The organism is Tenacibaculum sp. TC6 (genome assembly GCF_050606265.1).
Classification (GTDB): Bacteria; Bacteroidota; Bacteroidia; order Flavobacteriales; family Flavobacteriaceae; genus Polaribacter.
Genome location: NZ_JBOCUK010000032.1, coordinates 1 through 42,436, shown reverse-complemented (window position 1 = coordinate 42,436; position 42,436 = coordinate 1). Strand labels below are relative to the sequence as shown.

Here is a 42,436-nt window from a genome sequence, read left to right as displayed (position 1 = left end):
AATTTTTAATTTATAAATGCAATACAGGTAAGGAATTGGAAAAACTCGTTGAACAATCAATAAATGTTTATAATAATCTAAGACCTCACTTGAGTTTGAATATGAAAACTCCTAATTTTATACACAACAAAAAACCAGAGAAGCTAACCTCTCTGGTTTAAATAATATTTTTTAAATCTGTCAACCTATTTTAGGACGACTCACTAACTAAATATTTTTTTATACCAAGGTTTATCGAGGTCATCAGCAACGCCATATCCATACCCGTAACCATATCCGTAACCATATCCATATCCTCTCTTTAAATCAGTATCATTTAAAATAATAGCTAAGTTAGGTAGCTTTTTATCTGTATAAAGAGTTTGAGGTACAATTAACATTCGCTTGTCAAGATAATTAGCTCTGGCAACGTAAAGAACTAAATCTGCTTTCTTAGCAATAAGTAATGTATCTGTGACCAAATTAACTGGTGCAGTATCTATAATTACATAATCATATTGCTGTTTTAATTCATTAAACAACTCATTAACTTTAGAAGTCATTAACAATTCAGCAGGATTAGGTGGTATGGCACCAGAAGCAATAATATCTAATTTAGGAATTTCAGGAATAGAGAACTTTAATGAATCTAATGTGATATCATCATTCGTAATAAAGTTAGTAACTCCTTTACGATCTGGTATTTCTAAGTATTCTGTAATTTTAGGAGCCCTTAAATCTAAACCAACTAAAATTACCCTCTTTCCTGATAAGGAAAGTGAAGCTGCTAAGTTAATAGAAGTAAAAGATTTTCCCTCTCCACTTGTTGTAGAAGTAACGAAAATAGTTTTACCAACGTTTTCGTCACCTCCAGGTAACATAAAATCTAAATTTGTTCTAATTAGCCTAAATGCTTCAGCAGTACTAGATCTTGCACTTGAATTAATGACAATTTTCTCTTTTGTTTCAGAATGAGGAATATCACCTAAGAAAGGGATTGATGTCAGTTCTTCAATATCTTTTTTAGTATGTACTTTAGTGTCAAGTAAATCTCTTAAATAAATAATAATAAAAGGTATTATTAATCCTAGTAATAGAGCAGCCAAGAAAATAATTTTCTTTTTAGGGCTTACCGGGATATTTGATCCATAAGCTTTATCTATAATTTTAGCATTAGGTACTGCAGTTGCGGTTAATGAGATTGCTGTTTCCTCTTTCTTTTTGAGTAAATAAGAATAAAGACCTGCAATGATTTCTTGTTGACGTGCAATATCTAAAAATTCTCTTTCTTTTGAAGGGATAGATGATATTTTTGAGCTATATCGCCCAGCTTCATTTTTTAGGTTATTAAGATTTATTTCTAAAAGTTTTTCTCTATTAGATAAGCTTCTTTTTAAAGAACTTTTTAAATTGCTGATATTATCCTGAACTTGAATAACAACAGTGTTTTTTTCTCCGGCACTTTTTAGTAAGCGTTTTTTCTGAATAATTAATTCGTTGTATTCAGCAATAGATCTGGCTATATTAGGATCATCCAGTCCAAGATTGGCAGGTAATAATTCTTCCTTAGAATTAATCTCATTGTTTAATGCTTTAACTAAACTAAGTTGGGTGCTAGCTTGTATTAGTTTTTCCCTATTTTGTGTATTTGTCTGTAAAATTAGTTGAGCTTCAGATTCTATATCCGTTATATTGTTGGAACTTTTAAAGTTTTTTACATTATCATCCAATCGAGCCAATTCTTTACCAACATTTTCAAGACGCTCAATAATAAAAGCACTGGTTTTTTCTGAAACTAATTTTTTATCTTCAATAGCATCGTTGTTATATTGTTCTACCAGTTCATTTAAAATATCTTCAGCTTTTTCTCTAACAGGTAATTGTAAAGCTAACTTTAAAACACTTGACTTTTTATTGATAGGACTAACAGAAATAGCTTTTTGATAGGCATCAATTATTTGATCGTTTTTAAATACAGAAATTTTTATAGTACTACCAATATTCTTGTCATCAAAAAAGTTTGTTTTATTTACGGTGAGTTCTTTAAAATTAGAATCTTTTATGGTTGATCCAAATGAGTTTTCTAAAACTTTATTATCATTTTGATCTATTAAACTATATGTTTTTGAAGACAAAATTTTAATGGAAAAAACCGAGTCTATTTCTTTTTCTTCATTCTGAAAAAGATTTATAGAAATAGGTGTCTTTTTGTAAATTTCAGTTTCTTTAATACGGCCTTGAGTATAATAAGAAATATTTAAGTTTAATTTTTTGATGACATCAAAAATTAGCTTTCTAGATTTAATAATTTCTATTTCATTTTCAATATTTTTACTTGAACCGCCAACGATGCCTAAATCTTCAAAGGCAGCGAACTCTTCTGATAAACCTCCTTGCTTGTCGTTTTTAATTAAAATAGTAGTTGAAGCACTGTATTTTGGCGTAGAGTATCTTAAATATAAATAGGCTCCTAATAAGGACATAATAACACCTAGAACAAACCACTTCCAGTGAATCAGGTATTTTTCTAGTTCAGCTCGAATGTTTATAGTATCATTATCTTGAATCTGCTGAGTATACTGTTCTTTTTGCATTATACTTTTATCTTGTTAAAACTGAAATTAAAGCGACTAAAACGGAACCAATTGAAATGAATAACCCTGTGTTTTTATTATAAGCAGCGTCTTGAGAGGAAGATCTGTTAGGTTTAACATATACAATATCATTTTGTTGAAGGTAATATACTGGAGAAGTAAAAATATTTTTAGATCTTAAATCTAAGTTATATATTTTTTTTTCAGAATTTTCTTCACGAATAACCTCTATATTTCTTATTCCAGAGATATTTAAATCTTTAGCTAAACCAATTGCTTCAAGAACAGTAATTCGTTCATTTGGTATAGTATATGTCCCAGGTTGTTTAACATCACCTAAAACGGTTACAGTAAAATTTGAAATTTTTATGTTAATTGTAGGGTTTTTAATATACTCGGGATCTAATTTATCTTTCAACAAAGCAATGGTCTCTAACCTTGTTAAACCACCAATTTTCAGTTTTCCTAATAAAGGGAAGTCAATAAAACCTTGATTATCTATAAGGTATGCTTGTTGTTGAGGTGTACCTACAACACTATTCGTGGTAGTAGCATAGGCTACAGAAGGAAGGTTGAAAGGTTTAACAGCTTCTAAATCAAGGGCAGAAATAGTTATTTGTAATAAATCGTCTGGTTTGAATATTGTTTTATAAGCATTGGAAACTTTGTTTTGCTCTATTTGATCATTTTGAAAATAGATAATGTCTTTTTTAGACACACAAGACGATAGAATTGTTAAGAGGGTGATGAAAACAATTTTTTTTACTTTTTGCATTTGTTTAAATTTTTGCGAAAGTACTAATTTAATTTTTTATAGTGGTATCTAATTTTTCGTAAACAGAATTGTTTGATATGTATTCAGGAACGATTTCTTTAATGAATTGTACGGTTTTTTGATTGTCAAGATCATTGTTAATATGACAAAGTTCGTTTATTTTTTGAAAAATAAAATTACAATCGATAGTCTGATTTTTAGCAATCATAATTTTTTCATGATAAGTTGGAGTTGTATTTTCTCCATTCGCTAATAATTCTTCATAAAGCTTTTCTCCTGGTCGTAAACCTGTAATTTTTATATCAATATCCTCAGGGAATCGTAATCCTGATAAATGAATCATTCTTTTAGCTATCTCATATATTTTAACAGATTTTCCCATGTCAAAAATGTATATTTCTCCACCATTTCCCATTGTGCCGGCTTCTAAAACCAATCTGCAAGCTTCAGGAATAGTCATGAAATAACGTGTAATATCTTTATGAGTTACTGTTAACGGACCTCCATTTTCTATTTGTTTTCTGAAAAGAGGGATAACAGATCCGTTTGAACCTAAAACGTTTCCAAAACGTGTAGTTGTAAATTTTGTTGTGTGATTTTTAAAATTACTTAAGCAACTAATATACATTTCGGCAACACGTTTTGTTGCTCCCATAACATTTGTGGGATTTACAGCTTTATCAGTAGAAACCATAACAAAACGTTCAACTTGATATTGAATGGCTAAATCAGCAATGTTTTTAGTTCCTCCAATATTGATTTTTACAGCTTCATAAGGACTAAGTTCCATAAGGGGAACATGTTTGTAGGCTGCGGCATGAAATACTTTGTTAGGTTGAAATGTTTTAAAAACATCTTCCATTCTGGTTTTATCTCTTACATCTGCAACAATAGCTGTAAAATTTATTTTACCATTTTGAATTAGTTCCTGTTGTAAGTCATAAAGAGGAGATTCTGCTTGGTCAATTAAAACCAAATGCTTGTAATTGTAGCTACTAAGTTGTCTTGAAATTTCAGAACCGATAGAACCTGCAGCACCTGTTACTAAAATAACTTGATTATTTACTTCTCTTTTAACAATAGGATTGTCAATAGAAATAGGTTTTCTATCAAGTAAGTCTTCAATCTTTACTTGTTTTATTTGATTGGCTTCTAAATCTCCATCAATCCATTTAGATAGAGGTGGAACAATTTTTACTTTTACACCTAATAGTAATAGTTTGTCAGTTAGATATAAAAGTTTTTCAGATTTTATATTTTGTATTGAAATAATAATTTCATCTATTTCTTTTTTTGAAATAAAGTCTTTATTAATTCTTTTTCCTTCGTAGATTTTAATTCGATTGATTTTTTTTCCAATCTTTTTAATATCGTCATCTATAAAACCAACAACTTGATAATTGTTTTTAGTGTCACGATTAAGGGCACCATAGGTTATCAAACCAGAGTCACCAGCTCCATAAATTAAAACATTGGTAATAGTGTCTAATTCAGAAGAAATAATTTCAAAAAATGCTTTAAAAACATATCTGCTTATTACTAAAACTAAAACAGAAATTAAATAATGAATTATTACTATAGATTTAGGTATGGTAAAATTAGGAACTATTTTAAACGTGCTATTAAGTAAAACAACACTGATGGTAATCATAGAAAGAAGCGTAACTCCAACAAAAACATTAAAAGCATCTCGGGTTCCTGTATGACGTATAATTCCTCTGTAAGAACCAACCGTTAAAAAACTTACAAGAGCTACTAATGCAATAAAAGGTAACTGGGTGTATAAGTTGTTTACATTAAAATTTAATGTAGCATTAAAACGAACAGAGTAAGCTAAAACAAATGATATACAAACAAGTATAATGTCTATAACTAATACGACCCATCTTGAAGCGTATTTGTCTATAAGTCTAAGAAATAAGTTTTTAACCATTTGATTTTTCGTGACTCGTAAAGTTACAAATTTATTTAAGAATGTGCTTTACAGATGTTTTATATCTTTTTCATCTGTTGCTTCATCATTTGCATTTGATCTTTTAGCATTCCATGTTTGTCCAATTTCTTAGCTTCTGCCATTAAGGTTGTAGCTTCTCGCTTACGTCTTTTAGTCATGGCAATGCCCGCTAATTGTAATTTAGCCATAGCTAAATCATGATCCATTGCTAACCCTAGTTTTACAGCTTTTTTTAAGAATTTTTCAGCTTGAGTTATGTTTGTTTGTGATAACATAATTCCATGTAAGTAGTTGTAATATCCTTCTTGTTTTTGAGTTAATGCAGCTGTAGGATTCTTAATATATCCTAACCATTTTTTAGCACCTTCAAAGTTTTGTTTTCTTAATTGTAAGAAGGCTAATAAAATAAACTCATTTTTAAAATAAAAGAATATAAAGATTCCTACTAAAAATAAAATAGCAATTCCGTTACCTATATGTCCTTGAGTAAACTCGTAAATAGACCAAGCGAAAATTAAAGCAGCTAAAACTAATTTTATATTTTTATTGAACATAATTTCTTTTTTAAAGGCGTACAAAAGTACGTTTTTATACTAAATTGAACATTATTTCTTGTAAAACTTCTTATGTTTAAACCAAGCTAATGTACCTATGATAACAACAAAACCTACTGAATAATATACGGATGTAGGGGTAATTACTTTATCACCACTTGCATAGGAGTGTAATCCTGATAAATAAAAGTTAACACCAAAGTAGGTCATCATAACAGAAGCAAAAGCCATAATAGACCATAAATTGAAAGTATATTTTCCTCGCAATCCTGGAATTAAACGCATGTGTAAAACAAAGGCATATACCATAATTGATATTAAAGCCCACGTTTCTTTGGGATCCCATCCCCAATAACGTCCCCAACTTTCGTTTGCCCACATACCCCCTAAGAAGTTACCGATAGTAAGCATTACTAATCCAACAGTTAAAGCCATTTCATTAATTACCGTTAGCTCTTTTACATGTAAACTCATTTTCTTTTTGTTTTTTGAGGTAGTGAAAATGATTAGGAATAACGTAAATATACCTAAAATCATACCTAAAGCAAAGGGACCGTAACTGGCCGTAATGATTGAAACATGTACATATAACCACCATGAATTTAATACCGGTACTAGATTGGCTATTTCAGGGTCTAACCAGTTTTGGTTAGCAAAAAATAAAATAATAGATGTTAAGAAAGTAGTAGCCGCAATAGTTAATGAAGACTTTTTACCTAATAGTAATCCAAAGAGCATGGTAGCTAATCCTACAAAAATTATAGATTCATATGCGTTACTCCAAGGAGCATTTCCACTTATATACCATCTGGCAGCAAGACCTAGAACATGTGCTACAAATAATAAAATAATAACAGCTATAAATGCCTTTACAACATAGTTTATCCAAGGTTTGTTGTTGAAAATTTGGAAAAAGACAAACAATATCATTAACAAACTTACATACCCATAGTATTTAGATAGTTTGACAAAAATATTGATTTTATTATAAGCTATTTCAAGTTGAATTTTATCTTGAGAAGGTATTACTTTTGCTCCAAATTTTCTTTGAAACTTCTTAATTCCGTCTAAAATCTTATTAGTTTCCGTATAATTACCCGTTTTCTTTGAGTTTTGTAACAATTGGAAATAAACAGGTAACGATTGTCTTACAAAAACTGAATCTGTTCCTTTGAATCCTGCTTCTAGTGTTTCAGGTTGCGAAACCCATTTGTTTTCTTCATTATTAGGAATAGGGAAAATTCTTAAAATACTTCCACTTAATGCTTGTGATAATAACCAAACTCTACGCTCTATTTTGATAACATCTTGTTCAAATTTGTTTTGAATTCGTTTTTTTTGAGCTTCAATAACAAGGTTACTAATTTTAGAAGTTCCGTCAGGAGAATAAAAGTCGATAAAGCGAGCGTATTTAGCTTCTTTTGGAAGTCCTAGAACTTCTCGTATTTGAGTATTTCCTTTTTCTAGGTAAACAAAAGGAACATTTAACCAAAGCATAGGAGTTTCTGTAATAGAAACCAAAACCTGACTCGGAGTTAATCCGTTAAAATTATCGGTATGGGCTACTTTTCGTACTAATTCAGAGGCAAATGTGTGTGCCGGTTTCATTCGACCACCTGCATCTTGAATAACCAAGCTACTAAACGCATCAGCATGTTCTTTAGAAACGATGTTTTTTTGCAAGATAGAATCTATTTGTGCTTCTGATAATTGTACAGGTTGATGAGAATCGTGTTGAGCTACACTTATTGTAGTTATTAATAGAAATGATATTGTTAAAGCTACTTTTTTATCTCTTATTTTGCCCAATGTTTTTTTCAAATCATCAAAACGAGTGTTTTTAACAAATAAAGAAGCTACTAATCCAAAGAATAATAGGAAATATCCAAGATATGTTATTGATGTTCCCCAAAAATCATGGTTCACTGAAAGGTGAGTTTGTTCTACCGACTGTCCGGCATTAGCATAACTTGCTTGGAATAAGCGATAGCCTTTGTAATTTAATATATGATTCATGAAAATTCTGAAATCAAAGGTTTCTTCCGGAGTACTTACTGTAACTTCACTGGCAAATGAAGCCGCATTTTCTGAACCCGGATATTTTTCTAATTGAAAATCGTTTAATTTTACATTAAAAGGAGTTTGTAGTTGTTTTGCTCCATACCAAGCTCTGAAGTTTAAACCTCCTAAGCTAAAGTTTTGCTGATTATCAACATTAAATTGTCCTCCGTAAAAATTAACTCTTTTAGTTTCTCCGTTGGTAGTAATGTCAAAAATAACGGTGTCAAATTTACTTTTATCTTTTTTTCCTTTTACCGTTTTCATTTCTCCTTTTTCCGGAGATTTTGGTACAACAAATTGCAAACCACCAATAGTGTGAAGTGTTAAGAATTGAAAGTTTTGTACGCTGTCTTTTGTAATATTACCTCTTTTTTGGTCGGCCATTCTTAGCCAATTTCCATCATTTTTAGAGGTCATTTTTAAGTTACCATCTTCATAAAAGAAGTTAATAGATGCATTGTTTTCGGGAGCATCAAAGCCAACTAAAATATTATGAATGTTTTGTATTGTTCCTTTTTTAATATAATGCTCATGTCTTGTTCCGCTTGAACTTTCTACTAAAAAAAGGTGTTCAACGCCATTTTCATCTAATACTAACTTTTTTTCTGACCATGGAATGTAATCTACTAAATTGAAGGTGATTTCATGGTTTTTACCATTTTTTTTAGGTTGAAAATATTCTGTAAAGTTAGCTGTGTTTTTACCCCAGGCAGATAAGAGAAGTTTGTTGTTTGTCTCTTTTTGAAACTCGTTGTCATCAATAATAACATTTAAGTAATTGATGTCGGATAAAAATGTATTAGTGGTTTCACCTTCATTAAGAATCATAAGTCCTTCATAACTAATATATCTTGTAACTCCTGCTCCTATGATAATGAATAAAAAAGCTGCATGAAATAATAACACGGACCATTTTTCTTTTTTGTATAAACGGTACCTAAAAATGTTTCCAAAAAAGTTAATTACAAAGAATACCATAATTAATTCAAACCACCAAGTGTTGTAAATCAATGCTTTTGAGGTTTGGGTTCCGAAATCATTTTCAACGAAAGTGGCTACTCCCATGGCAATGGCAAAAGCGAAAAATAAAACTGCCATTAAGCGTGTAGAGTAGAGAATATTTAAGATTTTTTTCATCTGTAAATCTAGATAAGTATAAAACTTCGCAAATTTACGGATAAATACTGTTTTTACTTGAAAATTGCAGGCTTTTTTAGTGGTGTATGGTTAATGGTTAAGAGCGTGTTTTAAATGGATGGTTTTTAAATTGTTATTATAAAAGTTTGGGTGTTGATTATTAGTTGTTTATTTGTGGAATGTGTGCGTGTATTTGTTATCTTTTATAATTAACACTGATTTTGGAAGTGTTGTTGTTATTTTTTAGTTAGTGGTTTTTAGTTGTTGGTGATTTTTTGTTTTTGATTACTAGTTTTTTTACTTTAGATTGACAACTTTCTTTTTTAAGTTGATTCTTTTTTGCTCTTGATTATAAGTTTTCTGCTTTAGGCTGTTAGTTTCTTATTTTATGCTGATAGTTTTCTTCTTTAGAATGCTAGTTTTCTAAATGTCATTGTTAGTTTTTAAGTTTCCAACGCTAGTTTTCTAAATGCCATTGTTAGTTTTTAAGTTTCCAACGCTAGTTTTCTAAATATCATTGTTAGTTTTTAAGTTTCCAACGCTAGTTTTCTAAATGCCATTATTAGTTTTTAAGTTTCCAACACTAGTTTTCTATATACCATTGCTAGTTTTTAAGTTTCTAACAGTAATTTTATAAGTGAATTTACTTTTTTTGAAATACCTATTGTTATTTATTAAAGGGGAGTAGTTTTTTTATTTACCAATAGATTCTCCCATTTTAACAAAGGTTTCTATTTTGTTTTTGGTGTTGGTAATAATATCTTGATCTATTTTGATTTTGTTTTGGTCTACCAATAAAACAATGGTAGAGCCACCAAAAGCAAAGTATCCCATTTCTGCTCCTTTTTTTACAGGATTGTTGGGGGTGTAGGTCTCAATAATACTTCCTACCATGGTTGCTCCTACGGGGGCAATAAGTATGTCTCCTTTTTCTTGAGTTGTGAGCGTGCAGAACTCTCGTTTGTTTTCACAAAATACTTTAGTAAAATTAGCGGCTAAGGCATAGGGTGATACCGATAAATAATCTCCTTTAATTTTTGTTGTTTCTGAAGGAATTCCTTCGTAAGGAAAGTGGTAACGGTGGTAATCGTTTGGTGCTAGACGAAGAATGATTAATGCAGCATTTTGATATTTGTCAGCTAATTGTTGACTTCCTAAAAATTCTTTAAGGGTGAATTTTCTTCCTTTTACAAAAAAGTTATGTACTTCATTACTGTTTTCAAAAGCCAGCATTTTTCCATCTCCCGGAGAAACCAATCCTTCTTCTATAGGACGAGCATTTGGTTTTAGAGTTCTGTAAAAAAAATCGTTGAAAGAAATATAGTCTTCTATGGATCTTTCGGCCTCATTCATATCAATATTAAGGTCTTTTACAAAATTTTTTATTTTATTGATAGATCCGGGTTTATCCATTAATTTTCCATACCATGAGGATAGAAATTTACGTTTTACCATAGGGAGTAATGTTGTTTTGCCAAAAGGGTTGTTATACAACAATTTTAAAAATCCTTCACCGGGAGGTGTTTCGGTTTTTAATTCTCCAGTTTTTCTATCAATGTATTGAATTTTCATTTTGAGTAACGTCTTATACTTTACGGTGCAATTATTGCTTTTTGTGTTGATGGGGTTTAATGAGTTTTATGACTCCTCATCAATACTATCAATTAAAATAGTTAACATGTCAATTGCTGCTTGTGCAATTTTGGTACCCGGGCCAAATACTCCCACAGCACCTGCGTCAAAAAGGAATTGATAGTCTTGTGCCGGAATTACACCTCCAACAATTACCATAATATCCTCTCTACCATATTTTTTAAGTTCTTCAATTACTTGGGGAACCAGCGTTTTATGACCGGCAGCTAATGAAGATATTCCTAGAATATGTACGTCGTTTTCAATGGCTTGTTTGGTAGCTTCTTGCGGGGTTTGAAAAAGGGGGCCAATATCCACATCAAAGCCTAAATCGGCATACCCGGTAGCTACTACTTTGGCGCCTCTATCGTGACCGTCTTGCCCCAATTTGGCAATCATAATTCTAGGTCTACGTCCTTCTAATTCTGCAAATTTATCAGCTAGTTCTGTTGCTTTTTTAAATAGCGCATCATCTTTTATTTCTTTACTATACACGCCTGAAATGGTTTTATGTACTGCTTTGTGGCGACCAAATACTTTTTCTAAAGCGTCAGAAATTTCTCCTAAAGAGGCTCTGTTTCTGGCTGCTTTAACAGCTAAATCGAGCAGGTTTCCGTTAGCTGTTTTAGCACATTCTGTTAAATTGGCTAAAGCACTTTCTACAGCTTCTTGATTTCTGTTGGCTTTAAGTTCTTGTAGCCTTTTTATTTGAGATTGTCTTACGGCTTCATTGTCAACTTCTAAGATGTGTAGCGGGTCTTCTTCTGCTAATTGATATTTGTTTACCCCTACAATAATGTCTTGACTACTGTCAATTTTAGCTTGTTTTTTAGCGGCAGCTTCTTCAATACGCATCTTAGGAATTCCTTTTTCAATGGCTTTGGTCATTCCGCCTAATTCTTCTACTTCCTGAATTAGTTTCCAAGCTTTGTTTGCTATTTCTTCTGTGAGTTCTTCTACATAATAACTTCCTGCCCAAGGGTCTACTGTTTTGGTTATATAGGTTTCTTCTTGCAAGTATATTTGTGTATTACGTGCTATACGTGCAGAAAAATCTGTAGGTAAGGCTATGGCTTCATCTAGTGCGTTGGTGTGTAAACTTTGTGTGCCTCCAAAAGCTGCTGCCATGGCTTCAATAGTTGTGCGGGCTACATTGTTAAAGGGATCTTGTTCTGTTAAACTCCATCCGCTGGTTTGACAATGGGTACGCAAAGCCAATGATTTGTCGTTTTTAGGGTTAAACTGTTTAACCATTTTTGCCCATAACATTCTTCCAGCTCTCATTTTGGCTATTTCCATAAAGTGGTTCATGCCAATAGCCCAAAAGAAGGACAGGCGAGGAGCAAACGTATCAATATCCATACCTGCTTCAATTCCTTTTCTGATGTATTCTAGTCCGTCAGCTAAGGTATAGGCTAGTTCAATTTCAGGTGTGGCACCGGCTTCTTGCATGTGGTATCCGGAAATGGAAATTGAGTTGAATTTAGGCATGTTGTTACTGGTATATTCAAATATATCAGCAATTATTTTCATTGAGGGAGTTGGTGGGTAAATATAGGTATTACGCACCATAAACTCTTTTAGGATGTCATTTTGAATGGTTCCTGATAATAATTCGGGAGCGATTCCTTGTTCTTCAGCTGCAACAATGTAGAAAGCTAGAATAGGTAGAACGGCTCCGTTCATAGTCATGGAAACCGACATTTTATCAAGTGGAATTTGGTCAAATAACACTTTCATATCTTCTACAGAGTCTATGGCTACTCCCGCTTTTCCAACATCTCCCTGTACTCTTTCATGGTCTGAATCATACCCTCTGTGGGTAGCTAAGTCGAAAGCAACTGATAGTCCTTTTTGTCCTGCGGCAAGGTTTCTTCTGTAAAACGCATTACTTTCTTCTGCGGTAGAAAATCCTGCGTATTGACGTATGGTCCAAGGTCTTCTAACATACATAGTTGAATAAGGTCCTCTAAGGTTTGGGGCTATTCCGGCAACAAAGTTTTCGTGAGGAAAATGAGTGGCTTCCTGTTTTTGTTCTTTGATTCGGATGTTGGATATATCTTTTCTACTCATGTCGTAAGCGTTCTTGTTCAAGCTTTTCTGCTAATCGTTTTTGAATTATAGGTTGAATCAGTGTTTTTTGATTACGAATTGGCATGAATGCATCAATTTCTAATTGATTTTTCATTTTGTCATTTTCGTTTTGAATTTTGTTCGTGCCAAGCAGGATTAGTTTTCCGGTGTCAAACTGTTCTTGTTCTTTGCTTGCTGATTCTATTATTTTTCGTTGAATGATTCCTTCTTTTAGTTGTTTTAGAAATCCTCCTCCTTTTTCAATTTGTTTAAAAACGTTTAGGGCTTGTTGTGCTAGTTGTTCTGTTAATGATTCGATATAATAAGAACCGTCTGCAATATGTTGAGCTTCGCCTAGCTCACTTTCTTGTTGTAGTATTAATAGTTGGTTTCTTGATATACGTTCTCCAAATTCATTAGGTTTATGGAAAATTTTATCATAAGAATTGTTTGTTATAGTATTGGCTCCTCCTAAAATGGCACTCATGCATTCTGAAGTTGTTCGTAGCATGTTTACATTGTAATCGTAGAGTGTTTTGTTACGTAGGCTTGGTTGTGCAAATATGTGTGCTGTTGTGTTTTCTACTTCGTATTCATTTAAAAGGGCAGTCCATAGTATTCTAAAGGCTCTCAGTTTGGCTATTTCAAAAAAGTAGTTGCTTCCTACAGAAAAATTAAAGTGTATGTTACTGGCAACTTCTTTTCCAAAGTGATTCAGGTATTCGTTTGCATGGGCAAGTGCATAGGCTAATTGTTGTATAGTGTTTGCTCCTGCATTTTGATAGATATTGGCGTTTACAGCAATTGAATGGTGTGTGTGTTTAATTATGGATTCTAATTCTTTGTAATCAGAAGCCATATTTTGATACCAATTACCACTACTGGCTAGATGGCCAATGCTATCAATATTAAAAAAACAAGTATCTGAGTTAAGGTGTTTGGCTAATTCAATAACAAATTCTGAAGCTAAAAAATTAAGTTTAAAATAGAGAGTTGCTTTTTGAAGATTGTTATTGGTTAGTAGTTTTTTATAATCGAAAGGTTTGTTGGCTATAAATTCAATACTGTTTGCGCCTCTTTGTAAGCTGTCTATTGCAAAAGAACTTGCCTCTTCTTCATTTTCAATGGTAATTGATTGGCAAATATTGAATCCTTTTTTTGAAAGGTTAATCTGTTGATAGGTTCTGTCTTCTATTGTGTAGAAGGGTTTAACGGTAATTCCTTCATTGGTTTTCCATAGCAAAGTTTCGTTATAGTCTGCACCCTTTAAATCTGCTTGGATTTTGTTTTTCCATGCTAGAGGTGTTACTTCTTGAAATTCGTTAAATAAATAATTTTCCATTATTTTTTTATGGTATCAAATTCAATTATGTAAATATCTTCATTTTCTTTTTTCATCAAGTATTTTTCTCGGGCGTATCTTTCTAATTCTAAAGAATCTTTTAGTTTTTCTATGGTTTCTTTATCGTTAGCAATTTTTTGTTTATGATACTCAATCCATGTTTCAAGTTCTTCAATTTCTTTGTTGAACTCTCTGTGGGTAAGGTAAGAATTTTCGTCTAAAAAGAGCATCCATATTACAAACACGGTTAAAATAATAACATATAGGTTGGTTATTATTTTAAAAGAGGGTTTGTTTTTTATTGACTTTAAGTTCATTATAAGCGATCATTGATTACCGTTCTAACTATATCAATAGCTACTTTATTATGTCCGCCACCAGGAATAATTATATCTGCATAATTCTTGGTTGGTTCAATGAATTGTTGGTGCATTGGTTTTAGGGTGTCTTGGTATCTGTTTAATACTTCATCAACATCTCTACCGCGCTCTTTAATATCTCTGCGAACTCTTCTTATAAGTCGTTCATCTGCATCTGCATGTACAAAGACTTTTATGTCGCATAAATCACGTAATTCTTTGCTGTTAAAGATAAGAATACCTTCAACAATAATAACTTTTCTGGGGTGAGTTTTTATGGTGTCTTTGGTTCTGTTATGTGCAACGAATGAATATACGGGTTGCTCTATAATTTTTCCGCTTTTTAAAGCTGTTAAATGTTTAACTAATAAGTCGAAGTCAATGGCTCGGGGATGGTCAAAGTTTATTTTTGTTCTTTCCTCGTATGTTAGGTTGTCGGTTTTACAATAGTAAGAGTCTTGAGATATTACACAAACTTCATCAGCCAACTCATTAATTATTTGATTTACTACAGTTGTTTTGCCGCTTCCTGTTCCTCCAGCAATACCAATAACAAAAATATTTTTCATTTAAATTTTTACGTGATTTTGGTTAACAAATTTAGAAAAAATAGTGCATAAAAAAAGTGCTAACAAATCTGTTAGCACTTTTTGTTTTGAGCCGATAGAGGGACTCGAACCCACGACCTGCTGATTACAAATCAGCTGCTCTAGCCAGCTGAGCTATATCGGCGTTTGCTTCAAAAGCGTGGCAAATATATATTATTTTTTAATATTGAAAAAAACTTTTTTTATTTTTTTTATTGGGTAGTAAGGGGTTTTGTTTTATGGGTTTTATAATCAGTGTTTTATTGGTTTAATTTTTTTGTAAAATTGATAGGATCTAAGGAGTTTTAGCATGCTGTTTTTACATTTTTGACTGTTTTTATTCAAGGAACGAATGCTAATTTCTTCATTTTGGTTGATACTAACAATGGTATGTCCGTTTGGAAAGTAAATTTTTAGTATGTTTTGATGCTCTTCTTTAAAAAATAAATCAAATTCTCCTTGTAACCAGTTTGAGAATTCATTGAAAAAGAAAAAAGAGGATTCTTCTGAAAAATGAATAGAAAAAAAAGGTTGGTTATATCTTAAGTAGGAGAGTGTGGTTTCTTCTTGAGATGTAAGTTTATAGGGGAGCATAATTTATACTTTGAAATATATTTTCTTTTTGAATAGGTAATAGCTTAAAAAAATATAGAAAGTAACCACACATAGTGCATAACTAAACGAGGCTAATTTTATAGTGCCTATATGAATAAAAAATGTATTAAATAACCAGGAATGAATCGTTTGGGTTTCATTTATTTTTATCAGATAAAATGATTTGGCTATTATCATAGATAAAAAGTAGATTGTTATTGCGTTTTTACTAACATAGGTAAAAATAGGAGTGAAGTTTATTTTTTTTACGTCGTTAAGGTAATAGGTGCCACCTAGTATTAAGGTTGCCCAGCCTGCTGTAACTAATACATAGCTGCTTGTCCATATTGTTTTATTGATAGGAAACCAAATACTCCAAACATATCCAAGAAGCAGTAAGGCAAATGAAAAAGCTATCAGAGAGATTTCTTTTTTATAATTAGTTTTAGCGGTTATTATTTTTCCTGCTATGATGCCTAACAAACTTGTTGCAATTGAAGGAAAAGTGCTGAGAATTCCTTCAGGATCATAAGTTTCTCTCCACATATGTTTTCCTAAAAGATTAATGTCAATGTAATTTGCCCAATTGTTAGTATTGTTATCAAATGAGGGGATATTACCGTTGGGTAGTGTTATAAACCCTGTAACAACAAAATAGCTTACTAAGATAAATGCAATTGTAAGTAATATACTTTTGGTGTTTAGGTTTAAAAAGAGAATAGAAGAGATAAAGAATACGATTCCTATACGTTGTAAAACCCCCGGAATTCTTACTGTTTGTATATCTTGTATAAATGGAAAATAAGGGGTAAAAATATTTATTAAAAGTCCTAATCCTATTAGTTTTAGACTTCTAATTCCAATTTTTTTGTAGGTATTTCTATTAGGCTTTTTGTTTTGATACGCTAAAGCAATTGAAATACCTACAATAAAAAGAAAAAAGGGAAAGATTAAATCAGTTGGTGTTAATCCATGCCATTCTGCGTGTAAAAGAGGAGGATAGACTGCATTCCATGTTCCGGGATTATTAACTAAAATCATGGCGACTATGGTAATTCCTCTTAAGGTATCAACGGATTGTAAGCGTTCCATTTTAGTGAATTATTTTTTTCTTAACCCAAGTTTATGGCCTGAAACAGCATAGTAAAGAATTAAGATATAGCAAGGATAAAGAATCCAATAACTAGTGGTAGAGGCGTTAGCCAATGCTACAGTTTCATCAATTCCTTGGCTAATTAATGATGCTTTTTGACTATCTACCAATCGCCCGTATAAAGGAGGGATTATAGCGCCTCCGGCAATTGCCATAATTAATAAGGCCGAAGCTGTTTTAGTAAATTTACCTAAGCCTTTTAATGTTAACGGCCATACTGCGGGCCAAACCAGTGCATTTGCAATACCTAGTGCAGCAACAAATAAAACGGAGGTAAAACCTGTTGTAAAAATTATACAGGTTGTAAATATGATGCCTAAAACGGCACTTGCTTTTAACGCAAAAGCTTGACTTATAATTTTAGGGATAAGCACAACGCCAAGAGCGTAAGTGGCCACCATAGCCATTAAAGTAAAGGTTGTAAAAAATTTGGCATCAGCTCCCGGTATTCCTAAAGATATTCCGTAAGCAATAATAGTATCTCCGGCAATTACTTCAGCTCCAACATATACAAATAATGCGGCTACTCCAAGCCATAAGTGTGGAAATTGAAAAATGCTGGTTTTTGATACGTGATTATTGTTGTCGCTTTCTTCTGAACTGGCCTCAACGTGAGGTAACGGTGCTTTTCTTATTAAAATACCTAAAATAAATAAAACAGCGGCCATAACTATGTAGGGAGTAACTACGCTGTCTGCCATAGTATTTAATAATTGTTCTTTTTCTGAGCCGTTAACAGTGCTTAATTTTTCTTTGATAGCGTCAATTCCTGAAAGTAAAATAGCTCCAAAAATTAAAGATCCTAACGCACCGGCTACTTTGTTTGCAATTCCCATAATAGCAATGCGTTTGGCAGCACTTTCAATAGGACCTAAAATGGTGATGTATGGATTTGAGGCGGTTTGTAGTAACGTCATTCCCATACCTTGAACAAAGATTCCAAGTAAGAATATCCAGTAGGTTCTTGCTTCTGCTGCAGGAATGAATATTAAAGCTCCTATGGCCATTATAATAAGACCTAAAGACATTCCTTTTTTGTATCCTATTTTATTGATAACATAAGATGAAGGTAAAGCCATTACTACGAATGATATGTATGAGGCAGAGGCTACTAAATACGATTGTGCATCTGTTAATTCGTTTATTGTTTTCATAAACGGAATTAAAGCTCCGTTTATCCAAGTAACAAACCCAAAAATGAAAAATAACCCGGCAATAATAATTATGGGTACAATCATGCTATTGCTGCTTGCAGCTGTTTTAGGAGTTTGAGTCATAGTTTGTTTAGTTTTGTTAATATATAAGGAATAGGTTTAATGATAAGTGATATAAACCTGATTGCCAATATATGTATTTATTAATAATAATGAATTTAATTTTCTACTAGCAACGCCATTTATGTGTTAAACAAAATAAAATTGTAGCTTAACATATTAAAAGTTGGTTGTTTTTAGAATAATTTGTTTGGTGTTATTGATATACTTTCGTCCTATAGGTAATCGTTTGTTGCTTATCTCTATAGAGTTACCTTCTACAGATTTTACCTTGTCTATGGCAATTGTATAGGATCTGTGAATTCGTAAAAAATTGTTTTCAGGAAGTTCTTCGGTAATACTGGTTAATGATTTATGTACAATGTAATTGCTAACAGTTGTACAAACTTTAATATAATCTTTTAAACTTTCTATATATAAAATGTCATCATATTTTACTTTAACCAGCTTTTTATCTACTTTTAAAAAGATATAAGAGTCTTCTGTTGATGGAGTGTTTTTTATATTTTGATCGTTGTGTATGCGTTGTGTTAATTTGTTAATTGATTTTAAAAACCTTGGAAAAGGAACTGGTTTTACCAAATAATCTAAAACATCCAAGTCATAACTTTCAGCAGCAAATTCTCTATAGGCTGTAGTAATAATAACATGAGGTTTTATAGGAATGTTTTTTAAGAAATCAAGTCCGTTCATTTTAGGCATGTTTATGTCTAAAAACAAAACATCAATTTGGTTATTCTCTAATGTAGATAAAGCATCTAAGGGGTTATTAAATGTATCTACAATAGTTATGTTTTGAAACTCTTGTAAATGGTTTTTAATAACGTTTATTGCTAAAGGTTCGTCGTCTATTATAACACAATTAATTTTCACTTTTTTACTTTTTTGTTAAAGGTATTTCTAAGTTAACTGTATATGTACACATATTATTATCTTTAGAAATAGCTAATTTATATTTGTCTTTAAATATTAAATCCAATCTTCTTTTTGTATTGGCATTACCTACACCGCTTTTTAAACTTTTGTTTTTAAAGGTAATATCGGAGGGGTCGTATGTGTTTTTTAAGGTAAAAATTAAACTGTCCTTTTCGGTTTTCTTGAAACTAATATAAATATAAAATTCATTACTGTTTTTATTACCGTGTTTAAAACTATTTTCAATATAAGATAAAAAAATTAAAGGCGGAATTTTTACATTACTGATATCTCCTTTAATATCAATGTCAATTTTAGCATTTTTATGGCATCTTAAAAGCTCTAAGTCTATGTAGTTTTGAATGTAATCAATTTCCTTTAAAAGTTTAACTTTTGGGTCTTTTATATCATATATTACATACTGCATAATATCCGAAAGTTTTAAAACAACCTCAGGTGCCTCATTTGATTTTTCTAGGGTTAAAGCATATAGGTTATTAAGTGTATTAAAGAAAAAGTGGGGTTGTATTTGAGTTTTTAAAAAATTTAATTCACTTTTCAAATGCTCTTTTTTCAACGTGTCTATTCTGTTTCGTTGATTAACCCAGTCCACAGTTAGTTTAATAGCCGTTGCCAAAGCCAATACATACAGTTCACCTAATGATACGGCAATTATATGATTAAAGGTAAACGCTTGTTGAGTGCCTTCTGCTTCAGGCCAAATGTTTTTGGTAACTAAAAAATAGTTTAAACCGGTTCTTATAATATACTGAACACCCAAAGATAGTAATAGTAAAAAAATGTATCTCTTATATTTTTTAGGGAGTAAAAATTTAGGGATAAAGTAATACACATTTGCATATACAAGTATAATGTGTAAAGGAAATTCAACCAGATTAGATTTTAAAGAATACCAATAATCGTCAAAATAGCTTCCCCATCGTATGACATTAAATGTAAAATAACTTAACCAGAAAATAACATGGTACCTTCTTTTAATGGTTCTGTTTGAGTATTTATTTTTTTTAAGATTCAAGTTAAAATCAAATTTAGTAGGTAAATAAAGTCTGAAATTTATAATGTTTTTTGTTGTGAACCAAACATAAAAAAAATGTAAAATGAATAAAAAGATGGTAATCTATAAAAAGAAGTCGTTTATTGTTAATTTGATGTAGTTTGGATATAATTTTTTTTTAACATTTTGATAACTACATAACTTTAAGCAAACAATTAATTAACTTATTCATGAAAAAAAATAAAATTTTACTACTGTTTTGTTTTTCTTTCTTACTAGTTCAGCTAGTTTTAGGACAAGAAAAAACAATAATAGGAGTTGTTACATCAAAATCTGATGGAGGACCTCTTCCGGGGGTAGGGGTAATTATTAAAGGAACATTAAGAGGAACAGAAACTGATTTCGATGGGAAGTACGAAATTAAAACTTCTGTTGGAGATGTTTTACTTTTTACGTATGTAGGAATGAAAACACAATCGGTTATTGTTTCAAATCAAAACACTATTAATGTAGTTTTAGAAGATGATAATGTGCTGGACGAAGTTGTGGTAACAGCACTGGGGATTAAAAAAGAGAAAAAAGCACTTACCTACTCAGCACAAGAAGTTAATGGGGACGAATTAACTAAAGTAAAACAAACAAACCCGGTAAATAGCCTTTCAGGAAAATCTGCCGGTGTAACCATAACAAGAAGTTCTTCGGGGTTAGGAGGAACTGCAAAAGTAGTATTAAGGGGGAATTCTTCAACCACAAACAACGATCCTTTATACGTTATTGATGGAGTACCTATGTTAAATAGCGGAAACGGTTCAAACGGGTCTGAACCCGGAACCGATATTTTTGGTAGCCAAACAGGTAACCGTGACGGGGGAGATGCCATGTCGCTAATCAATCCGGATGATATTGAGTCGATGACCATACTTAAAGGAGCTTCTGCTTCTGCTTTATATGGTAGTCAAGGTGCAAACGGGGTAATTTTAATTACTACTAAGAAAGGTAAAGAAGGTAAGTTAGCTGTAAATTTTTCTTCTAGTTTTACTGTTGATGATGTAATGTCATTACCTAAATTGCAATCAGAGTATATGTCTGCTTCAGTTGGTATGCCTCTTAAAAACCCATTAAATGGTAACGTTCCTTTTTCTAAATCATGGGGAACTAAAACTGAAGGCCTAAGTAACGATGCAAAAGACTTTTTTAACACAGGGTACACTGCTATAAATGCTGTAACGTTGACAGCAGGAAATGCTAAAGCACAAACCTATTTTTCATATGCTAATACTTTAGGAGAGGGAGTGATTCCACAAAACAGATTGGTAAGAAATAATATTACGCTACGAGAAACAGCTAAGTTTTTAAAGGAGAAAATTGATTTTTCAGCAAGTATCAACTTTTCTGATCAAAGAATTTGGAACCGACCAACAAATGGGTTGTATTCAAATCCGTTAACAGGCGTGTATTTACATCCGGTAGGTATTGATAGAGATATTTATAAAAATAAATTTGAGTATTATAATGTTGATAGGGCAATGATGGATCAGTATACTGCTTTTGATTTTGGAGACAGTGAAAATATTGTTCAAAACCCTTATTGGTTAATTCATAGAAATCCAAGTAAAGATGTTGCTCAAAGAATATTGGCTAATATTTCAGCTAAATATCAAATAACTGATGCTTTCTCTTTACAATCAAGGTTAAGCTATGATAAGTCTTTCTTTACGTTTGATAAAAGGCAATATGCCGGAACTGATACTGTAAACTCAGGAGATAATGGTAGGTATATTTTAGAAAAAACAGAAAACACACAACAATATGTTGATTTAATAGCAAATTACTCTAAAAATATTACCGAAGATTTATCGTTTACAGGATTATTAGGTACCAGTTTAACTAAATATGCTATCGGAGATCAAATTTTATTAGATTCAGGTAGAGACGGAAAAGGATTAAATTATCCAAATGTATTTACTATAGCAAACTTTCAAACTACTAATAATATTAGTCAGTCTGTTAGTAATAGAGAGGTGCAATCAGTTTTTGGATCTGTTAATTTGGGGTATAAGAAAATGTTGTTCTTAGACGTAACAGGAAGAACAGACTGGTCTTCTACCTTAGTAAACACAAACTCTACATCTTTCTTCTATCCTTCTGTTGGTTTAACAGGGGTGTTATCAGAGATGTTTACCATGCCAGAAGGTATAAGTTTTGCAAAAGTTAGAGCATCGTATGCAGAGGTAGGTAAAGATATTCCTGTATACGCTACAGTTCCATTAAATTATATCAATGCAACTAATCAGAAAGTGGGTATTGTTCCTTTTGCACCTATTGAAGGAGAGACATTAGAACCGGAAAGACAAAAATCTATTGAATTAGGTACGGAATGGAGATTTATGGGAAATCGTTTAGGATTTGAATTAACCTATTATAATACCAGAACCTTAAATCAAATTTTCTATATTCAAGCACTACCTAATCCTCTTGGGTATTCTCAAAATATTGTAAATGCAGGAGAAATAACAAACTCTGGTATTGAATTAGTAATTGACGGTAAGCCTATTGTAAATGATGATTTTACATGGAAAACTGCTTTAAACTTTGCTAAGAACAAAAATAAGGTGGTTTCTGTTCATCCTGATTTAAGAGAGAATGGAGCAATTATAACTGCAAGAGGTGTAAACGGATATGAATATTCTTTAATAGAAGGAGAAGACTTTGGTAGTATTAGAGCAAGATCTTTAGTTAGAGATGCAAATGGTACGCCTGTAGTTAATTCTTCGGGAACGTTAAAGGGCACAGAATTTAAAACTGTAGCCCATGCACAACCTGATTTCACTTTAGGATGGAATAACATGTTTGATTATAAGGATTTTACATTTAGTTTCTTAATTGATGGAAAATTTGGTGGAGATGTAGTGAGTGTTACTGAAGCTGTTAATGATAAATACGGAGTATCACAAGCTACTGCAGATGCCAGAAATACTAATGGCGGTATGATCAATGTGGTTAATGAGAGCGGAGTTAGCTCGCAAATCACAGCTCAAGATTACTACAATGCTATTGGTGGTAGAGATGGAATGTTAGGAGAGTATGTATATGATGCTACTAACATTAGCTTACGAGAAGTATCAATAGGCTATAAATTGCCAATACAATCAGATTTCTTTGAAAGTGTACGATTTTCTGTTATAGGGAATAACTTGTTCTTTTTTTATAAAGAAGCACCGTTTGATCCTAATATTGCAGCAAGTACCGGGTTAGGCTTACAGGGGGTTGATATTTATAACCAACCATCAACAAGAAGTATTGGGTTTAATGTTAATATTAACTTTTAAGAAATGAAACGAACAATTAAATATATACAGGTATTGATAATTTTGGTGATTATTAACGCGTGTACGGATGATTTTAAAAACATAAATACTAATCCGTATGGTATTTCACAAGAAAGTATAGAGCAGCAGAATAACCATATTGGTTCAAGATTTTCTCCAATGTTTGCCAACATTATAAGAACTGAACCGGCTTGGAACTATCAGTTGCAACAAAACTTAAATGCGGATGTGTTTTCAGGATATATGACAGCTCCAACACCTTTTGCAGGAAATATTAATAATCAAACTTACAGTTTGATTGATGGTTGGAATAATTTTATTTGGAATGATGCTTATGATGCCAATAATGGTAATGGGGTAATGCCGTATGCAAGAGAAATTAAACAACAAGTTACCTTGTCAAACTCACAAGGAGGAGAAAAGTTTATTTATTTGGCTAATGTAATTAAGGTAATGGCTATGCACAGAATATCTGATGTATTTGGTCCTATTCGTTATACAAAGTATGATGATTATGCTACTACAGGAGAATATGATTCTCAAGAAACTGCGTATAATGCTTTTTTTGCTGATTTAGATGAAGCTATTACCGGATTAAAACAATACGAAGGAGATTTACAATTTGTTCCGTTTGACGAATCTAACTTGGAGGGTAATATTGCTGTATGGAGAGCTTTTGCTAACTCATTGCGATTACGCTTAGCCATAAGAGTATCAAAAGTTAATCCTGCTTTAGCAAAAACTCAAGGAGAAAAAGCATTAGCAAGTGATGCAGGTTTTTTAACAAGTAATTTAACTGTAGGAATGGGAGGATTTGCTCACCCATTGGCAACTATTAGCGGAACTTGGGGAGATATTTGTATGAGTGCTGAAATGGAAGCTATTTTAAAAGGATTTAATGATGGAAGAGTTGCTAAATACTTTAAAGCTCCTGCTGATGCCGGTTTAGGTGATTACAAAGGAGTACGTCAAGGAATTGAAATTACTGCTAAATCTCAATATGGAAGTCATTCATTATTAGGGGATGTAGTAGCAAGTGCAAGTCAAAAAACTTGGATGACGGTAGCTGAAATTTATTTCTTAAAAGCAGAAGCATCTCTAAGAGGATGGACAGGTGCCGGTGATGCGCAAACAAATTATGAAGAAGGTGTTAAGGCTTCTTTTGCTCAGCACGGAGTTTCTGGAGCAGATACATATTTAGCTGATAATACAAGTACACCTAATGATTTTGTAGATGCTATTAATGTTGCCAATAACTATACCTATCCAAGTGATGTAAAAATAGCTTACAACGCCGGAGGAACTAATGAAGAACAACTGGAGCAGATTATGACTCAAAAATGGATAGCTATGTTTCCTGACGGACAAGAAGCTTGGAGTGAGTTTAGAAGAACAGGATATCCAAGAGTTTTTCCTGTAGTTGTTAACAATAGCGGAGGAACTATTGATACTAATATTCAAATTAGACGTATCAATTTTGTAGCTAGTGAAAAGAATACTAACGCTGCCAATGTAGATAAAGCTGTGGCCATGTTAAAAGGACCGGATAACGGTGGAACAAGGTTATGGTGGGATACAGGAAACAGTAACTTCTAGTATATTAAACTTTGTTGAAAAATGATCGAGAATGAACGTATACATTCTCGATTGTTTTTAATAGTATTTTATTAGCATTTAGTCGAAAAAAGTAGTAAAGCCTTTACCACTGATCTAATTTTACCCCTAGTAATTCATTTTAAGTTAGAGATTAGTATGATTATGTCAAATTATAAAGAAATAACCTATCAACCGGCAGGTCAGTTTGAGGAAACACGTTTTGAGAAAATTCATAACGTAATTTTTGAAAATTCTCTTGAAGCATCAAAAGTAGTGGCTCAAGAAATAGCAGCGCTTATAAAGTCAAAAGCAACTGCAAAAGAAAAGTGTGTTTTAGGTTTGGCAACAGGGTCGTCACCTATTAAAGTATACGAAGAACTGGTAAGAATGCATAAAGAAGAAGGGTTGAGTTTTGCCAACGTAATCACTTTTAATTTAGATGAGTATTGGCCAATGCAACCGGATGATATTCAGAGTTATCATTATTTTATGCATGAACACTTATTCAATCATATTGATATAATTCCTGAAAATATACATGTGCCGGATGGAACTATTCAACCGGAAGAAGTATATCAGTATTGTGTAGATTATGAAATGAAAATAAAAGAAGCCGGAGGATTGGATTTTCAATTACTAGGTATTGGAAGAACCGGTCATATAGGATTTAATGAACCCGGATCTCATTATAATTCAAGTACCAGAAGCATAACTTTAGATTACATTACCAGAGAAGATGCAGCTTCTAGCTTTTTAGGTTTAGACAATGTTCCCAGAAAAGCAATTACGATGGGAATAAGTACTATTAAAAAAGCGAAAAGAGTTGTATTGTTAGCCTGGGGTGAAGGAAAAGCATTAGTAGTTCAACAAACCATAGAAGGAGAAATAACTTCTCAGGTTCCGGCAACCTATTTACAAGAGCATAATAATGCCACGTTTGTTTTAGATAGAGAAGCAGCATCAGATTTAACCAGAAAAAAAACACCGTGGTTAGTATCATCGTGTGTTTGGACAGAAGAGTTAAAGAAGAAAGCAATTTTTTGGTTAAGTAATACTGTAAATAAGCCAATCTTAAAACTTACGGATAAAGATTATAATGATTACGGAATGGCCGGATTGTTAGTTGAAGAAGGAAGTGCTTATGAACTAAACATTAAAATATTTAACGGGTTACAAAGAACAATTACCGGATGGCCGGGAGGAAAACCCAATGCTGATGATTCAACCAGACCGGAAAGAAGTACGCCGGCAAAAAAACGAGTTATTATTTTTAGCCCACACCCGGATGATGATGTAATTTCTATGGGAGGAACATTTGATAGATTAGTAGAGCAAGGTCATGAAGTTCATATAGCCTATCAAACTTCCGGAAATATTGCAGTATCTGATGAAGATGCTTTGCGATTTGCTGAGGTATCTCAGTTTTTAAGTCCGGATTCAAAAGAAATTAAAAAAGTAATTAACTCTATATTAAAAAAAGGAGCTAGTGAAATTGATTCTGCTGAGGTTAGAAAACTAAAAGGAGAAATACGAAAAGCAGAATCATTAGGAGCTACCAGATATTTAGGAGTTCCGGATGAAAATGTACATTTTTTAAACCTTCCTTTTTATGAAACCGGCAAGGTGAAGAAAAACAATTTATCAAAAGCAGATATTGATATTATGTGTACTTTAATAGAAAAGGTAAAGCCGCACCAAATTTATGCTGCAGGAGATTTAGCAGATCCACACGGGACTCATAAAGTTTGTTTAGACTCACTTTTTGAAGCCTTGGAAGTGCTAAAAGTTAAAAAATACATGAACGATTGTTGGGTATGGCTATATAGAGGAGCTTGGTTTGAATGGCAACCTCATGAAATTGAAATGGCTGTACCAATGAGTCCGGATCAAGTGGTTAAAAAAAGACATGCAATTTTTTACCATCAATCCCAAAAAGATAAAGTAATGTTTCAAGGAAATGATGCTAGAGAATTTTGGGTAAGAGCAGAAGATAGAAATCGATTAACAGCAGAAAAGTATCGCAATTTAGGAATGGCAGATTATGCCGCAATAGAAGCTTTTAAACGATACCATTTCTAATCAATGAAACAATTTTTAAGCGTATTTTTTTTGTTGATTTTATGGAGTTGTAATCGTAAGAATAGTGAATCGGTAATAGTAGGTACTTGGGAATTAGTGTCTGCCAAAACAATTACTAAAGATTCCGTTTTTTCAAGCGTACACCCCAATGAAAGAATGATAAAAATTTTCAATCAAACTCACTTTTCATTTTTAAGACATGATATACACAAGGGTAAAGATTCTTCAGCAGTCTTTGTAGCAGGTGGAGGAAAGTATACCCTTAAAGATACTAATTACACGGAATACTTGGAGTATTTGAATTATAGAGATTGGGAGGGCAAGGTTTTTAATTTTACGGCAACAGTAAAAAAAGATACTTTAGTAATTGAAGGAGTTGAGAAGATAGACGAATTAGGAGTTAATCATAAAATTATTGAAGTTTATAAAAGACTTTAAAAACAGAACAATATAAAATGATAGATAATTTTGTAAAGAACATATTGGTAGCTTTATTGCTTTTTTCTATAAAAATTAATGGGCAAAATGCAGTAGCTGACAGGTATAACTTAATGCCTTGGCCACAAGAAATAACAAGCAATACACACAAGGTAATAATAGATGAAAACTTTACAGTTTCTATTAATAAGAATGAAGGAAGAGTTTATAATTATGCCGTTAATACTATAAGGAGAATTACCAATAGAACCGGCGTTTTTGTAAATAAGGGATTTCCGGTTATTCAAGATAAAAAAGCAACCGTAAAAATTTATTTTACAACAGTAGCTGATTTAATAAAAAAGGTAGATGAATCCTATACTTTAAAAGTAAACGAAACGGATGTTGAAATAACAGCAACAACAGATGTAGGAGCTTTACGAGGTTTAGAAACATTACAGCAACTGATAACTTATGATGATCACTCTTTTTATTTTAAAGGAGCTGTAATTAAAGATACTCCCAGATTTATTTGGAGAGGATTAATGATTGATGTTGCCAGACACTTTCAACCTATGGAAGTTTTAAAAAGGAATTTAAAGGCAATGGCCTCTATGAAAATGAATGTATTTCATTGGCATTTATCTGATGATCAGGGATTCAGAATAGAATCTAAAACATATCCTAAACTACATGAATTGGGTTCTGATAATTTGTATTATACGCAAAATCAAATTAAAGAAATTGTTGCTTATGCTGATGCATTAGGAATAAGAGTAGTGCCTGAAATTGATGTTCCTGGACACGCTACAGCTATATTAACAGCCTACCCTGAACTGGGAAGTAAAGATAATTACACATACAATATAGAAAGATTCTCTGGGGTATTTCATCCTACACTAAACCCCATTAATCCTAAAGTATATACTTTTTTAGACAACCTGTTTGCTGAACTAACACCTTTATTTCCGGATCCTTATTTTCATATAGGAGGAGACGAAAATGAAGGAAAGCATTGGGATGAAAATCATGAAATTCAAAAGTTTAAGAAGAAAGAAGGACTTAAAAACAATCATGATTTACAAACATATTTTAACATTAAGTTACAAAAAATACTAAAAAAGTATAACAAGAAGTTAATGGGGTGGGATGAAATCATGACAGATGGAATGCCTAAAACAGCAATCATCCATTCATGGAGAGGAGTTAATGAAGGCTTTGAAAAAGGTACTTTAATAGAGGCTGTAAAAAGAGGATACCAAGCAGTATTGTCAAACGATTATTATATAGACAGGTTACAATCTGTTGAACATCATTATTTATTTGATCCTGTTGGTAATGAAAAGTTAACTCAAGAAGAAGAAAAGAGAGTGTTAGGGGGTGAGGTAACTATGTGGAGTGAATTAGTAACACCGTTAACTGTTGATTCCAGAATTTGGCCAAGAACAGCAGCTCTTTCAGAAAGATTTTGGTCTGCTAAAAATGTTAAAGATCTGGAAAATATGAGGAAAAGGTTAGCAGTTGTTAGTTTACACTTAGAAGAACTTGGAATAACTCATTTAAAAAATAGAGATCAAATATTAAGAAACATAGCAAAAACTCAACAAATTAACTCTTTAAAAACCTTAACATTTATTTTTGAGCCACTAAAAATATATACTCGAAATAAAGGAGGTGTAGAGTATAAAACCTATTCACCATTTACGTTATTTGCAGATGCTTGTTCTGCTGATGCCGAAGATGCTTATCATTTTAATAAGTTGGTAGATTCGTATTTAGAAAAACCTATAGATGCTGATAAGAAAGAACTGATTTTATTTTTTAATAAATGGATTAATGGATATAAAGAATTTAAAACATTATCAACAAATCCACTTCTAATCCAATTAGAACCTCATTACAAAAAACTAAATGAATTATCTCAACTATGTATTGAAGTGTTAGAGGGTAATAAGATTAGTGAGGATAAGAAAAAGCAAATAACCAGCAGTATTAACTATTTAAAAGAACCATTGGTTGATACAGAATTAGTCATCATCTCTTCTATAGAAAAACTGTTAAAACAACAAACTAAAAAAAGTAAGGCCTAGGTAAGATGAACTTTTGCAATAAAAAATAAAGTACTAGCATCAATGAGTTATAGTGTAACATTAAAAGAGATAGCTTTAAAATCAGGAGTATCTATATCAACAGTATCAAAAGCGTTGAATGATAGCCATGAAATTAGTAGTTTAACCAAAGAAAGGATTTCTAAAATAGCTAAATCACTAAACTATAAGCCTAATTTTTTTGCTAAAAACTTAAAGAAGAAAGAAAACTATATTATCGGGGTAATTCTTCCTGATTTAAAAAATGATTTTTTCTCTAATTTATTGGTAGGAATAACAGAAGAAACAAGTATAAAAAAACATAGAATTATGGTTTATCATACTTGTAATAATCCTGAAAAAGAAATAACCTATACTAAGTTGTTATCTGAAGATATTATTGACGGTCTTATAATTTCACCATCACTTTTTCCACAACGAAATGCTGAGGATAATAAATATTTAATACGATTATCTCAAAAGCAGATGCCTATTATGGTTATCAATAAAATGGTTGATAATATTATTTATTCTAGTAAAAACCAGTCTAACGGTATAAAACTAGGAAAAGATTTGGTAAACAATTTACTAAACAAAATAGAAAATTATAATTTACAATTACACGTCTCTTAAAAGTTATGATATTAATTGCAGACAGCGGCTCAACAAAATGCGATTGGATTTTATTAGATGATTCTGATAATAGTATTGTTACCAGAATTAGAACTAATGGGGTAAACCCTTCCGTATTAAAAAAGAAAGATATAAAAGAAATTATTGAAAATTGTGATGAGTTAAACGAATATAAAAATTCAATCACTTCTATTTATTTTTTCGGAGCAGGTTGCAATAACCAAAAAGGAGAAGATAAAATAAAAACCATTTTTGAAAATAACTTTCCTAAAGTAACCAAAATTGCAGTTAAAGAAGATTTAATGCTGGCTGTTTTTGCAGCTTCCCATAAAGCCTCAGTTGTATGTATTTTAGGAACAGGTTCTAACTGTTGCTTTTACAACGGGCAAACGATAGAGCAGCGTGTTAAAGCAATGGGGTATATTTTAATGGATGAAGGAAGCGGAAACCATTTAGGAAAAGAAGTGTTAAAAAGTTATTACTATAAAAACCTTCCAGAAGATTTAAAGTTTTCTTTGGAAAAAGACTTTAAATTAGATGATGATAAGGTTTTGTCAAGACTTTACAGTGCTAAAATGCCTAATAAATACTTGGCACAATATGCACGTTTTTTGTTTGAAAATATAGAGCATCCGTATGCAAAAGATATAATAACATTTTGTGTTTCAGAATTTATTGATAAACAATTGTTGAAGTATAAAAATGAATTAAATGAAGTGCCTCTTTATTTTATAGGATCTGTTGGATATCATGCAAGAGATATTATTAAAGAAGAACTTGAAAAAAGAGCGTTGAAAGCTCCTGAAAACTTTATTAGAAGACCGCTTACTGCTTTTATTCAGTCGGTTAAAGAAGATAAAACCTTTTTGAAGAAAGTGGTTTAAAATCTCTTTTTCATAATTCTGATTTATTTTATAAAAGATATAATTATCTTTTATAAAAAAGAACTACCTTTGCATATTATTACAATATACTATGTTTTCAAAATCTTGTGAATACGGGTTAAGAGCAACCATCTATGTAGCAGAACAATCTACCTTAAATACTAAAGTAGGGCTAAAGGCTATTGCAGAAGCTATAGATTCTCCGGAGGCATTTACAGGAAAAATTTTACAAGCACTTACCAAGAACAATATAATAACATCTATTAAAGGGCCTTATGGAGGTTTTATTATAGAGGAGTATAGATTAAAAGAAATAAAATTAAGTGAAATAGTAAAGGTTTTAGATGGAGATAAAATATACACAGGATGCGGACTAGGACTTAAGCAATGTAATGAAACTTCGCCTTGTCCTTTGCATTATAAATTTGTAGCAGTAAGAGAGAACCTTAGAACAATGTTAGAAGAGAATACATTGTATGATATTTTATATACAGAAGGAAAGAAAAATTTTTTATGGCTTAAACGATAAAAAAATTTACATATATAAAAGACAAAAATATCCTTTATAAATTAAAAATAACTAAAAGTAATGAATATAAATAAAGATACTCTAGTGGCTGATATAGTAGCTGAAAACTATAAAACAGCAACCGTTTTTAAAAAATATGGAGTTGATTTCTGTTGCAATGGAAACAGAACCATACATGAAGTTTCAAAAAAACGAAAGATAAATGAAGAAGTCATAATAAATGAACTCTCTGATGAATTAAACAATGCATCATCAGAACAAAATTATGCTAACTGGGATATTGATTTTTTAAGTGATTTTATTTATCAAAACCATCACATTTATGTGGAAAAACAAATTCCTGAAATTTTACATTATTTAGATAAGATCTCTAAAGTACATGGAGATAAGCATCCGGAATTGCTGGAAATCAAACAACTTTTTAAAGAAAGTTCAGGGGCTTTAACCACTCATATGAAAAAAGAAGAACTGATTTTATTTCCGTTCATAAAAAAGATAGCTAAAGCATTTAAAAGTGGAGAAAGTTTAGAGCAACCTCCTTTTGGAAGTATTCAAAATCCTATTGATATGATGCATCATGAACATGATGATGAAGGAGAACGTTTTCGAAAAATAGCTGCCTTATCAAATAATTATACACCACCGCAAGACGCTTGTAACTCTTACAAAATAGCGTTCTCTTTATTAAGAGAATTTGAAGAAGATTTACACAAACACATTCATTTAGAAAATAACATATTGTTTAAAAAAGCAATTTTAACTGAAGCTAAACTTTATAACTAAATAAAGATGAGAAAAATTTGGACAGGATTTATAGCCGTTGTGCTAGTGTCGTTTATAGCATTAATTTGGGTGGGAACAGAAATTTATCAAACACAACCACCAATACCGGAACAAGTAAAAATAAAAGAAACAAATGAAGTAATATTTACAAAATCAGATATTCAAGAAGGGCAAAATATATGGGAGTCTATTGGAGGAATGGAAGTAGGCTCTATTTGGGGACATGGAAGTTATGTGGCTCCCGATTGGACTGCTGATTGGATACATAAAGAAGCGCTATTTCTTTTAAATTATTGGGCAGATAAAGATTTTAATACACAATATGACTTATTAAATGAAGAGCAAAAAGGAGCTTTAAAAGCACGTTTAGTAAAAGAAATAAAAACAAATACATATAGTCAAAGCGACAATTCAATAACAATTTCTGCAGAAAGAAAATTAGCAATAGATAAAAATACAACCTACTATTCATCTATTTTTTCAGAAGGTCATGAACAATATGCAATTCCAAAAGGAGCTTTAAGCAATGTAGAAAAACTAAAAAAGTTAAATGCATTTTTATTCTGGACATCATGGGCAGCAAGTACAAACAGACCTGCTAAAGAATATACGTATACATCAAACTGGCCGCATGAACCCTTAATTAACAATACGATTACTCCGGATTCTCAAATATGGTCAGGTTTTTCAATTATTCTACTATTACTTTTTATAGGGATATTAGCCTATTATTATATCAGAAATCATGAAAAAGGAGAGGCGGTTACCAAACCCAATACAGATCCGTTAATAAACCTTACATTATTTAAATCGCAAAAAGCTGTTTTAAAATACTTTCTTGTTATCTCGTTACTTATCTTTTTACAAATAGTTTTAGGAATAATCACTGTACATTATACGGTAGAAGGCCAGGCATTTTTTGGCTTTAATCTTTCTGAAATATTACCATACTCTGTAAGTAGAACCTGGCATACACAGTTGGCAGTTTTTTGGATTGCTGCCACTTGGTTAGCTACCGGATTATTTTTAGCACCCATGATTAGCGGAAAAGAAATGAAATACCAGGTTTTTGGAATTAACTTCTTGTTTATAGCCCTTCTAATTATAGTGTTAGGGTCTATGCTGGGAGAGTGGTTAGGAATACATCAATTCCTAGATTTAACTACTAATTTTTTCTTTGGACATCAAGGATATGAATACATGGATCTAGGTAGATTTTGGCAAATATTATTAGGTGTCGGACTGGTTTTATGGGTACTTATGGTTGGAAGACATATTTTGTATGCAATAAAAAAGAATGACGATTCAAAACACTTATTAACTATTTTATTAATTGCAGTAATAGCCATAGGAATGTTTTTCTTCTCAGGATTAATGTATGGAGAAAACAGTTCATTACCGGTTATTAATTACTGGCGCTGGTGGTTAGTTCATTTATGGGTTGAAGGTTTTTTTGAAGTATTTGCTACAGTAGTGATAGCCTATATTTTCTCTAGAATGAAAATTATATCAACTAAAACAGCTGGAAAAACATCTATAGCTTCTGCAACAATATTTTTAGCAGGAGGAATTATAGGTACGTTACATCATTTATATTATTCAGGAACACCTGTGCAGGCAATTGCCTTAGGGGCTACTTTTAGTGCACTTGAAGTAGTGCCATTAACTTTAATGGGATTTGAAATTAGAGAAAACTGGAACTTATTAAAGAAAAACGAGTGGATACAGCGTTATAAATGGCCTATATTTTTCTTCATTTCTGTGGCATTTTGGAACATGATTGGAGCTGGAGTATTCGGATTTTTAATAAACCCTCCTATAGCTCTATATTATATACAAGGATTAAATACTACAGCAGTACATGCACATACAGCTTTATTTGGGGTATATGGAATGTTAGGAATGGGATTCATTTTAATATGCTTACGCTTATATTCTAATAAACTATGGAATGAAAAATTGCTCAAAAACGCCTTTTGGTTATTAAATATTGGCTTGATTTTAATGGTGGTATTAAGCTTATTACCGGTTGGAATTATTCAGGCATATACTTCCATAACAAAAGGGTATTCTTATGCCAGAGATGCAGAATTACTTTACAGTCCAACAGTACAAACATTAAAATGGTTACGAATGATTGGTGATATTGTATTCTCTGCAGGTATTGTTTGTTTTTGTGTATTTGTTGTGAAAGCAACTATAAAATCATATCAAGAAAAAACAAACTAAAAAGTCGGGATGAAAGGATTCGAACCTTCGATCTCTGGTCCCCCAGACCAGCACTTTAACCGGACTAAGCTACATCCCGAGGCCCGCAAAAATAATAAAAAATCTAGGATAGCTCCTAGATTTTTTTTTCAAGAATAAATATTATTTTTCGAGAAGTAATAAAACAATTAACAACTCTATTTTAAAACGTATTACTTTTAAAAATAGTATTTAAGCGGTTAACGGAGTTCCTTTTAAACGTTTGTCAATTCTTTGTTTTACAACAGTTAAACGTTTCATAAGATCCATTAATTTACCATCTTTTGTTTGTTTATAAATCTCATTAATTTCTAAAATCAGTGCTTTTGCTTCTCTTGAGGCTAATATTCTATCACTGGTAGTAATGAATTTGAATTTTCTGTTTTCAAATTCTTCAGCCTTATTAATTAATTCTGAATTCATATTTGCTTCTTACGTATTAAATTAAAACTATCTTTAACAATTTAGTTTGGTGTTGATTTTTTATTGAAAAAGATATCTATTATAATTAATGTCCTAAGACACTTTACAATTTTTGTTACCAATTATAAGTGTAACAAAATGGGGGATCAAATATAGAGTTATCTACGTTTTTTTATGTTAAAAAAGAATCAAAATATATTATGTTTTAATAAATTTTTATTATAGAAGGTAAAAACACTGTTTTTTAGCTCAAAATCATAACATCATCTACTCAAATATAATAAATGTTTTACTTTTTTAGAAAAAAAATAAACAGTTTTTTTATAGATAAAACAATGACTGTTTTAATGTTAGGTCTATTGCTGAAGAAAATGTAATGATTTTTAATTATGATTGAATAAAGTTTAAATGAAGGTGAAGTAGGTTAATACTTTTAAAAGTAATACCAGGTTAAGAAATTTAAATGCTATTTTAACTGGTGTTGGATAACAAAACCAGTATCTTCGCTTTAATTCAAATTTTAAAAAGGAAACAACGATGAAACGTATTTTTGCTATAATTGCTTTTATCACATTTATATCATGTAACTCTCAAGGAAAAAGAAAAGTACAAGGAGAAACTGAATTTCAAATATCTATGAATTCAAAGTTTAAAGATGCATCTACTTCTCCATTAACAGCTAAAGGACTTAAAAATTTTAAAGGACTAGATTTTTTTCCTGTAGATACAAAATATAAAGTGAAAGCTAAGTTAGTTAAAACACCTGATGCTCCAACTTTTAACTTTCCTACAACGACAGATAGGGTTGCTGTGTATAAAAAATATGGCGAAGTGTTTTTTACAATAGACGGAAAAGAATTTGTTTTAAATATTTATAAAAATCAATATGCTAAAGATGAGTATAAAAACAATTTGTTTTTACCTTTTTTAGATAACACGAATGGAACAACATCGTATCAAGGTGGTCGGTTTATAGATGTTCTTACCACTGATGAATTAGAAGACGGCACTATAGAAATTGATTTTAATAAGGCATATAATCCATATTGTGCCTATAGTGATAGGTATTCTTGCCCTATAACTCCTAGAGATAATTATGTAGATATTGAAATTAAAGCCGGAGTAATGGCTTATAAAAAATAAAAGCGGCTAAAATGCCGCTTTTATTTTTATTTTGAAGGAGGAGTTAATCCCTCATCAATATCTTGTTGAATAGCTTTAGCTATAGTTAATAAATATGAGTTGCGTAATTTTAACTTGGTTTCAGCATGTGCTTTTTTATTTAGTTGACTAAACATTTCAGCAATCTTAATAGCGGTAGGTAATAAGTGCTCTTGAGGAACAATTTTATCTAAAAAACCTGCAGAAATAGCTTCTTTTGGAGTGTAAATTTCAGAATTGCTAACACTGCGCTCAAAATATACAGGAGCTAAACGAGCCTTTGCAATCTCAATACCTGCATTATGCATAGTCATTCCTATCATAACCTCATTAAGACCTATTTTAAAATCACCATCAGTTCCTAAACGATAATCAGCAGATAATAATAAAAATGCCCCTTTAGCAATGGCATGACCACTACAAGCAATAATAATAGGGAAAGGAAAAGAAAGCATTCTGTGAGATAGAGTAGAACCTTTGGTCACTAATTCTAATGCAGATTCCGGAGACTTCGTCATAGATTTTAAATCATAACCTCCAGAGAAAATTCCAGATTGTCCGGTAAGTATTACTACTTTTTGGGCAGCTTCTGCTTGATCAAAACAAGTATTTAACTCATCAATAACCTCGTGTGAAATAGCATTTACTTTACCGTTATTTAGCGTAATAAGTGCATAGTTGTTTTCTTCTTTATAGTGTACAAAATTATTCATTGTTATATTATTTTAGTTATAAAAATACCTCCAAAAACAGCTAAAAAACCTAGTATAAAGCTAGTAATGGTATACATAGCAAAAGAGGTAAAATCTCCCGATTTTAAAAAAACATGATTTTCATAGGCAAAAGTTGAAAAGGTTGTAAAACCTCCGCAAAAACCTGTGGCAAGAAAAAGGGTGTGGTTTTCTGTTAACGCTTCATTTTTAGCAGCTAAACCTAACACAATACCTATAAGCAAACTTCCTATAATGTTAGCAGCAAAGGTACCGTAAGGAATTCCGGTTTGAGGATTGTTTAATAGTTTACTAAGTAAGTATCTAAAAATACTTCCTATACCACCTCCTAAAAAAATTAAAAGTAACTGTTTCATGAATTGCGAAGATAAGAAAACCTCACAATTTTGTGAGGTTTTATCTATAGCTTCTTCTTAAACTTACGGTTCTATAGGATAGTAAATGTCAGTTTGTAAATCTTCTGGTTTTACCTTAGATGGATCATTTACATATAATTCCCAAACCGGGAATCTCATGGTTAGTTTATTCTCTGATAAAAATGTTTCCAGAGCTTTATGTGCCTCCAAATCACCATCACCATAATTACCAAATTTTGAAATCATAATAGCTTTTCCGGAAGGCATTTGTATGGTTTCCATACCGGTATCAGCTTTAACTTCTTTAAGTAACAGTAAACCAATATAAAATTCGGTTTCGTTGGCAGCTTCATCATACTTGGTATATACAGCTCCGGGGATAAAATCACCTTCTTTTAATCCGCTTTTAGCTGCATAAGCACCGGCTTTAGGCATGTCAGCCATAAATAGTCGGTTCATCTCATCATAATCTATTTTTATTTTATGAGGATAGCCAATAAATGTAGCGTTGGATAATTCTTTAGTTGTAACTTGGCTAAGTTTGAATTTTGGAGCAGGAGGTAAGGTATTTAAGACTTCTTTTTCAAGATTATCTAATCCTTTTTCTTCCATTGGACCTAACATTTTATCCCAACCACCGGATAAAATAGCAAAAAGCTTGAAAATAATAGGTGATTGTTCTGCTTTCATACCCCAAGTAACTTTGGTACCGTTAGCTATTTCTTCAAAAGTCCAATAAATATCATTAGGCTCATTATCCATAAATGATATTTTTTGATTAATCGATTTGTTGATTTCAATAGCTACCGTTTCCATTTTTCCCGGACCATCTTTGCTAGTCCAGCTATCAGAAGCACCAACGCCAACAGTTTTTTCACCGTAAGTTACTACAATGGTAGAGTCTTCTTCATGCCAAGGACCCCATTTTTCCCATGTTTTTAAATCATTAACGGTATTAAATACATGGGAAACAGGAGCATTAATTATTTTACTTCTTTTAACGTCGTATTTTCCGGAATAAGCACTTGCATATATTAATCCTATAACGATTATTGCAAGTAGAAATAGGATAAAAAGTTTTAAGATTTTCATAAAGGCATAAGGTTTAGTTATGCCGTTAATTTACAACTTTTTATTCTAAAATAACATCATCAGCATCAGTCCAATTCCACTTGCCGGCAATGATTCCTTTTTTCACGGTAATTATTCCCGGGTTAGCACGAATGGCTGTTTTTAAAGCGGTTTCATCGCAGAATCCAAACGGATAAGGTAAATCAAATTCCTTTTGAGTTGCTTCTAAATCTTCAATATAAGAGGCGGTTAATACATAAATTTCATAACCTTTTTCTTTTGCCTTTTTAGCTACTTCAGCAACAGGAGCAATACCATCTTTGTTCATTTTATCAAAATTGTACATTACAATTAGCATTGCTTTCTCTTTTGCTAACATAGGTTCTAATTGATCTCCTTCATCTGTTTCAATCATAAAATCATGAATAGGAGGTACTTCACCATCGTCTTTATATTTCATTCCGTCAGCAATATCTTTTCCTACTGCATAAGCTCTGAAATCGATAATAGGTAAATGATTTAAAACATGATTAGCTATTAATAAAGAAATGGCAACAGAAGCAAATGAAGTAATAGTTGCAAATTTGTTAGAAATAAGCGGTTTTATGTGTTTTATACCAATAATTAAAATAATGATAAACACCATAAAAATGATGTTTTTATAGAAAGTTTCTTTAGGCGTTAATTTGATGGCATCACCAAAACAACCACAATCTGTTACTTTATTATAGGTGTAAGAATACCAGGTTAAGAATAAGAAAATTGAGTTAAGCCCTAATAAACTCCATATTGTAAACTTTGGTTTGTAACCAACTAAAAGCATAACACCAAAAGCTAATTCAGAAACTATTAATAAAATAGAAAAAGGCAGTGCAAAAGGTATTAAAAATGTTAAGTTAAGAACACTTTCACTAAAATATTCCTCAAACTTAAATTGTGAGCCAATAGGATCAACCAATTTTACAAATCCGGAATAAATAAATAAGATACCTACCAGTACTCTTGAAATTTGGGTTACTAATTTTAATATCATAATCAGGGGTTGTTTTTATTTGTTAACTTTCTAGTTCTGAGTAATGAATTAAAGCAAAAATAGCATAATTAATCATATCTTGGTAATTTGCGTCAATTCCTTCAGAAACCAATGTTTTACCTTTATTATCTTCAATTTGTTTAACTCGTAGAAGCTTTTGTAAAATCAAATCTGTTAATGATGAAACTCTCATATCTCTCCAAGCTTCACCATAATCGTGATTTTTATTTTCCATCAATTCTTTAGTAATCGAAACATGTTTGTCATACAAAACAGCAGCCTCATCAGTTGTTAAATCAGGTTGATCAGCAATACCTAGCTCTAATTGTATTAAAGCCATAATAGCATAGTTAATAATACCAATAAATTCTGACTTTTCACCTTCATTAACTTTACGAACTGTATTTTCTTGTAACTGACGTATTCTTTGCGCTTTAATAAAAATTTGATCGGTAAGAGAAGGAAGTCTTAAAATTCTCCAAGCACTCCCGTAATCGGTCATTTTTTTAATAAATAAACTCCTGCATTCATTAATAACATCATCGTATTGTTTCGAAGTATCCTTCATCTTTTGTTTTCTGAAATAATAAGGTAAAAATAAGAAATCAATTAGGTTTTCCTTTATTTTTACCTAATAATTTATTTTTCTGTTTATGAAGTTAACAAGTGCAGTTGTTTTTTGTGGCTCAAGTTTAGGATTTAATGAGCTCTATAAAAATGTGGCTATTGAATTGGGTAATTATTTTGTAGAAAACCAGATAAAATTAGTCTATGGAGGGGGTAAAATAGGGATGATGGGAGTAGTGTCAAATACCATGTTAGCACAAGGTGGAGAAGTGGTAGGAATTATTCCTGATTTATTAAAGCATGAAGAAGTTATAAATTCCGGAGCTACAGAAATTATAGTTACCAAAACAATGAGCGAGCGAAAAATGAAGATGAGCCAGATGATAGATGCCTATATAACACTACCTGGAGGTTTTGGTACTCTTGATGAACTTTTTGAAGCGTTAACATTACAGCAATTGCATATTGAACAAAAACCGGTGGGTTTATTAAATGTTAATGGCTTTTTTAATCATACTATTCAACAATTAGATCATATGGTTAAAGAGGGATTTTTAAAGCCTGAAAACAGAGCTTTGTTACTTGTAGATGAAACGGTTGACGGATTAATGAACCAACTGAAAACCTACAAAGCGCCAAAAAAAACACATGTGATAAATAAAGTAGTTCGTTAGATGACCATTAATTGTAAAGGAAAATTAATAGACTTAACCACCCCAAAAGTTATGGGGATTTTAAATATTACTCCCGACTCTTTTTTTGATGGAGGAAAGTATACAAATACTGAAGCAATAGTAGCGCAAGCAGAAAAAATGCTAGATGAAGGAGCTACTTTTATTGATGTTGGAGCCTATTCTTCCAGACCGGGAGCTCATCATATTACTGAAGAAGAAGAGCTTAATAGAATAGTTCCGGTAATAGAATTATTAGTAAGAGAGTTTCCTGAAATTTGTATTTCTGTAGATACTTTTAGAAGTAAAGTAGCCAAAGAAACCATCAATGCCGGAGCAGCTATTGTAAATGATATTTCCGGAGGAAAAATGGATGAATTCATGTTTGCAACTATTGCTGAGTTACAAGTTCCTTATATTGTGATGCACATGCAAGGTGCACCGCAAAGTATGCAATTAAACCCTAAATATGATGATGTGGTAAAGGAAGTAATTTCATTTTTTGCTGAGCAGTTATTCAAACTAAGAGCGTTAAAGGTTAATGATGTAATTATAGATGTTGGTTTTGGTTTTGGAAAAACAATAGCACATAATTTTGAATTGCTTAAAAAATTAGACCTTTTTAAAAGTTTAGATGTTCCTATACTAACAGGGGTGTCTAGAAAGTCAATGTTGTATAAAACATTACAAACGACCCCTAAAGAAGCTTTAAATGCCACCACAGTAGCCAATACCATAGCGTTAATGAAAGGTACACACATACTACGAGTGCATGATGTAAAAGAAGCTGTTGAGGCGGTGACTATCTATAACCAATTATAAAAAAGGATGAAAAGGAGAAAGTTTATAAAGAAAGCAATATACGGAGCTTTAGGAGTAGGTGCGGCAGCAGGAATGTATGTGTGGCAAATAGAGCCATTTTGGTTAGAGTTTGTCAAGAAAAAAATGCCGATTAAAAATTTACCGGAACATTTGGTGGGTAAAACGGTTATGCAAATAAGTGATATACATGTAGGAAATAGATTTAGCCGTAAGTATTTAATAGATAGTTTTCAAAAAGCGCAAAAGTTATCGCCTGATTTTGTAGCCTATACAGGAGATTATGTAAGTTATGAAAATGAAGAACAATTTGCCCAACTTAAAGAAGTTTTACAATATGCTGTAAAAGGAAGTAGGGGTACAGTAGGGGTTTTAGGAAACCACGATTATGGTAAAAATTGGAAAGAACAAAGTGTGGCTGATACTATAACCAAACTTTTAGAAGATAACGGAATTTCCATTTTAAGTAATGAAGAAAAAGATTTCGAAGGATTAAACTTTATAGGTTTTGATGATTATTGGGGATTAAATTTTAACCCTCAACAGGTTATGAATACCTATGATGTTTCTAAGGCTTCAATTGTTTTATGTCATAATCCCGATGTATGCGATTTAGATGTTTGGAATCATTACCAAGGTTGGATTCTTTCCGGACATACACACGGAGGACAATGTAAACCTCCATTTTTACCGGCACCCATGCTTCCGGTTAAAAATAAAAGATACGCTTCAGGTGAAATTGATTTACATGATGGAAGAACACTGTACATAAACAGAGCTTTAGGGCATTTATGGCAAATCCGTTTTAATGTGCGACCAGAAATTACCATTTTTGAATTAGAGAGAGGATAGCTTTTTAGAGTCACAAAAACATTTCTAAAAAACATCAAGACGTTTTTATAAAAAGATCAAGGTGTTTTCACCAAAACATCAAGACGTTTTACCAAAAAGATAAAGACCTTTTTTACAAAGGTCTTTTATAGTTTTTAAATAAAAGTTAAAAACTTACAGTAATGTGTTTT

At 31.7% G+C, this 42,436-nt stretch carries 35 protein-coding genes, 2 tRNA genes and 1 pseudogene; 15 read left to right on the top strand and 23 right to left on the bottom strand.

Annotated features, from left to right (window positions below):
- Positions 1-161 (top strand): annotated as a pseudogene (locus ACQY1Q_RS14375) (IS3 family transposase); the annotation flags it as partial.
- A 42-nt stretch (positions 162-203) separates the two neighbouring features.
- Here the strand turns inward: ACQY1Q_RS14375 and ACQY1Q_RS14370 are convergent.
- From ACQY1Q_RS14370 to ACQY1Q_RS14295, 16 genes are all read right to left on the bottom strand, one after another.
- Complete coding sequence (locus tag ACQY1Q_RS14370) at positions 204-2,573, bottom strand: GumC family protein (RefSeq protein WP_431006016.1); 2,370 nt, start codon at positions 2,571-2,573, stop codon at positions 204-206.
- Positions 2,574-2,580: 7 nt separating this feature from the next.
- A complete protein-coding gene (locus tag ACQY1Q_RS14365) occupies positions 2,581-3,348 on the bottom strand; it encodes a polysaccharide biosynthesis/export family protein (RefSeq protein ID WP_431006015.1) in 768 nt (255 codons plus the stop codon).
- A gap of 28 nt (positions 3,349-3,376) precedes the next feature.
- Complete coding sequence (locus ACQY1Q_RS14360; protein WP_431006014.1) at positions 3,377-5,281, bottom strand: polysaccharide biosynthesis protein; 1,905 nt, start codon at positions 5,279-5,281, stop codon at positions 3,377-3,379.
- A gap of 59 nt (positions 5,282-5,340) precedes the next feature.
- Positions 5,341-5,856: a DUF2892 domain-containing protein gene (locus ACQY1Q_RS14355; protein ID WP_431006013.1), complete on the bottom strand. Its 516-nt coding sequence runs from the start codon at positions 5,854-5,856 to the stop codon at positions 5,341-5,343.
- 51 nt (positions 5,857-5,907) lie between these two features.
- Positions 5,908-9,054, bottom strand: a complete 3,147-nt coding sequence (gene ccsA, locus ACQY1Q_RS14350; protein ID WP_431006012.1) for a cytochrome c biogenesis protein CcsA — start codon at positions 9,052-9,054, stop codon at positions 5,908-5,910.
- A gap of 693 nt (positions 9,055-9,747) precedes the next feature.
- A complete protein-coding gene (locus tag ACQY1Q_RS14345; RefSeq protein WP_431006011.1) occupies positions 9,748-10,626 on the bottom strand; it encodes a phosphatidylserine decarboxylase in 879 nt (292 codons plus the stop codon).
- 66 nt (positions 10,627-10,692) lie between these two features.
- Positions 10,693-12,759 (bottom strand): methylmalonyl-CoA mutase, encoded by a 2,067-nt coding sequence (scpA, locus tag ACQY1Q_RS14340; RefSeq protein WP_431006010.1) that lies wholly within the window; start codon positions 12,757-12,759, stop codon positions 10,693-10,695.
- Positions 12,752-14,101, bottom strand: coding sequence for a methylmalonyl-CoA mutase subunit beta (locus ACQY1Q_RS14335; protein ID WP_431006009.1), 1,350 nt, complete (start codon positions 14,099-14,101; stop codon positions 12,752-12,754). The genes scpA and ACQY1Q_RS14335 overlap by 8 nt, the downstream gene beginning before the upstream one ends.
- The gene (locus ACQY1Q_RS14330) at positions 14,101-14,418 is read right to left on the bottom strand and encodes an FtsB family cell division protein (protein ID WP_431006008.1); all 318 of its coding nucleotides are present in this window, start codon (positions 14,416-14,418) and stop codon (positions 14,101-14,103) included. The genes ACQY1Q_RS14335 and ACQY1Q_RS14330 overlap by 1 nt, the downstream gene beginning before the upstream one ends.
- Positions 14,418-15,020, bottom strand: a complete 603-nt coding sequence (gene udk / locus ACQY1Q_RS14325) for a uridine kinase (protein ID WP_431006017.1) — start codon at positions 15,018-15,020, stop codon at positions 14,418-14,420. Before udk ends, ACQY1Q_RS14330 begins: the two co-directional genes overlap by 1 nt.
- Before the next feature lie 98 nt (positions 15,021-15,118).
- Positions 15,119-15,192 (bottom strand) — tRNA-Thr (locus ACQY1Q_RS14320).
- 107 nt (positions 15,193-15,299) lie between these two features.
- Entirely contained in the window at positions 15,300-15,641 is a 342-nt protein-coding gene (locus ACQY1Q_RS14315) for a hypothetical protein (RefSeq protein WP_431006007.1), read from the bottom strand.
- Positions 15,642-15,644: 3 nt separating this feature from the next.
- On the bottom strand, positions 15,645-16,733 hold the full coding sequence (locus ACQY1Q_RS14310; RefSeq protein WP_431006006.1) for an acyltransferase family protein: 1,089 nt from the start codon (positions 16,731-16,733) through the stop codon (positions 15,645-15,647).
- Between the two features lie 9 nt (positions 16,734-16,742).
- A complete protein-coding gene (locus ACQY1Q_RS14305; RefSeq protein WP_431006005.1) occupies positions 16,743-18,071 on the bottom strand; it encodes a sugar MFS transporter in 1,329 nt (442 codons plus the stop codon).
- 156 nt (positions 18,072-18,227) lie between these two features.
- Complete coding sequence (locus tag ACQY1Q_RS14300; protein WP_431006004.1) at positions 18,228-18,941, bottom strand: LytR/AlgR family response regulator transcription factor; 714 nt, start codon at positions 18,939-18,941, stop codon at positions 18,228-18,230.
- A gap of 4 nt (positions 18,942-18,945) precedes the next feature.
- Complete coding sequence (locus ACQY1Q_RS14295) at positions 18,946-20,019, bottom strand: sensor histidine kinase (protein WP_431006003.1); 1,074 nt, start codon at positions 20,017-20,019, stop codon at positions 18,946-18,948.
- A 209-nt stretch (positions 20,020-20,228) separates the two neighbouring features.
- Between ACQY1Q_RS14295 and ACQY1Q_RS14290 the strand changes: the two genes are divergently transcribed.
- From ACQY1Q_RS14290 to ACQY1Q_RS14245, 10 genes are all read left to right on the top strand, one after another.
- Entirely contained in the window at positions 20,229-23,327 is a 3,099-nt protein-coding gene (locus ACQY1Q_RS14290) for a SusC/RagA family TonB-linked outer membrane protein (protein ID WP_431006002.1), read from the top strand.
- A 3-nt stretch (positions 23,328-23,330) separates the two neighbouring features.
- The gene (locus ACQY1Q_RS14285) at positions 23,331-24,923 is read left to right on the top strand and encodes a RagB/SusD family nutrient uptake outer membrane protein (RefSeq protein WP_431006001.1); all 1,593 of its coding nucleotides are present in this window, start codon (positions 23,331-23,333) and stop codon (positions 24,921-24,923) included.
- A 162-nt stretch (positions 24,924-25,085) separates the two neighbouring features.
- On the top strand, positions 25,086-27,002 hold the full coding sequence (nagB, locus tag ACQY1Q_RS14280; protein WP_431006000.1) for a glucosamine-6-phosphate deaminase: 1,917 nt from the start codon (positions 25,086-25,088) through the stop codon (positions 27,000-27,002).
- Positions 27,003-27,005: 3 nt separating this feature from the next.
- Positions 27,006-27,440, top strand: coding sequence for a hypothetical protein (locus ACQY1Q_RS14275; RefSeq protein ID WP_431005999.1), 435 nt, complete (start codon positions 27,006-27,008; stop codon positions 27,438-27,440).
- A gap of 17 nt (positions 27,441-27,457) precedes the next feature.
- Positions 27,458-29,509, top strand: coding sequence for a beta-N-acetylhexosaminidase (locus ACQY1Q_RS14270; RefSeq protein WP_431005998.1), 2,052 nt, complete (start codon positions 27,458-27,460; stop codon positions 29,507-29,509).
- A 42-nt stretch (positions 29,510-29,551) separates the two neighbouring features.
- Positions 29,552-30,139, top strand: a complete 588-nt coding sequence (locus ACQY1Q_RS14265) for a LacI family DNA-binding transcriptional regulator (RefSeq protein ID WP_431005997.1) — start codon at positions 29,552-29,554, stop codon at positions 30,137-30,139.
- Positions 30,140-30,144: 5 nt separating this feature from the next.
- Positions 30,145-31,023: a BadF/BadG/BcrA/BcrD ATPase family protein gene (locus ACQY1Q_RS14260; protein WP_431005996.1), complete on the top strand. Its 879-nt coding sequence runs from the start codon at positions 30,145-30,147 to the stop codon at positions 31,021-31,023.
- Between the two features lie 91 nt (positions 31,024-31,114).
- Positions 31,115-31,552, top strand: coding sequence for an RrF2 family transcriptional regulator (locus ACQY1Q_RS14255; protein ID WP_431005995.1), 438 nt, complete (start codon positions 31,115-31,117; stop codon positions 31,550-31,552).
- Between the two features lie 60 nt (positions 31,553-31,612).
- Positions 31,613-32,335, top strand: a complete 723-nt coding sequence (gene ric, locus ACQY1Q_RS14250) for an iron-sulfur cluster repair di-iron protein (RefSeq protein WP_431005994.1) — start codon at positions 31,613-31,615, stop codon at positions 32,333-32,335.
- Positions 32,336-32,341: 6 nt separating this feature from the next.
- Positions 32,342-34,564: a nitric-oxide reductase large subunit gene (locus ACQY1Q_RS14245; protein ID WP_431005993.1), complete on the top strand. Its 2,223-nt coding sequence runs from the start codon at positions 32,342-32,344 to the stop codon at positions 34,562-34,564.
- Between the two features lie 4 nt (positions 34,565-34,568).
- On the opposite strand, the gene ACQY1Q_RS14240 is transcribed toward ACQY1Q_RS14245, so the two are convergent.
- Positions 34,569-34,643 (bottom strand) — tRNA-Pro (locus tag ACQY1Q_RS14240).
- Positions 34,644-34,774: 131 nt separating this feature from the next.
- Complete coding sequence (locus ACQY1Q_RS14235; RefSeq protein WP_431005992.1) at positions 34,775-35,005, bottom strand: hypothetical protein; 231 nt, start codon at positions 35,003-35,005, stop codon at positions 34,775-34,777.
- Between the two features lie 537 nt (positions 35,006-35,542).
- Between ACQY1Q_RS14235 and ACQY1Q_RS14230 the strand changes: the two genes are divergently transcribed.
- Positions 35,543-36,148, top strand: coding sequence for a DUF1684 domain-containing protein (locus ACQY1Q_RS14230; protein WP_431005991.1), 606 nt, complete (start codon positions 35,543-35,545; stop codon positions 36,146-36,148).
- Positions 36,149-36,174: 26 nt separating this feature from the next.
- On the opposite strand, the gene ACQY1Q_RS14225 is transcribed toward ACQY1Q_RS14230, so the two are convergent.
- The 5 genes from ACQY1Q_RS14225 to ACQY1Q_RS14205 all read right to left on the bottom strand — a co-directional run bounded on the left by ACQY1Q_RS14225 (position 36,175) and on the right by ACQY1Q_RS14205 (position 39,925).
- Complete coding sequence (locus tag ACQY1Q_RS14225) at positions 36,175-36,879, bottom strand: crotonase/enoyl-CoA hydratase family protein (RefSeq protein ID WP_431005990.1); 705 nt, start codon at positions 36,877-36,879, stop codon at positions 36,175-36,177.
- 2 nt (positions 36,880-36,881) lie between these two features.
- Entirely contained in the window at positions 36,882-37,253 is a 372-nt protein-coding gene (gene crcB / locus ACQY1Q_RS14220) for a fluoride efflux transporter CrcB (RefSeq protein ID WP_431005989.1), read from the bottom strand.
- 63 nt (positions 37,254-37,316) lie between these two features.
- Entirely contained in the window at positions 37,317-38,345 is a 1,029-nt protein-coding gene (locus ACQY1Q_RS14215) for an SRPBCC family protein (protein WP_431005988.1), read from the bottom strand.
- Positions 38,346-38,385: 40 nt separating this feature from the next.
- Complete coding sequence (locus tag ACQY1Q_RS14210) at positions 38,386-39,357, bottom strand: DoxX family protein (protein WP_431005987.1); 972 nt, start codon at positions 39,355-39,357, stop codon at positions 38,386-38,388.
- Positions 39,358-39,379: 22 nt separating this feature from the next.
- The gene (locus tag ACQY1Q_RS14205; RefSeq protein ID WP_431005986.1) at positions 39,380-39,925 is read right to left on the bottom strand and encodes a DUF1599 domain-containing protein; all 546 of its coding nucleotides are present in this window, start codon (positions 39,923-39,925) and stop codon (positions 39,380-39,382) included.
- An 85-nt stretch (positions 39,926-40,010) separates the two neighbouring features.
- Here ACQY1Q_RS14205 and ACQY1Q_RS14200 point away from each other — a divergent pair, with 85 nt between their 5' ends.
- Genes ACQY1Q_RS14200 through ACQY1Q_RS14190 form a run of 3 tightly spaced genes read left to right on the top strand, consistent with a single transcriptional unit; the run spans position 40,011 to position 42,266 of the window.
- Positions 40,011-40,598 (top strand): TIGR00730 family Rossman fold protein, encoded by a 588-nt coding sequence (locus tag ACQY1Q_RS14200; protein WP_431005985.1) that lies wholly within the window; start codon positions 40,011-40,013, stop codon positions 40,596-40,598.
- Positions 40,599-41,417, top strand: a complete 819-nt coding sequence (gene folP / locus ACQY1Q_RS14195) for a dihydropteroate synthase (protein ID WP_431005984.1) — start codon at positions 40,599-40,601, stop codon at positions 41,415-41,417. It abuts the gene before it with no gap.
- A gap of 6 nt (positions 41,418-41,423) precedes the next feature.
- The gene (locus tag ACQY1Q_RS14190) at positions 41,424-42,266 is read left to right on the top strand and encodes a metallophosphoesterase (RefSeq protein ID WP_431005983.1); all 843 of its coding nucleotides are present in this window, start codon (positions 41,424-41,426) and stop codon (positions 42,264-42,266) included.
- Positions 42,267-42,436 lie beyond the last annotated feature (170 nt).

Excerpts from the sequence above, each read along its gene's own strand:
- ACQY1Q_RS14370 (WP_431006016.1), bottom strand. The coding sequence starts at position 2,573 with ATGCAAAAAGAACAGTATACTCAGCAGATTCAAGATAATGATACTATA.
- ACQY1Q_RS14365 (WP_431006015.1), bottom strand. The coding sequence starts at position 3,348 with ATGCAAAAAGTAAAAAAAATTGTTTTCATCACCCTCTTAACAATTCTA.
- ACQY1Q_RS14360 (WP_431006014.1), bottom strand. The coding sequence starts at position 5,281 with ATGGTTAAAAACTTATTTCTTAGACTTATAGACAAATACGCTTCAAGA.
- ACQY1Q_RS14355 (WP_431006013.1), bottom strand. The coding sequence starts at position 5,856 with ATGTTCAATAAAAATATAAAATTAGTTTTAGCTGCTTTAATTTTCGCT.
- ccsA (WP_431006012.1), bottom strand. The coding sequence starts at position 9,054 with ATGAAAAAAATCTTAAATATTCTCTACTCTACACGCTTAATGGCAGTT.
- ACQY1Q_RS14345 (WP_431006011.1), bottom strand. The coding sequence starts at position 10,626 with ATGAAAATTCAATACATTGATAGAAAAACTGGAGAATTAAAAACCGAA.
- scpA (WP_431006010.1), bottom strand. The coding sequence starts at position 12,759 with ATGAGTAGAAAAGATATATCCAACATCCGAATCAAAGAACAAAAACAG.
- ACQY1Q_RS14335 (WP_431006009.1), bottom strand. The coding sequence starts at position 14,101 with ATGGAAAATTATTTATTTAACGAATTTCAAGAAGTAACACCTCTAGCA.
- ACQY1Q_RS14330 (WP_431006008.1), bottom strand. The coding sequence starts at position 14,418 with ATGAACTTAAAGTCAATAAAAAACAAACCCTCTTTTAAAATAATAACC.
- ACQY1Q_RS14315 (WP_431006007.1), bottom strand. The coding sequence starts at position 15,641 with ATGCTCCCCTATAAACTTACATCTCAAGAAGAAACCACACTCTCCTAC.
- ACQY1Q_RS14310 (WP_431006006.1), bottom strand. The coding sequence starts at position 16,733 with ATGGAACGCTTACAATCCGTTGATACCTTAAGAGGAATTACCATAGTC.
- ACQY1Q_RS14305 (WP_431006005.1), bottom strand. The coding sequence starts at position 18,071 with ATGACTCAAACTCCTAAAACAGCTGCAAGCAGCAATAGCATGATTGTA.
- ACQY1Q_RS14290 (WP_431006002.1), top strand. The coding sequence starts at position 20,229 with ATGAAAAAAAATAAAATTTTACTACTGTTTTGTTTTTCTTTCTTACTA.
- ACQY1Q_RS14285 (WP_431006001.1), top strand. The coding sequence starts at position 23,331 with ATGAAACGAACAATTAAATATATACAGGTATTGATAATTTTGGTGATT.
- nagB (WP_431006000.1), top strand. The coding sequence starts at position 25,086 with ATGTCAAATTATAAAGAAATAACCTATCAACCGGCAGGTCAGTTTGAG.
- ACQY1Q_RS14275 (WP_431005999.1), top strand. The coding sequence starts at position 27,006 with ATGAAACAATTTTTAAGCGTATTTTTTTTGTTGATTTTATGGAGTTGT.
- ACQY1Q_RS14270 (WP_431005998.1), top strand. The coding sequence starts at position 27,458 with ATGATAGATAATTTTGTAAAGAACATATTGGTAGCTTTATTGCTTTTT.
- ACQY1Q_RS14265 (WP_431005997.1), top strand. The coding sequence starts at position 29,552 with ATGAGTTATAGTGTAACATTAAAAGAGATAGCTTTAAAATCAGGAGTA.
- ACQY1Q_RS14260 (WP_431005996.1), top strand. The coding sequence starts at position 30,145 with ATGATATTAATTGCAGACAGCGGCTCAACAAAATGCGATTGGATTTTA.
- ACQY1Q_RS14255 (WP_431005995.1), top strand. The coding sequence starts at position 31,115 with ATGTTTTCAAAATCTTGTGAATACGGGTTAAGAGCAACCATCTATGTA.
- ric (WP_431005994.1), top strand. The coding sequence starts at position 31,613 with ATGAATATAAATAAAGATACTCTAGTGGCTGATATAGTAGCTGAAAAC.
- ACQY1Q_RS14245 (WP_431005993.1), top strand. The coding sequence starts at position 32,342 with ATGAGAAAAATTTGGACAGGATTTATAGCCGTTGTGCTAGTGTCGTTT.
- ACQY1Q_RS14235 (WP_431005992.1), bottom strand. The coding sequence starts at position 35,005 with ATGAATTCAGAATTAATTAATAAGGCTGAAGAATTTGAAAACAGAAAA.
- ACQY1Q_RS14230 (WP_431005991.1), top strand. The coding sequence starts at position 35,543 with ATGAAACGTATTTTTGCTATAATTGCTTTTATCACATTTATATCATGT.
- ACQY1Q_RS14225 (WP_431005990.1), bottom strand. The coding sequence starts at position 36,879 with ATGAATAATTTTGTACACTATAAAGAAGAAAACAACTATGCACTTATT.
- crcB (WP_431005989.1), bottom strand. The coding sequence starts at position 37,253 with ATGAAACAGTTACTTTTAATTTTTTTAGGAGGTGGTATAGGAAGTATT.
- ACQY1Q_RS14215 (WP_431005988.1), bottom strand. The coding sequence starts at position 38,345 with ATGAAAATCTTAAAACTTTTTATCCTATTTCTACTTGCAATAATCGTT.
- ACQY1Q_RS14210 (WP_431005987.1), bottom strand. The coding sequence starts at position 39,357 with ATGATATTAAAATTAGTAACCCAAATTTCAAGAGTACTGGTAGGTATC.
- ACQY1Q_RS14205 (WP_431005986.1), bottom strand. The coding sequence starts at position 39,925 with ATGAAGGATACTTCGAAACAATACGATGATGTTATTAATGAATGCAGG.
- ACQY1Q_RS14200 (WP_431005985.1), top strand. The coding sequence starts at position 40,011 with ATGAAGTTAACAAGTGCAGTTGTTTTTTGTGGCTCAAGTTTAGGATTT.
- folP (WP_431005984.1), top strand. The coding sequence starts at position 40,599 with ATGACCATTAATTGTAAAGGAAAATTAATAGACTTAACCACCCCAAAA.
- ACQY1Q_RS14190 (WP_431005983.1), top strand. The coding sequence starts at position 41,424 with ATGAAAAGGAGAAAGTTTATAAAGAAAGCAATATACGGAGCTTTAGGA.